Raw genomic sequence first — 55,573 nt, 5'->3', positions numbered from 1 at the left:
CAGCTTCAGTCCACGCGTGTGGTTTCCTGTGGTGAAGCAGCGTGGCGCTTCCTCGGATTGTCGCTGGCGGGCTGGAATGCTCTGGCTTCGCTGGGGCTTGCCGCCCTGGCCCTGCTGGGCCTGATCAAGGCCTCGCCGCAAGTCGGATAATCCGCGCCGACCATCTCAGGGCTCGAGTTCGGAATCCCAGTAGAGATAGTCAAGCCAGCTCTCGTGCAGATAGTTCGGCGGGAAGAGCTTGCCGTTGCGGTGCAGGTCGTTGACCGACGGTGTGAAGGGCTTTTGCAGCGGCAACATCCCGACGACGGTCGGCATCTTGTCGCCCTTGCGCAGGTTACAGGGCGAGCAGGCCGCGACCACGTTGTCCCAGGTCGTCAGGCCACCCTTCGAGCGCGGTACGACATGATCGAAGGTAAGCTCATCGCGCGTGCCGCAATACTGGCAGGAGAAGCGGTCGCGGAGGAAGACGTTGAAGCGGGTGAAGGCGGGCGTGCGGGAGGGCTTGATATAGGTCTTCAGCGAGACCACCGAGGGGAGCTTCATGTTGAAGCTCGGGCTGTGCACGACCGTGTCGTATTCCGAGACGATGTTCACCCGGTCCATGAAGACCGCTTTGATGGCGTCCTGCCAGCTCCAGAGCGACAGAGGGTAGTAGCTCAGCGGCCGAAAATCGGCATTGAGCACCAGAGCCGGACAGCCATCCGGAGAGGCCATCGGATGCATCACATGCGCCGTCAAACCCGTCGCACCTCCGCTGATCGAAGCAGGACGAATCCTGCTTACAGCTCAATGTACGCGCGAGACGACAGGAATGTGAAGATGCCGCAGGGCGAAGTTGATGTGCACCATCGTGGCCGGCCTTGAGCCGACCGACGCCATCCATTCTGGATTCAGGGAGGATATCCGGACTAATGCCGGGTCGGGACGTCGGTCAGCGGGTCGGGACCGGCTTTTCCCCGCGATAATCGTAGAAACCGCGCTTGGTCTTGCGACCGAGCCAGCCGGCTTCGACATATTTTACCAACAGCGGACAGGGGCGATATTTCGAATCCGCCAGGCCATCATGAAGCACCTGCATCACGGAGAGGCAGGTATCGAGGCCGATAAAGTCGGCGAGCTGAAGCGGGCCCATCGGATGGTTGGCGCCGAGCTTCATCGCGGTGTCGATCGCCTCGACCGAGCCGACGCCCTCATAGAGCGTATAAACCGCCTCGTTGATCATCGGCAGAAGGATGCGGTTGACGATGAAGGCCGGGAAATCCTCCGAGACCGTCACCGTCTTGTGCAGCTTGTTGATGAAGCTGCGGGCGGCCTCGAAAGTATGGTCGTCGGTGGCGATGCCGCGAATCAGCTCGACGAGCTGCATCAGCGGCACGGGATTCATGAAATGGATGCCGATGAAGCGTTCTGGCCGGTCGGTCGCCGCGGCAAGCCGCGTGATCGAGATCGACGAGGTATTGGACGCGAGCATCGTCTCCGGCTTGATATGCGGGCAGACGGCCGTGAAGATCTTGCGCTTGACCTCTTCGCTTTCGGTCGCGGCCTCGATGATCAGGTCGCAGTCGCCAAGCCCTTCCAGGGTCGGCGTTGGGACGATCTTGGCCATGGCTTCGCGCCGCAGCGAATCATCCATCGCCCCCTTGGTGACCTGACGCGCCATATTGCCGTCGATCGTCGCCAGCGCGGCCTTGATGCGGTCCTCGGCGAGGTCGTGCAGCCGGATGTCGAAGCCCGCGACGGCCGCGACATGGGCGATGCCGTTGCCCATCTGCCCTGCGCCAATGATGCCGATCGTCTTGATCGCCTGGTCCGACATGTCCTGATCCATCTTTCGTCTGATCGCCTTCATCGTGAAAGCGACGCGGGCCGCCCAGAGCAAGCGGCCCGGATATCACATTCGCGCCGCTGGCGTCAGCGGCCGATCCGGTCAGCGCCCGATCTTGGCGAGTTCGGCCTCAAGCTCGGGCATGATGGTGAAGAGGTCACCAACGAGGCCGTAATCGGCGATCTGGAAGATCGGCGCTTCCTCGTCCTTGTTGATAGCGACGATGACCTTCGAATCCTTCATGCCGGCGAGGTGCTGGATAGCGCCGGAGATGCCGACGGCGATATAGAGATCCGGCGCCACGACCTTGCCGGTCTGGCCGACCTGCCAGTCATTCGGAGCATAGCCTGCGTCCACCGCGGCGCGCGAGGCGCCCATGGCGGCTCCGAGCTTGTCGGCGACGGGTTCGATCACTTTGCCGAAATTCTCGGCCGAGGCGAGCGCGCGGCCACCCGAGATGATGATCTTGGCGGAGGCGAGCTCCGGACGATCGGATTTGGCGACTTCCTCGCCCTTGAAGATCGAGGTGCCGGCGTTCTCGGCGGCGGCGACCGTTTCGATCGGCGCAGTTGCGCTGCCGTCGCCGGTCGCCGCGAAGGATGCGCCGCGCACGGTGAGGACCTTCTTGGCCTCGCTACTCTGCACGGTCTGGATCGCGTTGCCGGCATAGATCGGACGCTCGAAGGTGTCAGGCGAGACGACCTTGATGATTTCCGAGATCTGCATCACGTCGAGCAAGGCGGCCACGCGCGGCATCACGTTCTTGCCGGTGGTGGTACCCGGCGCGACGATCGCGTCATAGGGGCCGGCAAGCGAGACGATGAGAGCGGAGAGCGGCTCGGCAAGCCGGTGCTCGTAAGCAGCATCGTCGGCCAGCAGCACCTTCTCGACGCCGTCGAGTTTGGCGGCGGCCTCGGCAACCGCCTTGCAGCTCGTGCCGGCGACCAGGACATGCACGGGCGCGCCGAGCGCCTTGGCGGCGGTCAGGGCCTTGCGGGTGGCCTCGTTGAGGCTCTTGTTGTCGTGCTTGGCGAGAAGCAGCGTCGTCATGATTCAGAGAACTCCTGCTTCATTCTTGAGCTTGGAAACCAGCTCGGCGACCGAGCCGACCTTGACGCCGGCCGAACGGCTCGGCGGCTCGGCGGTCTTCAGGACCTTGAGGCGCGGCACGATGTCGACGCCGAGCGCTTCGGCGGTGGTCTCGTCAAGCGGCTTCTTCTTGGCCTTCATGATGTTGGGGAGCGAGGCGTAGCGCGGCTCGTTCAGGCGCAAATCGGTGGTGACGATCGCCGGTAGCTTGAGACCGACGGTCTGCAGGCCGCCATCGACCTCGCGGGTGACATCGATCGAGCCATCGCCAACCACCACCTTGGAGGCGAACGTGCCCTGCGGCCAGCCGAGCAGAGCGGCCAGCATCTGGCCGGTCTGGTTGCTGTCGTCGTCGATCGCCTGCTTGCCGAGAATGACGAGCTGCGGGCTCTCCTGCTCGACGAGCTTCTTCAGGAGCTTGGCGACGGCGAGCGGCTCGACCGTGCCTTCGGCCTTCACCAGAATGCCGCGATCGGCGCCCATGGCGAGACCCGTGCGAATGGTTTCTGCGGCCTGCGCCGGGCCGATCGAGACGACGATGACCTCGGTTGCCTTGCCGGCTTCCTTCAGGCGCAATGCTTCCTCGACGGCGATCTCGTCGAACGGATTCATCGACATCTTGACGTTGGCGAGCTCGACGCCCGAGCCGTCCGCCCTCACGCGGATCTTCACATTGTAGTCGACAACCCGCTTGACGGGCACAAGGATCTTCATCGTCGCTTCACCGTTCGGGAGAGATACGATCGAGGCCGCGCCGCGCGACGCGGCAGGATGACGGCATCGTGGCTCTCGGCTGGAATGCCGGGGGACCGTAGCGATGGCTCTTTAGGCTTGTCAACGCCGCGAAAGTCGCGGGCGTCACCCTCGTGCGACGCGTCCGAACAGCCTGACGCCGCGATGGATGAAAATCGGGGTCAGTGCTGCGCCGGTGGCAAGCCCGCCCAGATGCGCCCACCAGCCGACATTGCCCTGCGGGTCGATGAAGGCTGACATGAACTGGAACAGGATCCAGGCGCCGAGCGCGTACATCGCCGGGACGTGCAGCGGAATCCATTTGAAGGCGAGGCCCCAGATCCGGACCTGCGGATAGAGCATCAGATAGGAGGCGATGACGCCCGAGATCGCTCCGGATGCGCCGATCAGCGGCTGCTCCGACTCAGGATTCATGACGGCATGCGCCAGCGAACCGGCCAGCCCGCAAAGAAAGAAGAAAGCCAGAAAGCGAAAATGGCCCATCGCGTCCTCGACATTGTCGCCGAAGACCCAGAGGAAAAGCATATTGCCGACGAGATGGGCGAAGCTCGCATGCAGTAGCACATTGCTGAACAGGGTCAGCCAGCCCGGAGCCTGCATGATCTCGATGGGCAATTGCGCGTTGCCGAAGAAGACGGAGGGAATCAGGCCGAAACCGGCCATGACGGCGATTTCGCCCGGCGGTTCATGCAGGAACCAGATCGCGATGTGGATGCCGATGCAGGCACAGATCAGGGCGTAGGTCAGATAGGGTGCGCGCATGAAGCGCAGCGGAACGCCATCATGCAGCGGTACGAACATGTGGGACTCTAGCGGTTCTGCCCGGGAACCCAGAGCACATCGCCCCCGGCCCTGGCATTGAGGAAACGGGAGGCAACGAAAAGGAAATCCGAAAGCCGGTTGATGTATTTCAGCGCCGGCGCGGAGACGCGTTCGCCCTCGGTCTGGGCGAGTTCGACCATCAGGCGCTCCGCCCTCCGGCTGACGGTGCGGGCGAGGTGAAGATACGCGGCTGCCGGTGTTCCGCCGGGCAGGACGAAGGAGCGTAATGGCGCGAGCGTTGCGTTCAGCTGGTCGATTTCCGTTTCGAGGCGGTCGACCTGGGCCTGGACGATGCGCAGTGGTTCATAGGCGAGCGGCGCTCCGGTGTCGGGCGTCGAGAGATCGGCTCCCAGATCGAAGAGGTCGTTGGCGATACGTCCGAGCATCGCATCGACCCCGCCATCCTCGGTTGCGGCATGCAGCCGTGCCAGTCCAACGCAGGCATTGGTCTCGTCGACGGTGCCATAGGCTGCGACGCGCAGGTCGCATTTCTGCCGGCGCGGGCCGGTCGCGAGCCCGGTCGTGCCGTTATCCCCGGTGCGCGTATAGATGCGATTCAGCTTGACCATGACGCGTTATAGCGCGTCGCGTTCGCAACGGAAGGCTTGGCGCGCCGCAGTCCTGTCGAGATTTTCTAGATCAAGCTGCGTTTGGACGTAATCGTCCAAACGCAGAAAACGTGATCGACTCTCATAGTTTAGAGCATGCTTTAGGCGAAAAACCGCTGCCACTTTTTCGCAGCATGCTCTAGCGGAAGGTCAGAAGGTGTAGCCGAGCTTGGCGCCGAAATTGGCGGGGCCGCGCGGCTTGTCCTTGTCGGAGCAGCCGGTGGTGCCGAATTGCTCGAGTGTCGCGATCAGGCTCCAGCGGTCGCTGAGGCGAACGCCGAGGGCCGCAGCGCCGCGCGTGCCGGTGTCGCAGCCGACGACGAGCCGGTTCTCGGGGACGACGGATCCGGTCTTGCCATCATTGACGGCGGCCCCGAAGCTGGCTTCGACGAAGACATTCTTCGAGAGATCGACGGTCCAGGTCGCGCCAGCATAGGCATAGCGTGTCCCGTTGAAATTGATGCTCGAGCCGAGATGGAAGCGCGGCACGAAGGCCGAGGCAATGCGATCGGTCAGTGGGATGACGCGCGGCGTCACGACCTCGCCATTGAAGTTCAGCAGCCCGCTTTCGCGCCCGCCCGGGTTCGCGGGAGCGATGCCGAGGCGCGCTTCCCAGGATGGGATGGGTGCTTCTGTTGCGGGGGCGTAGCTGGAAACTCCGGGAGGCAAAGCCTGCGACTGCGACAAGGCAGGCGAGGCAGCCAGGAAGCCGGCAAGGATCAGCAACGCGACGCGCGGCATGGGCTACAGGTTCTTTTTATCGTTTGAACAAGCGTTAGTGAAACGCATAGACTCGTGTCCAGAATGCGGCAAGCGCGGTTGAGACGCTTGGCGAGTTATCCAGAATATCTGATTTATCAACAGCTTACGCAGGGTCAGTCAGCGCTGCCATGCTTGCTGAAAAATGAGGCGAGCTCAGCCTCCGCGCCACCAGAGCACGCCGATGATCACCAGGATCGCGACGAATTGCAGCACCACGCGCAGTCGCATCAGGTTCTGCGACGTGTTCGCGCTACCGCCGCGCAGCATGTTGGCGAGGCCCAGCAGCAGCACCAGGGCGACGGCGCCGACTGCGATGGGGACGAGCGATCCGGAAATGGTCATGGGCGAGATTTAGAGCGCCGCCGAGAACTTGGCTAGTACGAGAACTTGGTCAGTAAAAGCGCCGCCGAAACCGGCGGCAACATGCCGCTGCGGCCGGCGGCGGTGTCAGCGATAACGCCGCTGCACGATGAGGTGGGCTGCGACGGTCAGCACGAGCGTCGCCGTCATCAGAATGAAGGAAATCGCGCCGCCGAAGGGCCAATTGTTCTGTTGCGCGAACTGGCCATAGACCAGAGGCCCCATCGTCTGGAACTTTGGTCCTCCGAGCAGAACGGGGGTCGCATAGGCGTTCATCGCCAGGATGAAGGTCAGGATCGTGCCGGCGAGAATCCCCGGGAGTGCCAATGGCCAGAGGACGCGGCGGAACATCGCGACCGGGCCGGCGCCCAGGCTGAAGGCCGCTTCCTCGACATTGCGGTTGATACCCTCGATCACGCTCTGCAGGGTCAGCACCATGAAGGGCAGGTTGACGGCGACAATGCCGATGATCACGGCCGTTTCGGTGAACATGATCTCGATCGGCTGATCGATCAGGCCGAGCCCCATCAGTGAGGCATTGAGGGCACCCTTGTTGCCGAAGGCGGTCATCCAGCCGGCAGCACGAACGGCATTGCCGACGAAGGGGGGGAGCCCCACCGCCATGATCAGCAGGTTCTTGAAGCGGTTTTCGGTACGCGCCAGCACATAGGCCAGCGGAAAGCCCATGATCAGGCAGGCGATGGTGCAGATCACCGCAACGCGCACGGTGCGCATCAGCACGTTGAGATAATAGGTGTCGGTGAAGAACTTGACGTAGTTTTCTATGGTCAGTCCGTCGACCATGAACTGGCCCGGAATGAACTGGTTCAGCGAATAGCGGAACAGGATCGCGACCGGGCCGATCAACCCGATCGCGACGAAAATGGTCGCCGGCACGACGAGCGCCCCGGCGAGTCCGGTGCGGCCGCCCGCAACAGCTTCTGGGGCCGTCGTGCTCATGGCCGCATCACGCCTTGAAGACCTTGTCCCACCACTCCTTCATCGCCGAATCGTTCTTGGCGAGGAAGCCGTAGTCGAGATCCTTGAGGCGCTTTTCCTCCTCGGGCGTGAAGCCGATGCGCTTCTGCAGAGCGGGCGCGACGTTGAGGCCGGTGACAGTGCCGTTATAACCCATGTCGACCGCGAAAGCCTCCTGCGGCGCCTTCTCGAGCATGGCGTTCATGTAGGCGTAGGCATTCTCCTTGTTCGGCGAATTCTTCGGAATGACGAAACCGGAGACATAGGCCGGGATGCCTTCAACCGGGGAAACCGCCTCGCAGGGGATGCCGGCATCCTGCCACTGGACAACGCGCGCCTTCCAGATCGCGCTGATGCCGACCTCCTCGTTCTTCATCGCCTGGGCGAAGGCCTCGTTGGTCGGGTACACGCGCGCGCCCGCCTTCTTGACGGCGAGCAGCACCTCCTTGGCCTTGTCGAGGTCGTTCATGCTCGCGCCGTTCGTTGCGGCCATCGAGGCGGCGACGATGATCGACTGATACTGAATGTCGATGAAGCCGATCTTGTTGCCCCATTTCGGGTCGAGCCAATCCTTGAAGCCGGTCGGCGCGGGGCTGATCAGCTTGGGATTGTAGATGACGACGTTGCCGGAATAGATGTGCCCGATGCCGTAGGGATACTTCATTGTCGGCAGCAGGTTCTTGGCGTTCGGGATCTTGGAGAAATCGATCTGCTCCACGACGCCGGCCTCGTTCATCTCGTACATATTGGCGGCCGAAAGCCCATGGATATCGACCGTGCCGCGCGGCAGGCGACGCTCAGCGACCATCTTGGCGCGGCGCGGAGCGTCGCCGGCCTGGTCCTGCAGGACCTCGATGCCCTTGGGCTTGAGGATCGGGTCCTCGATGTTCTTGGTGAGGAGACGGGCATAGTCGCCGCCCCAGGTGCCGACCACGACCTTGCCGCCTGACTGGGCCACGGCCGGGCCGCCCAGCGCCGCGGCGCTTGCTCCCGCCGCGAGACCTTGCAGGACATGGCGCCTGTTGATCTGTTTCATGTGAGTTCTCCCCTGTTGGACGCCTGTCGAGCTAGAGTCCGTGATCGAGCCATGTTTCGACGGAAAGCCGCGATGTGCTTTTCCCGATCATGGCCTTACGGCTCGCGCGGATAGACGAGCCCGGCGTCTTCGGCCCAGCCTATCGTGATGGTATCGCCCGGCTTCGGCTCGATGCTGCCCTGGCGGTTCGGGAGCTGCAGCAGCATCCGGTCGTGCTCAGAGAGACGGACATCGATATCGAGCAGCGCGCCGAGATAGGAGACATGCTCGACGCGGGCCTCGAAGCGATTGACACAAGGTCCGGCCTCGGCTGCCACGGAGATGCGCTCTGGCCGAAGCGCGAGCGTTGCCGCTCCCGTGCCGCTCGCCGCGCCGACACTGATGTCGAGCCCGCCGCGGCTGCGGAAGCGGCCAGGCGCGATGGTTTCTCCGTCGAGGAAGGCACTGCGGCCAATGAAACCCGCAACGAAGCGGTCCGCCGGCTTTTCGTAGAGTTCGCGCTGATTGCCGATCTGCCGGACCTTGCCCTTCTCCATCACCACCAGCCGGTCAGCCATGGTGAGCGCTTCTTCCTGGTCGTGAGTGACCATGATCGTGGTGAGGCCGAGCTTGCGCTGCAGGTCGCGGATCTCGACCCGGACCTCCTGCCGGAGCTTTGCGTCGAGATTGGAGAGGGGCTCGTCGAGCAGCAGCACGTCCGGTTGCATGGCGAGCGCACGGGCGAGCGCCACGCGCTGCTGCTGGCCACCCGAGAGCTGGCGCGGATAGCGCTCGTTGAAGCCCGAAAGCTGGACGAGTCGGAGCGCCTCCGCGACGCGTGGCGCGCGGTCGCCGGGGGGAACCTTGCGCATCTCGAGGCTGAAAGCGACGTTTTCGGCGACGGTCAGATGCGGGAACAGCGCGTAGCTCTGGAAGACCAGGCCGCAATTGCGCTTCCAGGGTGGCAGCACGGTGACGTCGCGCTCGCCGATGGTGATCTTGCCGGCGCTCGGCGGCACGAAGCCGGCGACCATGCGCAAGGTCGTGGTCTTGCCGCAGCCGGACGGACCGAGCAGGACCAGGAACTCGCCATCGGCGATGTCGATGGTGACGTCGTCGACGGCGTTGAAGTCGCCATAGACCTTTTGGAGATGGGTGAGCGAGAGCCGTGCCATGGGTCAGACCACTCGGCTCAGCTTGACGTAACGGTCAGTGATGATCATCGCGGTGCCGATCAGAACGATCTGGATGACGGAAGCGGCAGCAACCGTCGGATCGATCTTCCATTCGAGATATTGCAGGATCGCGATCGGCAGGGTCGTGCGGCCCGGTCCGACGAGGAACAGGCTCATTTCGAGATTGCCGAAGGAGGTGACGAAGCCGAACAGGCCGGCGGCGACGATGCCGGGCCGGATGCTCGGCAAGGTGACACGCCAAAAGGTCTTCCAGGGACCGGCGCCCAGGTTCTGCGCAGCTTCCTCGATGGTGCGGTCGAAGCCGGCAAGGCTTGCCGTGACCAGCCTCACGACCCAGGGCACGACCACAAGCGTATGGGCAGCGATGAGGCCGCCAGCCGAGCCCAGGACCGGCCAGCCCGTCGCGATCTCGGTTTCGATCTGGAAGACGTAGAGCGCTGTGCCGAGCACGATTCCAGGCATCACCAGCGGCAGCAGCAGCAGGGTATTCACCAGCGGGCCGAGAGGGATGCGGTGGCGAACCAGCGCGAGACTGGCCGGGACCCCGAGCGCCAGTCCGATCAGGGTCGCCAGCACGCCGACCTGGAGGCTGAGAACGAAGCCGTCGACGAAGGCCTTCTGGCCGGGAACGGCCGCAAACCATTTCAGGGAGTAGCCTTCGGGTGGGAAGGACGGAATTTCCTGCCGGAAGAAGGCGAGCCAGATCACGAAGACCAGCGGCAGCAGGATGAAGCCTAACGACAGGCCGGCCGCGCCATTCAGCGCAATTCGGCCGAAGCTTGGGCGCTGGGCGGCGCTCAAGCGGCGCCTCCGGCCCGGCCATAGGCCAGTCGCGCAGGGCTTGCTGCGTGCTGGTCGCCTTGCGATTGCTGCTGGCTCGTCACTGCCATGCCCTCCGCCTCTCGATCCGTTCTGGCAGCACGCTGCGGTTCAACTTACAAACAATCAAGCCGGTTTTTGTCGGCCTCTTGCCGCTGCCTGGTCCTCATTGCAGGCGGTTCTTGTGGAAGACCCCGCCCTTCATGATCGCCGACAGGGCCGCGCCCTGGTTCTGGAAGAGGCCAAGATCCTTCAACGGGTCACCATCGACCAGGATGATGTCGGCAAAGGCGCCTGCACGCAGCGTGCCAAGCTTGCCCTCCATCCGCAGCAGATGCGCGCCAACGGTCGTCGCGGAGCGAACGATCTCGATCGGGGAGAGCACCTCGCTGCGCAGCAGGAATTCACGGGACTGATCGACCTGGAGCTGGCCAAGCAGATCGCTGCCATAGGCGACTGGTACGCCGGCGCGCTTGCAGATTTCGAGCGAACGCAGGCCGCCGTCGATGACCAGATCATTCTTGGCCAGCATATCCCCGGTCATGCCGAACTCGGCCGCACGCTCCTTCATCGCGTAATAGGCGACAAGATTGGCGGTGAGCACCATATTGCTCTCGGCCATCAGCTTGGCGGAGGCCTCGTCGATCAGATTGCCGTGCTCGATGGCACGAACGCCACATTGCGCGGCGCGGGTGATGGCCTCGGGTGTATAGGCATGGGCGCAGACATAGCGGCCAAAAGCCTTGGCCTCTTCGACGGCCGCCTTCACTTCGTCGACACTGAACTGCATCGAATCCAGCGGATCATAGGGCGAGGCGACGCCGCCCGACATCATGATCTTGATGTGGTCGGCACCGAGCCGCATCTGCTCGCGCACTGACTTCTTCACCGCAGAAACGCCATCGGAGACGTTCATCGTATAGGCCATGGCGTTGCAGCAATGGCAGCGGGCGCCGAAATCCGTGCGCCGGCGCGGGTCGCTATGGCCACCGGTCGGGCCGATCGCCTGGCCGGCGATGAACAGGCGCGGCGCCGAGATGTCGCCCTTTTCGACGGCTTCCTTGATGCCCCAATCGGCCCCCCCCGTATCGCGCACCGAGGTGAAGCCACGATCGATCATGCCCTTCATCAGCCTGACGGAGCGTGCCGTCATCAGCGTCAACGGCATGCTCTCCATGGCGCGGATATAGACCTCCGAGAGGAAGACATGGACATGGCTGTCGATCAGGCCAGGCATCAGGGTACGCCCGCCGCAATCGATCACATCGGCCTTGGCCGTCTTGATCGGCTTGTCGGAGACCTCGCGGATCGTGTCGCCTTCGACCAGCAGTTCATAGCCGCGGCGCAATTCGCCATGGTCGGGTTCGAGCATGGCGAAATTCTTGAACAGCAGCTGCGCCATCGAGAAGGATCTCCCATGAAGAGGTGCCGGGGCGGCGCCGTCTTTCTCCGTGGCTGATATATTGCGAAGTTTCCGCAGCCTTGTCAGCCCACTTTCTCAACTGAATTTGGGCGCCGTCCACGGCCGCGGAAAGGCGGCCGGGCGAGAGGCTCAGCTCACTGCCGCGCTGTTCTGGGCCAGCGCCCGGCCGCGGATCGGCATGGAGAGATCGTCTGCAAGCGCGCGGTTGATGGCGGGCAGGCCGTCGAGCAGGCTCGGCACGAAGGCCTGAGAGGGCGGCATGCGCTTGGGCAGGGCATGGAGTGCGGCAGCCATGATCGCCGGATCGCGCGTGCCCTGACCATCCTGAAGCGGGTCGTGCAGCATGGTGGCGAGCTTGAGGTTGTCGGCGCGTTCGGCGCGGATGCTCTGCTCCCGCCGCGGCCGTACGCGCGGAACGATCAGCGCCGGCTTGTCGAAGGAAAGGATCTCGCAAAAGGTGTTGTAGCCGCCCATGGCGACGACGCAATGAGCGCGGTTCATCAGGAGTTCGAGGCGCGGCTCGAAGCCGAGGCTTTCGAGCTTCGGGATGCGGGCGATCCGCTCGGCGAAATCCTTGCGCTTCTCGCGGGACATGAACGGGCCGAACACGATCAGGGCCGGCAGCTCGATTGTCGGGTCGGACTCGTAGGCCGAAATTACCCAATCGGTCAGGCCCATGCCGTCACCGCCGCCGCCTGGGGTGACCAGGATGAAAGGTCCCTTGGTGATCTTCGGGTGGCGGGTTGGCGGCATCGGACTTGGCACTGCGCGCTTGAGATAGCCGGTATAGCGGATCTTGTCGGCGAAGAGATGCTGGTCCGGCAGGCCCTGGAGCGGCTGATAGACGCTTTCCAGCCCATAGACGAAGATGTCGTCATAGATCGAGCCCAGGGCATCAAGCGCGCCGCTGTGCCGCCACTCCTCGAGGACCTTGCCCGGCTCGTCGAGCACGTCGCGCAGGCCGAGCACGATGCGGGCACCGCGCCGGCGCAGAATCTCGAGCGATGACAGCAGCTCGCCGCGCAGGCCCACAGGCTCCTTGTCGACGATCACAACGTCCGGATCGAAGGACAGCACTGTCTGCCTGATCAGGTCGGCGCGCAGGCGCAACGTGTCGCCGAGATCGAGGTTGAGATGATGCGGGGCATAGCCGCCGTCATCCTGTTTTTCGACGCCGGGAACGCGGACATAGTCGACGCCGTCGCCGAACTGAAAGCTCGAGATCATCGACGATCCCGAGACGATGATCACTGATATATGAGAATAGCTGGCGACCAGCGAATTGGCGATCGCGCGGCAGCGGCGAATATGGCCGAGACCGAAGGTGTCGTGGCTGTAGATCAGCACCCTCGGGGCCTGAGGGCTGCGCGGCGCGCGGTCGGCGCCGCCGATGTCGATGACGTTATACGGCATAGACGGTCCGCCCTCCGCGAAACGGCCAAACGACCTCCAGCGAGGGCGAACGCACCTAGAACTGCTCGGATTCGGATATAGCGCCACAAGCGCGTCCATCCAAGTCCGGCTTCGCCAGGTGGCGGACGCTCACCCGGCGTCGCGATTTCACTCTAGGCAATGTTCAAGCCTGAAAACAACTGCCGAAGACAGACCAACTCCACTGCGGGATGACGGGCCATTGAGCCGAGCAAGGCGTCGAGAACAGCCCAGGCGCCGTCATCATGGTCGCGGTGATGCAGCAACAGGCCAAGCGGGCTTTCCCATAGTCCCGCCTCACGTCTTCGTGCGAGCTCCGTGACGATCTCCTCGGCAATGGCCGGGGCCGGGCGACCGATGCGCCCGTTATGCCAGTCGATGATGTCGATCTGGGTATTGACGACGGAAAACCCGCTCGGCGCAGCGAATCTGAAATTTCGGAAGCAGGACAGACCGCTGAAGCCGAGCTCCGGCAAGTTTGCTGCGATATTCCTGTCGATCCGATTCCACGGGGGGACGAAGACCGGCAGCAGTGCCGGGCCGAAGAGATCAGCAAGCCGGCGTCGCGCAGCCGCGATCTCCGCGACGATGACCTCCGCTGGCCGGTAGCAACCGAACTCGGATTTCTTCTCGCCCTGTGGAGCGTGATTGCGGTGCCAGGCGCCATGCTGGCAGGGCAGGAGGAGCGGGGCGCTCCGCAAGCGCTCGCTGAGAGCAGGTTGCGCCAGGAACGGGATGACCGCGAGAAGCACCGGCGCATCGAAATCTTCGGCAAGCGCCACCAGCCTGTCGAGCTGTGGGCTTGGCGCGACTGCGTCGTCATCGCGAAGCCAGAGCCGCAGGCGCCGCCCCGCGCTGCTCCAGCGGTCGAGCTCGACGAGAAGCGGAGCCCAGATCGGGTAGCTCATGGCCCTGTCGATCCCGCGCTCGCGGCTTGACGCGCAGCGCGGGCCGCCTGCGCCAATGCGAGACCGTGCGAGATGATCTCGCTCGTCCGGTCGAGCGTCCGTTCCCGAACGACGAAGTTTCGCGCGGCGCTACCCATGTCTTCGCGCAGGTCCGTATTCTCGACGAGCCGCGCCAGCGCCGCTGCCAAAGCCGCGATGTCGCCATCCTGCACCAGGAGCGCGGTCTCTTCGTGCCGGACAGTGGCCGCGACGCCGCCGCTGTCGAAGGCGACGACCGGCAGGCCCGCAGCCTGTGCCTCGAGATAGACCAGACCATAGGCTTCGCCGATGCCGGGCCACACGAATATGTCGTGCTCCGCCAGCGCCGCGCCGACCGCAGGACGATCCAGCGCGCCGCGCCATTCGATGCGCTCGCGCGGCAGGATCGCGAAGGCCGCTTCAACCTGATCGCGCACCGGCCCGTCGCCAATGATCGTGAGCGTCCAGGCACGATCGATCAAGTGGGTGAGGCTGGCGGCAAGCGCTTGATAGCTTTCGAGCTTAACCCCGGGACGCATCATGGCCACGGTGATCAGCCGCGCTGTTGCGGCATTGGGGCGGCGCTGGGGAGCGGTGGGCTCCAAGGCGATGAAGGGTGGCAGCTCGAGGAAGTGCGTGCGGTCCGTGCAGCGGGCCTCGACGCCACCACGATCGCGCTCGGTGAAGCAGAAATGCAGATCGGCGGCGCAGAAGCCGCGCCGGGCGAGTGCGACATGCCTAGCCCATTCCCCTTCGGAGCGCCGGCCGGAATCGCTCGCCTCGGCGACGACATAGGGAATATCGAGCAGTTTCGTGATCTCCGGCCCGAGCAGGTCGGGGGCCTTGTAATAGCTGTGATAGGTGAACCAGAGCTCCGGCTGGTTGCCATTGGTCTCCCAGGCCGCCAGCAAGGCATCGCGTCGGCCGGCCGCCTCGGCGAGGCGTTGATCCAGAAGCTGCTGCTCCGAGCTGCGCATATAGGAGCGCGCATCCGCGATGGGGGCGACGCCGTGACCGAGCAGCGTCATCGCCTGGACGAGTTGATGCGCCATGCGACGGTCACCGGAAATCCTGCCGTCCTCATACGCATTGAGCGGCGTGTGAAATGCAATCCGCACAGGATGTCAGGTCCGCGAGCAGGAGGTGGCGGCGCGCTCAGCGGTAGGGATCGGCCGCATCGCGCAAGCCGTCGCCAAGGAAGTTGAAGGCCAGGATGATCAGGATCACCGGAACGACCGGATAGAGCAACCAGGGATAGAGCGCCACCACGTTGACGTTCTGCGCCTCGTTCAGCATCACGCCCCAACTGGTGATCGGCGGCCTGAGCCCAAGCCCGAGGAAGCTGAGTGCCGTCTCGCCCAGGATCGTTTTCGGCACGGTGATGGTGGCCGAGGCGATGAGATGGCTCATGAAACCCGGCACGAGATGCAGGCCGATGATGCGGGCAGGCTTGGCGCCCATCAATTGGGCCGCAACGACGTAGTCTTCCTCGCGCAGCGAGAGCAGTTTCGAGCGGACCGCGCGGGCAAGACCGGTCCAGTCCATCAGGCCGAGGATCAGCGTGATGCCGAAATAGACCAGCAGTGGGCTCCAGGACGGCGGCATGATCGAGGCCAGCGCGAGCCAGAGCGGGATATGCGGCAGGGATTGCACGATTTCGATCACGCGCTGGATGAAGAGATCGATCTTGCCGCCGTAATAGCCGGCGATTCCGCCGATGATGACGCCCAGGATGAAGCTGACACCAACCCCGAGCAGGCCGATGCTGAGCGAGATCCGGCCGCCATAGATGATGCGCGAGAGCATGTCGCGCCCGAGCCGATCGGTGCCGAGGAGAAACAGCGTGCCATCCTTGGGGGGGCAGACGAGATGGAGGTTGCCCGGCATCAGGCGCCAGAAGTCGTAGTCATCGCCGCGACAGAAGAAGCGGATCGGCTGGGGCCTGCTGCGGTCGATATCGTATTCGCGCTTCAGGTTCTCCATGTTCAGGCGTTGCGTATAGGGATAGACGAAGGGGCCGATGAAGCGCCCTTCGTGGAAGAGATGCACTTCCTGCCGCGGGGCGCGGATGAAGTCGGTATTGCGGGTTGTGTAATGATAGGGCGCCAGGAACTCGGCGACTATCACCGCCAGATACATGAGCAGGATGAAGACGCCGGAGATCACCGCCAGCCGATGCTTGCGGAACTTCCACCACATCAACTGCCATTGTGACGCGAGATAGACGCGCTCCTGCTCAGGCGTCATGCGTTCGACGGCGTAGGGTTCGAACGGCGCGGTCGAGGCGGTGTGCGGCAGTGGCGCGCCGTCTGGCGGGAGAGCGGGCTTCACTTGGTTGCCGCTCCCTGGAGGCGGATGCGCGGATCAAGGATCGCGAGCGCGATGTCTGAGATCAGCACGCCGATCACGGTCAGGAACGAGAGGAACATCAGGAAGGAGCCGGCGAGGTACATGTCCTGCGCCTGCAGGGCGCGGATCAGCAGCGGACCGGTCGTCTGCAACGAGAGCACGATGGCGACGATCTCAGCGCCGGAGACGATCGACGGCAGAATGTCGCCGATATCGGAGATGAAGAAGTTCAGCGACATGCGCAGCGGGTATTTGCGCAGCGCCTTGCCGGGCGGCAGCCCCTTGGCGCGGGCCGTGACGTAGTACTGCTTCTGGAGTTCGTCGAGCAGGTTGGCGCGCACGGCGCGGATCATGCCGGCCGTGCCGCCGGCGCCGATGATGATGACGGGTATCCAGAGATGCTCCAGCACCGAGCGGAGCTTCGCCCAGCTCATCGGCTGGTTGAGATATTGTGGATCGACGAGCCCCCCGATCGAGGTGCCGAACCAGACATTGGCGAAATACATGAAGACCAGCGCCAGCAGGAAATGCGGCACGGCAAGCCCGATCAGCCCGAGGAATGTAAGGCCGTAATCGCCCCAGCTGTACTGATGCGTGGCGGAATAGATGCCGATCGGGAAGGCGACGACCCAGGTGAAGATGATGGTGACGAAGGAGACGATCATCGTCAGCAGCAATCGGTCCCCGACGATCTCCCGCACCGGGCGCTGATATTCGAAGGAATAGCCCATGTCGCCGCGCATGAGCCCGGTGACCCAGTGGAAATAGCGCTCGATCGGCGGCTTGTCGAAGCCATACTCCGTTTTCAGGAACTCGATGCGGCTGAGGTCGGCCTTCTCGCCCTGGGCCTGCATTTCGGCAGCAAGCGTCTCGAAATAGTCGCCCTCGGGCAGGTTGATGACGGAGAAGATCAACGCGCTGGTCACCAGCAGCGTCGGCACCATCAGCAGGATGCGCTTGAGGATGTATTTCAGCAGCATCGGTCAGCTCTTCACCTGAGCATCGTCGAACCAGAAGGTGTCGGGCATGTAGCGACCGAAAAAAGCACCCGGCTCGAAGCTGTACAGGCCCTTTTCGGGCACATTGCGCAGATTGCGCGAGACCACGACCGGCTGAAGCGTGCCGTTGACCACGCCGATGGTGAAAAGCTGCTCGGCATTGATCCTCAGCATCGTGCGCCAGATCGCTCTGCGCTCCTCATGGGTCACGCTGCTGCGCCAGGCCTGGTAGAGTCTGACCAGCTCCTGCGCCTCGGGGAGCTCAGGTTCTTCGCCTTCGCGGCCCCCGCTTTCCAGGAACTGGCCCCAGCGCGGCCAGTTGAACTGCATGGACGATGTCGGGGCGAGCGCATCGGGTTCCATCTCGGCCGCAACCAGCGCGTTGTCCATACCCGCCCAGGCCGACATCACGGTCTGGCCGGCCAGGATGCGGCGACGGAAGACGTCGCGCTGGGCCGAGCGGGGATAGATCTTGATCCCGACCTCATGCAGATCCTGTTTGATCAGGTCGAGGATGTCCGTCTCTTCGGTGCTCTCTCCGGCGGTTTCCACGGTAAATTCAAGGCGCCTGCCATCGGGCAGGAGCCGCACACCGTCGGCGTCGCGCCGGCTCAGCCCGATTTCGTCGAGCAGGCGGTTGGCAAGCGCCCGGTCAGCCTGCATCCACATACTGGCGTTGCTGGCGTCATAAAGCGGGCTTTCGGGCAGCGCGGTGTTGCCGCTTTCCTTGGCAAGGCCAAAGAAGATGACCTGGTTGATGTCCTTGCGATTGATCGCGACGGAGAGGGCCCGTCGGTAACGGACATCGCGATTGAGATCACGCCAGACGGGATCGATGGCATTCAGGTTCGGCATCAGCGCGAACCAGGACCCTTCGGCCCGTTTCCAGAGCCTGACCTCGAAATTCATCCGCTTCGAGGCGTCCTTCAGGAATGTGTAGTTGTCGAAGCGGAGATAACGCGCCTGCAGGTCACTTTCGCCGGCTGCGGTCTTCGCCGGGATCAGCGAATTCGTGCCGATCGTCATCGTCACTTCGTCGACATAGGGCAGCTGCCGCCCGGCCTGGTCGACGCGGTGGAAATAGGGGTTGCGCTGGAAGGTGAACTGCTCGGCCGGAAGCGGTGTCAGATTGCGCCAGGGATCGAGCGTCGGCAGATCGGGGTTCTCGGGCCTGTACATCCGCGAGAACCGCTCGTGCAGGGAGCCCCAGTCCTTGACGCGCGTGGCCTTGACGCGGGCGTAGAGCGTGACCTTGTCGGCATAGCGCTCGTGGAACTGCTTCAGATAGCCCGACGGCATGTAGATATAGGTCGGCTGGGCGCCGGCAAGCGAGGGCAGGAAGATCGGGTTCGGCTTGCTCCAGCTGTAGCGGACCTCGGTCTCGCTCAGCACTTCGAAGTCCGGCTTCTCGCCGCCCGCGAGCAGGGCCTGGGGCGGCCCGCCCGGGGAGAGCCGCCGGTTGTTGGCGAAATCTTCCCACCAATAGCGGAAATCCTCGGTGGTGAAGGGGCTGCCGTCGGACCAGCGATGCCCCTGCCGCAGCTTGAGCGTGAAGATGCGGCCGTCCTTGACGTCGACAGCCTCCAGGATATCCGGGGCGAGTTCAAGGTTGTCGTCATAAACGAGGAGCCGGGTATAGCCGTAGAGCGTCATCATCCGAATGTCGCGCTGGTCGCCCATCAGCATGCGCATCGTGCCGCCATGCCGCCCGGGGATGCGGTCCGGGCCGGACACCTCGATCACGCGAGGCTCTTCCGGCAGGCGAAGCGCGATCACGGGCAGGGTGCCCGCCGCCACCTTCTCGGCCCAGAAGGGGCTGTCGATGAAATCCATCGGGTTCGGTTCGCGAGCGAGTGCGCCACGGGGCAGGCCCTGCGCGGCGAGGGCGCCGGCCCCGAGCAGGAGAGCGGTGCGGCGTGTGGGATGCTGCCGGCGGGATGTCATCAGACCAACTCCCTGTGGTTTGCTTCCGGACGCGCCAGGACGTAGTGGCCTTCGCCTAGGGACAGGGGCTCGAGGCTCACCCCAGGCTCCGGTCTGAAGGCTGGCGCCCAATGGCTGTAATCGGAGGCGCCGCCGGGCGCGACGAGCTTGAAATCGAGCTTGCGGTCGAGATCGGCGAAGGGGACCGAGCGCAGCAGGGCCTTCGTATAGGGGTGAGCGGGCGAGGCAAAGAGCGCGTGCCGCGGTGCGAGTTCGACGATGTGGCCATTGGCCATGACCGCGATCCGGTCTGCCATGTAATTCACCACGGCAAGATTGTGCGAAATGAACAGGAAGGTGAGGCCGCGTTCGGCCTGCAGGTCCTTGAGCAGGTTGAGGATCTGCGCCTGTACCGAGACGTCGAGCGCCGATACCGGCTCGTCGCAAACGATCAGGTCCGGATCGAGCGCGAGCGCACGCGCGATGCCGATGCGCTGGCGCTGGCCGCCGGAGAAGGAATGCGGGTAGCGGCTGAGGAAGCGCGGATCGAGCCCGACGCTCTCCATCAGGCTGCGCACGCGGGCGGTCTGCTCGGCGCCGTCCCCGCGCTCATGAATCACCAGCGGCTCGCGCAGGATGTTCATGACTGTCATGCGGGGCGACAGAGACGAGACGGGGTCCTGGAAAATCATCTGGACCCGCTGGCGGAACCGCCGCAATTCCTCGCCCTGCAGGGAGAGGACGTCCGTCGGGCCGAAACCGTCATTGAAGGTGACCACGCCGGCATCGGGCGTGATCGCGCGCATGATGATCTTGCTGACGGTGGTCTTGCCGCAGCCACTCTCGCCGACAAGGCCGAGGCATTCGCCGCGCGCGATGTCGAAACCGACATCGTCGACGGCCAGGACCGTTGTCTGGGTGCCCTTGCTGAAGAAACCGCGCGAACCGGTGGTGTAGGTCTTGCGCAGGTGGCGCACGCTCAGCAAAGGCGGCGCATTGGCAGGTCGGGAGATCACCGGGGCGGCGCGCGGCGTGGCCGGAGACTGGGCGCGCGCCTCGCGCAATGCGACCAGCCGCTCGCCTTCCTGCATGTCGAAATGCGGCGAGGCTTTCAGCAGCGCCTTCAGATAAGGGTGTCGCGGGCGCCGGAAGATATCCTCGACAGGCCCGCTTTCCATGATCTCGCCGTGGTAGATCACCACGACCTCGTCGGCCATGTTGGCAACGACGCCGAGATCATGGGTGATGAGCAGGATCGCCATGCCCATCTCGGCCTGGAGATCTCGCATCAGGTCGAGCACTTGGGCCTGGATGGTGACGTCGAGGGCGGTGGTCGGCTCATCTGCGATCAGCAGCGCGGGCTGGCAGATCAGCGCCATGGCGAGCATGGCGCGCTGACGCAGGCCGCCCGAAAGCTCGAACGGGTAGTAGCCGTAGGCGCGCACCGGGTCCTTGAAGCCGACCCGCCGGAGCATCGTCTCGATCTGCCGACGTGCCGAAGCATCATCCGTCGGGCGATGCAACTGCAGGGCTTCCTCGATCTGGTTGCCGATGGTGTGCACCGGTGAAAGCGAGGACATCGGCTCCTGGAAGATCATGCCGATGCGGCCGCCGCGCAGCGCGCGAATCTCCTCGCCTTCAGCTGTCAGTCCGGCAATATCGACCACGATGCCCTGATCGAGCGGATCGCGAAACAAGATCTCACCGCCGGTAACGGCGCCGGCCCGGGGCAGGAGCCCCATGATCGCCTGCGAGATGACCGATTTGCCGGACCCGGATTCGCCGACGAGAGCCACCGTCTTGCCCGCGGGGACACGCAGACTGACCCCCTTCACGACATCCCGGGCGAACCCGTGCACCGTGAAGCCGATCCGCAAATCGCTGATCCGCAAGATATCCATGAGCCGCTAACGCCTGAACCCCGTATTCGCTCCCGGGTCACCGGGTTCCCGGCACTAGACGTGGAAAGTAGCGTCTTGCCAATCTCTGTCTTGCGCGCGCTCATTCTGGCGGACACTGCCCGTTCCGGATGACATCCGCGCAACGCGGTCCGCGTCGGAAATCGTCATAGCTTATGCTCCACGAGCCCTTGTTGGCGGCACGGTAAGGTCCGAACTTGAAATATTGCTTCTTTCCGAGGCCGGAACCGCGATGGCCGACCGGGCCCTTGATCGTGGCGACATGCAGTCCATTCGCCACGATCTCGATATGGCCGTTGCCCTGCGGGCCGGGGCTCGAGCGAAAGACGAAGTCGATCCAACCCGCTCGAACCGGCGGCAACCCGGCGTGATGGGTCACCTGGATCGCTGGTGCGCAGGCATTGAAATAGGCGGGATAGTCGGCCCGCGTGCTGCCGGTTTGGAGCGCAACGAGTGCGCGCGTCTGCCGGGCGACACGACGGTTCAAGGCCAGGGCCTCTCCGGGGAGGCAGCCATCCGGACGTTCCGCGCCGCCGATCGGGAAGACCTCGATCATGTCGGTCTCGACCGTGACGCCAAGCCGTCCGCGAAACAGCCTGAGCGCCAGAAAGGGCGAATAGTCCCCCTCGGCTCCGGGCGTGATCTGGCGCTTCCATTGCGCCATGACATAGCGGGCGTCGTCTTGCGGCACGGGATCATCGAGACGCATGGCGAAGCCGTACCAGACCGTTTGATCATAGCTTGCGAGGACCTCGGGCTTCTCCCAGACCTCGGCCCTTTCGCTGCAGTTGCGTGCACCCTTCGCGCAGAGCGGCTTGACCGACAGGGTGAGCGCGCCTCTGCCGTCGAGGACGCTCTTCTCCTGAAATGTAACCAGTCCGGCGCGCTGCTCGGCATTGTCCTTGTAGTAGAGCCCGCCTTCGGGCGCGAAGCGCCCGGCATCGAAGCCATCTTTGAGGAGCAGCGAAGATTCGTCCTGTGCTGCGGCATATGACGGAGTTGCCAGCGCAAGCAGGGCAAGCCCCACGATCCGTCCCAATCGCCGTCCCAATCGCCGTCCGACACGTCTCAGTCGCATCTCCGTCCCTCCGCGCATTGTGATCGAAACATGCGGCCGGAGGCCAAGCAAGCCGCGGGCATGCCGCATTGCGACATTGCGCAAGTGCCGTGACTGACACACATATGGCGCGAAACACAATGAGCGGCGCACCATCCGGTACGCCAGACAGGACGTCCCTTGGAGACGAACCTCTTTCGTTACATCTGGCAGAAGAGCCGTGGCGAACAGATCGTCGTCCTGCTGATCATCCTTGCCTCGATTCCATTCTACTGGGTCTCGTTCGATGTGCCGAAGCGCATCGTCAACGATGCGATCCAGGGCGGAGCCTTCAAGGACGGCAAGACCAGCGCGACCTTGATGGACATCACGCTGCATTGGCCGGACATGCTCGGCGGCGGCAGCCTCCACCTCTTCGACGGCTTCCAGGTCGGCCAACTCGGGCTGCTCTTCGGTCTGAGCCTCTATTTCCTTGTGCTGGTGCTGATCAACGGCGTCTTCAAGTACGTCATCAACGTGCGCAAGGGCATCCTCGGTGAGCGGATGCTGAGGCGCATGCGCTATGACCTGTTCAGCCAGCTCATGCGCTTCCAGCCGGAGGACATCAGGTCCGTCAAGCCGGCCGAAGTGGCGAGCATGATCAAGGACGAGGTCGAGCCGATCGGCGGCTTCGTCGGCGATGCCTTCATCCAGCCGGTCTTCCTGCTCAGCCAGGCGTTGACGGCGCTGGTTTTCATCATGGCGCAAAGCGTCTGGCTGGGCTCGATCGCACTGATCATCGTGATCGCCCAGGCGATCATCATTCCGATTCTGCGCCGGGAGCAGTTGCGGCTTGGCCGCGAACGGCAGATCGCCTCGCGCCTGCTCGCGGGGCGGATCGGCGAGATCGTCGATGCCGGCCCGACCATCCAGGGGCACGGTGTCACCAACTATGTGCAGTCGGACATTGCCGGGCGTCTCGGCAATCTCTTCGACATCCGCTACGCGCTCTACAAACGCAAATTCGCGGTCAAGTTCCTCAACAACCTGCTGGCGCAGATCACGCCATTCTTCTTCTACGCAGTCGGAGGGTATTTTGCCCTGCAGGGCCGGCTCGATATCGGCCAGCTCGTCGCCGTCATCGCGGCCTATCGCGACCTGCCGCCGCCGATCAAGGAACTGATCGACTGGGATCAGCAGCGCAACGACGTCACCATCAAGTACGAACAGGTCATCGGCCAATTCAATCCTGACGAGATAATGGTGCTCGACGAGAAGGAGGATTGTTCGAATCTGCCCGACAAGGGCGAGATCAGGCTCGACAGTGTCCAGATGCTCGATAATCGCGGCCAGCCGCTGCTGTCGCCCTTGTCGTTTCAGGTGCCTCGCCCCGGCGTCGTTGCGCTCGTCGGGCCAGCCGGGGGCGCGCGCGACGTTCTCGGCCGCATCCTCGGCCGGCAGGTCATGTCCTATTCGGGGCGGGTTCTGATCGACAAGACCAGCCTTGCGCGGCTTTCAGTCGAGAAAGCGAGCCACCTGATCGGCTATGCCGGGCAGGAGGTCGAGATCATCAACGGCACGCTGCGCGACAATATCCTGCTGCCTCTCAGGCGCCGGCGGCCGAGCCTGAAGCCAAAGGAGCCGATCACGCCCCAAGAGCACAGGCGACTGATCGAAGCGGTTCGCTCCGGCAATACGCCCTTCTCGTTTACGGCCGACTGGACCGACTATGAAGGGGTGGGGCTCGCCGACGCCGCTGAACTCGAAGCGCATATCCAGCGGATTCTGGAGGTCCTTGGCTGTGACGAGGACGTCTACGAGCTCGGATTGGACGGCAAAGTCGTCCTGCCGCTCGACCAGTCGATCATCGACAGGATCACCGAAGCCCGCAAGGTCGTGGCAGCGGAGCTGTCCAAGAGCAAGCTCGCCGGGCTGGTCGAGACATTCGACCCCCAACGCTACAATGCCAATGCGACCATTGCGGAGAACCTGATCTTCGGAGCGCGCAAGGGGCCGCGCTTCGCCAATGATACCCTGCTGGCCGAGCCCTATGCGCGCGCCCTGATGCAGGCCGAGGCGCTGACCGAGCCGCTCGTCGAAGTAGGTGCGCGCATCGTCTCGACCGTGGTCGAGATCTTCGAGGGTCTGCCGGCCGGTCATGCCTTGTTCGAACGCTATTCCTTTGGCACGAACTTCGATTTCGAGACGCTCAAGGGCCTGGCATCCGTTCTAGCCAAGCACGATATGCGCAGCCCTCTCGATCCGGAAACGGAGCGGAACCTGATGGCGCTCGCGCTCGGCTATATCGAGCCGAAGCATCGCCTCAACTTGCTCGATGATGCCCTGCGGCGGCGGATTCTGCGCGCGCGGGCAAGCTTCAAGGCCCATCTGCCGGCCGATGCTGCCAGTTCGGTCGATTTCTATGATCCGGAGCGTGTCATGGATGGCGCCAGCATCCGCGACAATCTTCTGTTCGGGCGCATCGGCTTCGGTATCAGCGATGCCGGCCGCAAGGTTGCCGATATCATGCGAACGGCGCTTTCTCGCGCAGGTCTGGACGGGTCGCTCTATCGTGTCGGACTCAACACCGATTGCGGGCTGCGCGGCCGCTATTTGCCGGCCCGGATCCGGCTCGCGATCCCACTTGCCCAAGCCTTGATCAAGGCGCCGCAAATCGCGGTCCTCGATCCAGGCGCACTGCTTGCCACGACGAACAAGGGTGCCGAAATCATCAGCCGCTTGCGCAAGCATTGTGCCGGCATGACACTGTTTCTACTTCTTGGTGATGGTAGTCTGGCCAGGGACATTTCGCCGAGGCTCGTGTTCAACGGATCCATCGGCGTGATTGAAGACGGCGACAGCGAGGGCGAGGATGAAACGGAACATCAGACCGTTTCACCTCCGTTGCGGGTCGCCGAGGGGGTAGAGGTGCGACAATGACGCTCGAGAGCGATATCACCTGCCTGCGGAGCATCCCGCTCTTTCGCAGCCTGCCGGCGCCGCGGCTCAAGCTTGTAGCCTTGATGGGTGAGCGCCTGCACTTTGAGCCGGGGACCGTCATCATCCGGGAAGGAGAGAGGCCGGAAGGCGTCTATTTCATCCTGGAGGGAGAGGTGGAGCTGCTGCACACGGAGGGGGAACGCCCCGCCAAGCGCTTCCAGTTCGAGACAGGAAGCATCTTCGGCGACGTGCCGATGCTGAGCGAGCAGGCCTATCTCGGCGAAGCTGTCGCAAAGACCGAGGTCTGCGCTCTGCGCCTGCCGAAGGATCTGTTCTTCGAGTTGCTCGGCACCGTTCCCGATTTCAGCGTCGCGCTGTCGCGTGATCTGGCCTCGCGCCTGTACCGACTGGCCAATTACGTCCTGCATAGCGAGAAGGTCCATTGAGGACACGGGAAAGCTCATGAGTCTGCCGCACATCGGCACGAAGCGTTCGCCTGGATACGATGCCGGCATGAGCCAGGTTTCATCCTGGAGCCGGGATATCCGCCTGGTGTCAGGGTTCATCCTGCTCGCCTTCGCGACGACCCATTTCCTCAACCACGCCGTGGGTATCGCCGGCGTTGCGGCGATGGAGCATGTGCAGGAATGGCGCTATGCGATCTGGCATTCCTGGCCGGGAACCGTCGTGCTCTACGGCGCACTGATCATTCACCCGCTCTTTGCCCTGGTGCGGGTTGCGCAGCGTCGGACCTTCCGCATGCCGGTGCGCGAAATCCTGCAGATCGTGCTGGGGCTCGCCATCCCCCTGCTGCTCGTCGATCACATCGTCAGCACCCGGATCATCGGGCACTATTTCCACATCGACGAGAGCTACCACGCCGTGCTGCGACGGCTCTGGCCGGGGCACGCCTTGGCGCAGTCGCTGCTCCTGCTCCTGGTCTGGACGCATGGCATGATCGGCCTGCATTTCATCCTGCGCAGCCGGGACAGCTATGTGCGGTGGCGCGATCCATTCCTTCTGGTTGCGATCCTGATTCCGCTTCTCGCCCTGATCGGCTTCTCGGTCGCCGCGCGCGAGGCCGCGCAAATGGCCTTGCCGCCAGAGGTCCGCAGCGAAGCCCGCTCGGCCATGTCCAACTGGCACGAGATGTGGGTGAAGACAGGCTTCTTCGGGCTCGTCGGCGTCTTCGCGATCTTCGTTGCCTTCCGTGAGTTCCGGGTGCGGACGACGCGCGCCATCACGGTGCGCTTCGTCGGCCATGGCGTGCGAAAGGTCGTGCCCGGGCCGACCGTGCTGGAGCTGTTCCGGCGCTTCAATATTCCGCATGCGGCGCTTTGCGGCGGCCGGGCGCGCTGTGCCACCTGCCGCGTGCTGGTCCTCGACGGTGCGGATGACCTTCCGGCGCCGGGACCGAACGAGGCGAAGCTGCTCCGGCGGATTTCGGCGCCGCCGCGTGTACGCCTCGCCTGCCAGATCCGACCGCGCGACGACCTTCAGGTGCAGTTGCTGCTCGCATCCAAACTGGGCTCGGCGGTACGGGCCGTCGAACTGGACAGTTCCATTGCCCGCCGCGGCCTGACCGTGATGGTGGCCGATTTACGCGCCTTCTCGGCGCTGTCGGAGCGGCAGCTGCCGCATGAGCTGATCGGATTGCTCAACCGCTTCTTCGACGAGATGGCCCAGGCGATCATCGCTCATGGTGGGCGCATCGATGCTCTCTATGGCGATGGCTTCATGGCGGTGTTCGGCCTGGAAGCCACCCCGGCCAAGGCGGGGCTGGCTTCGATCGCTGCTGCTGGCGATATCGTGCGGGCGGTCGAAGCCTTGAATCGTGAGTTCAGCGCGGCCCTGCCGCTGCCGCTGCGGATCGGGATCGGCATCCACACCGGCCAGGCGGTCATCGGCGCGGTCGAGAATGACAGCCTCGGCCGGCATGAGATCACGGTCGGCGAGACGGTGGCGATCGCGAGCCAGTTCGAGGCTGCGACACGGCGTGTTCTCGCCGACATCGTCGTCTCGGAGACGACCGTTGCGGTGACCGGCCGGAGCTTTGCCGAAGCCATTCCGCTGAAGGTCATGATCAAGGGACGCGACGCGCCCATGGCGGCCTATGGTTTCGCCAGGACGCCGCGCATCGATGCTGCGGATGAGGCTGACGCTGCGGATAACGGCACGGTGGCCGCGCAAGGCGCGACGCACGATGCTGGCGAAGGGGGGCAGAGGGCTCCCGCCGAGGCACCTGTTCCCGAGAAGGCGGCAGGGCGGCGCACCAAGCGGCGTGCCGATCCGAAGCCTGAAAATCAGGACGTCTGAACGTCAGCGCGGGCCGTAGACCAGAAAGCGGCGGCGATCGTATCCGGCGCTGCGCAATGCCGGATCGTCGATGGTCATGGCCAGATCGATGAGCGGCGGAGCCGGCCGCGTCGCCGTGATCGCGCCGATCTGGCCGCAGGCGCGTTGCAGATCGAGCGCGTAGTCGATCACAAGGGTCTCGGCTGCTTCTGCGAGGGCGAGCAGTTCGGGGGCGGTTGCCGCCGCTCCCCCGAAGGGCTTGAGCGACAGGCCGAGCAGTACCAGCGCATAGGGCTTCGGCGGGGCCACCGCGATGGCCTGAAGCTTGGCAGCCCGATGCAGGACCGTGCAGGGCTTTCCGTTCAGCCTGGCTGCTTCGAAAGCCGGGATTTTCGGGTCGATCACCGTCACCGCTTGCGGGGAATGGGTGAGGAAGCCCGTGATCGGCAGACCGGCGCCGCCGATCTCCACGATGTGCGGGCAGTGCCGCACCGCATGTGCAGCGAGCACTTGTCTCAAGCAGGCGCCGGGGCCCGCGAGATGGGGCAGCAAGGTCCCCGAAGGGGCCATTGCGCCGTCATTCTCGTGACTGGCCTTTATATCCGGGCTTGCATATGGTCCGGCCGAATTCATCCCACCCCTTCGCGATACGGCATGACCAGCGACACGCCTTCGGACGCCTTCTACGACATTCTGCGCGGTGTCGCAGCCCTGACCGGAAACAGGGTCGTGGCCGATTTGGCGCGACTGATCGGCCAGGGGATGCCGCCGGAGCTCTGGATCGCCTTCAACCACAAGCAGATCGCGTCCAAACGCTGGCTGGTCGATGCGCTGGCCGAGGCTTTGCCGCGGCCCAAGGGGCCGGTCTGGGTGCTCGGGGCCTGGTATGGCGTGCTCGGCGCCCTGCTGCTGGACGACCCGCGGCTCGGCGTGGACAAGGTGGTCAGCCTCGACCGCGATCCCGCTTGCGCGGAGATCGCCGAACGCCTGAACCGCCGCCATGTCGCGGACGGACGCTTCAGCGCTGTCACCGCCGACATGATGCAGCTTGAATTCACGAGGGAGCCGGTGCGACCCGGCCTGGTGATCAACACGAGCTGCGAGCATCTTGCCGATGTCCCCGGCTGGGTCGCGTCGTTGCCGCCTGATCTGCCGGTGCTGTTGCAGTCGAACGATTACTATCGCGAGCTGGACCACAAGAGCTGCGTCGCCACTCTTGAGGCGTTCAAGGAGCAGGTTGGACTGTCCGAGATCCATTTTTCCGGAGCGCTGCCGAGCAAGAACTATACGCGCTTCATGCTGATCGGCCGGCGATGAGCGAGCCGAAGCAGCCGCGGATCGCGATTGCGATGAAGGGATATCCGCGCCTGTCGGAGACTTTTATCGCGCAGGAACTGCTGGGCCTGCAGCAGCGGGGACTGCCTTTTTCGATCTGGTCGCTGCGTCAGCCGACGGATGGCGCGCGCCATCTCATGCACAAGCAGATCACGGCGCCCGTGACCTATCTGCCGGAATATCTGCATGACGAGCCGGGGCGCGTGCTGCATGGCATCGGGCGGGCTCTGCTCCGGCCGGGATTCCTTCGGCTCCTGCCTGTGTTCCTGCGCGACCTTGTGCGGGATCCGACGCGGAACAGAGTGCGCCGCTTCGGTCAGGCCTGCGTAATGGCGCGGGAGCTTCCAGGCAGCATCGACCATCTGCATGTCCATTATCTGCACACGCCGGCCTCGGTGATCCGCTACACGGCGCTGCTGCGCGGCTTGAGCTGGTCGTTTTCGGCCCATGCCAAGGACATCTGGACGACATCGGACTGGGAGAAGCGCGAAAAGATCGGCGATGCGGCCTGGGGCGTCACCTGTACGCGTGATGGACATGCGGAGCTGACGCGGCTTGCGGATCGAGCCGACAAGGTCGCGCTGCTCTATCACGGGCTCGATCTGGCGCGGTTTCCCGCGCCTCCGGTTGCGCGGACCATGCGCGATGGCCGCGACCCCGCCGATCCGGTGCGCTTCATCACCATAGGCCGGGCAGTGGAGAAGAAGGGTTTCGACGATCTGCTGGCAGCTCTGGCGGCGCTGCCGGCAGGGTTGCACTGGCGGCTGAGCCATATCGGCGGCGGCGAAAAGCTCGCTGTGCTGAAGGCGCTGTCCGCAGAGCTCGGGCTGGCGGAGCGGGTCACCTGGGCGGGGCCGAAGGCGCAGCGGGATGTGATCGCGGCCTTGCGCGAGGCGGATCTCTTCGTATTGCCCTCGAAGCAGGCGGGCGATGGCGATCGCGATGGTCTGCCCAATGTCGTGATGGAAGCCGCCAGCCAGGCCCTGCCGATCGTCGCGACCGATTTCGCAGGCATTCCCGAGTTCGTGCGCGAAGGCGTCGAAGGTGTGCTCGTGGCGCCGGGCGATCGGGAGGCACTGGCACGGCAGTTGGCCGATCTGGCGTCATCTCCGACGCGGCGCGTCGCCCTTGGGCAGGGCGCCTTCCAGAGGCTGGCGCGGGAGTTTTCGGCTGCGGCGGGACTCGATCGGGTCCAGGCGATGCTGCTGGAAGCGGCGAACCGGCGGCGATCATGACGCGCCGCGCCCTGATTGCAGTCACCCACCTGCTCGGCAGCGGCCATCTTGTCAGGGCTACTCATCTTGCGCGTGCCCTGGGGGCAGCGGGTTTCGATACCATGCTCGTCAGCGGGGGAACTGCGCCGCGATCCGTCCCGGAAGGTCCGTTCACCTTCGCCCAGTTGCCCCCGGTCAAGGTCGAGGGCGTCGACTTTCGCAACCTGCTCGATCCGGAGGGAAGCCCGGTTTCGCAGGAGTATCGTGCCTTGCGCCGGGAGATGCTCTCCGATCTCACGGCGCAGCACCGGCCCGATGTGGTCATAACCGAGCATTTTCCGTTCGGGCGCCGACAATTGGCCGATGAATTTCTTGACATGATCGGCGCGGCGATGGCGGCCAGTCCGAAGACTCTGGTATTGTCGTCGGTGCGCGATGTCCTGGTGACGCCGCGAGCCGATCGCATCCGCGAGACTGAAGAGCGCATCGCCGGACATTTCGACGCGGTCCTCGTCCATGGCGATGCAGCCTTCCTGCCGCTGGAGAGGTCCTGGCCCGTTGCGCCAGAGCTGGCGCAAAAGCTGCGCTACACCGGTTACCTGACCGGGGCCGAGGAGCGCGCCGCTCCATTGGAACCTGGCGAGATCGTGGTGTCCGCAGGAGGTTCGGCCGTTGGCTTGCCGTTGTTCGAGCTTGCCATCGCGACCGCGATCCTGATGGGCAACCGCAGGCGCTGGCGCATCCTTGGCGGGCTGGGGATCGGCGCAGCAGAGTTTGCCGACCTGCAGCGCAGGGCTCCGGCGCATGTCCGGGTCGAGCGTGCGAGACCGGATTTCCCCGCACTGCTCGCGGGCTGTGCGCTTTCGATCAGCCAGGCCGGCTACAACACGGTGCTCGATCTGGTGCGCGCCGGACGGCCGGCGATCGTGGTGCCATTCGATGCCGGCAACGAGACCGAACAGGCGATCCGCGCCGAGGCGATGGAGCGTGCAGGCCTCGCACGTTGTCTGCGCCTGTCCGGACCTGATTCGCTGACGCCTGAGGGGTTGGCCGAAGCGGTGACGGAGATGCTGGAAGCAGGTCCGATCCCTCCGCTCACGATCGACAGGGCAGGTGCCGAAGCCTCCGTCGCCGTCATTGCGAAGCTGCTGGCCGAGCGCGGCTGAACTCTCGGCATATCTTGAAGCCTCGGCATGTCTTGAACTCTCGGCATGTCTTGAACGCCCGGCATGTCTCTTGCGACATGCCTCCTGCGTATTGCCGTTGCGGCGGTTTGCGAATTGCCGCTCCGACGCTTTCGCACTAATTAGGTTTTGGTACGCCTCCCCTTTCGGTCGGCAGTGGGACAACCGGTGGTTCGCCCGGCACTGTTCTGCGCCCGGAGACAAGACAATGACGACGACGACTGCCCAGGGCCTTCCCGATATGAAGCTGTCGGTGCGCCAGACTTTTGGGATCGATTCCGATCTCGAAGTGCCGGCCTACTCGCAGGCCGACGCCCATGTGCCCGATCTCGACGTCGACTACCGATTTGACCGTGACACCACGATCGCGATTCTCGCGGGCTTTGCGCATAATCGGCGCGTGATGATCTCGGGCTATCACGGCACCGGCAAATCGACCCATATCGAACAGGTCGCGGCCCGCCTGAACTGGCCCTGCGTGCGCGTCAACCTCGACAGCCACGTCTCGCGCCTCGATCTCGTCGGCAAGGACGCGATCGTGCTGAAGGAAGGCAAGCAGATCACCGAGTTCCAGGACGGCATCCTGCCCTGGGCGCTGCAGAACAACATCGCGCTCGTCTTCGACGAGTATGATGCCGGTCGCCCGGACGTGATGTTCGTGATCCAGCGCGTGCTCGAGCAGTCCGGCAAGCTGACGCTGCTCGATCAGAAGCGCGTCATCCGTCCTCACCCTGCCTTCCGCATGTTCGCAACGGCGAACACGGTCGGCCTCGGCGATACGTCGGGCCTCTATCACGGCACCCAGCAGATCAACCAGGGCCAGATGGACCGCTGGTCGATCGTGACCACGCTGAATTACCTGCCGCACGACAACGAAGTTGCGATCGTGCTCGCCAAGTCGAAGCATTATCAGGCCTCGCCCGAGGGCAAGGACATCGTCAACAAGATGGTCCGCGTCGCCGACCTGACCCGCAACGCCTTCATGAACGGCGATCTCTCGACCGTGATGAGCCCGCGCACGGTCATCACCTGGGCCGAGAATGCCGCGATCTTCGGCGATATCGGCTTCGCATTCCGGGTGACGTTCCTGAACAAGTGCGACGAGATGGAGCGCACTCTGGTGGCGGAGTTCTTCCAGCGTTCCTTCGGCAAGGAATTGCCGGAGAGCGCGGTCAACGTCGTTCTGAGCTGAGGGGAACGGGTCATGGCGAGCGCGCGCTATCAGGGGAGTTGCCATTGCGGGCGGGTCGGATTCACGGTCGAGGCCAGTCTCGACCGGACGATCACCTGCAACTGCTCCTACTGCCAGCGTCGCGGCTCGATCCTGACCTTTTCACCGGCGATGGCCTTCACCCTTGAAAAGGGGGAGGATGCGCTGACCGAATACCGTTTCCACACGCAGAAGATCCAGCACCTGTTCTGCGAGACCTGCGGCATCGAATCCTTCGCTCGCGGCTCGATGCCGGACGGCACGCCGATGGTCGCGGTGAATGTCCGCTGCCTCGAGGGTGTCGAGCCCGCCGAACTCGATTCGACGATGTTCGACGGGCGCTCGCGCTGACGGAGCGGACATGGACGAGATCGCCGCCGAGAACCTGCAGGGCAAGACCGGAGCCGCCGGGCCGACGACGTGCTCGGGCACGGTCCACCGCGAGACGGATGTCGCCGGGACGCGGGAGGCTGTTATCGCCGGCCTGAGCGCCCATAACGAAGCGCTGGTCGGTCCACGCAATGCGCGGCCGCTCGCGCTCAGCCTGCGCGATGAGGGCGGCCGCATCGTTGGCGGCCTTATCGGCGAGCTGAAATGGCAGTGGCTCTATGTCGATTTGTTCTGGATCGACGAGATGCATCGCGGCGCAGGCCATGGCGAGGCGCTGCTCAGGATGGCGGAACAAGAGGCGCGCGACGCTGGAGCGCGCGGCATCTATCTCGTGACGCTGAGTATCCAAGCGCCGGGCTTTTATCCGCGCATGGGCTATCGCGAATGCGGCCGGATGGAGGATTATCCGGTTGCCGGCGAGCGGCTGCATCATTTCACGAAGGCGCTATGAGCATCTCCAATCGTAAGCCGGGTCAGCCCAAGGAAGCACCAGCCGAGCCGCTGAAACGCGCCATTTCCGGCGCGATGAAGGCGATCGCGCGCAAGCCCGAGATGGAAATCGTCTTCGCGGCGGACAAGCCGTCGCTCGTTGGCGAGCGCGCCCGCCTGCCCGAGCCGCCGCGCAAGCTGACGGTCCAGGATGTCGCGATCCTGCGCGGCCACGCGGATTCGATGGCGCTCAGGCTCGCCTGCCATGACGCCTCGATCCATCGTCGCGCTGCGCCGGAAGGCGATGCGGCGCGTGCTGTCTTCGACGCTGTCGAGCAGGCCCGCGTCGAATGCGTCGGCTCGCGCCGGATGAGTGGCATGGCCGGCAACATCACCGCCATGCTGGAAGACCGCTATCATCGCGGTGGCCGCTACGAGGAGATCTCCGATCGGGCCGACGCCCCGCTGGAAGACGCGGTCGCATTGATGGTGCGTGAGCGCCTGACGGGGCTGAAGCCGCCGCAGGCCGCGACCAAGATCGTCGATCTCTGGCGCGACGTGATCGAGGCGAAGGCCGGCGCCGATCTCGACCGGCTGTCTCAGTCGGTCGAGGATCAGCGCGCCTTTTCGCGGACGGTGCGCGATATGCTGGCTTCGCTCGACATGGCCGAGCAGAGTTCGCAGGGCCAGGACGAGGAAGAGGACGAGGACAACCAGGACCAGTCCTCCGAGGACCAGCAGCAGCAGGATGGCGAGGCCGAGCAGGAAAGCGGTGGCGAGCGCTCGGAGGTCGAGGTCAGCGAGGACGCGACCGACGAGCTGCAGGAAGGGGCGTCGGAGGCAACCGATGCTCCGGCCGGCGACTGGGACGAGGAGGACGATTCCTCTGAATCCGAGGAGGCGGGCGAGGCGCCGCGTCCACGCGAGGGCCGCCAGAACGACCGGCCCCAAACGGACTACAAGCCCTACACCGTCAAGTTCGACGAGACGGTCACGGCTGAGGAGCTCTGCGACGCCGAGGAGTTGACCCGGCTGCGGGCCTATCTCGACAAGCAGCTCGCCCATCTCCAGGGCGTCGTGGCACGGCTTGCCAACCGGTTGCAGCGTCGCCTGATGGCGCAGCAGAACCGGTCCTGGCAGTTCGATCTCGAAGAGGGCTCGCTCGATCCCTCGCGCCTGCCGCGGATCATCATCGACCCGTTCCAGCCGCTCTCTTTCCGGCAGGAATCGGATACGAATTTCCGCGATACGGTCGTGACGTTGCTGATCGACAATTCCGGCTCGATGCGCGGCCGGCCGATCACTGTTGCGGCGACCTGCGCGGACATCCTGGCGCGGACGCTGGAGCGCTGCGGCGTCAAGGTCGAACTGCTTGGCTTCACCACGCGTGCCTGGAAGGGCGGGCTGTCTCGCGAGGCCTGGCTGCAGTCCGGCAAGCCGGCCAATCCAGGACGCCTCAACGATCTCAGGCACATCATCTACAAGGCGGCGGATGCTCCCTGGCGTCGGGCCCGCAAGAACCTCGGCCTGATGATGCGCGAGGGTCTGCTCAAGGAGAATATCGACGGCGAGGCGCTGGATTGGGCGCATAAGCGGCTGCTCGCGCGGCCTGAGCAGCGCAAGATTCTCATGGTGATCTCGGATGGGGCGCCGGTCGACGATTCGACGCTGTCGGTGAATGCCGGCAATTACCTCGAGCGGCATCTGCGCCATATCATCGCCGAGATCGAGACGCGTTCGCCGGTCGAACTGATCGCCATCGGCATCGGCCATGACGTGACGCGCTACTATCGCCGCGCCGTTACCATCGTCGATGCGGAGGAGCTCGGCGGGGTGATGACGGAGAAACTGGCCGAGCTCTTCGAGGAGGATGGTCCGGTCGCCGGCAAGGCCCCGGTTTCTCGTCGCATGCAATGAGGCTGACCAGACGCGGCGTCCTCGCGGGACTGGGCGCCGCCAGCCTTGGCTTGCCCGCAGCGCAGGCTCAGAGCCTCGAGCCGGGCCGCATATCGCTCACGATCAGCGCGCACCGCTTCGATGCCTTCGAGCCGCGCGATCCCGGCAAGACTCGCTTTGGCGAACTCAGCTTCCGGGGCGGACTGGTGTTGCGCGGCGACCATCCGCGCTTTGGCGGGTTCTCCGGCCTCTGGCGATCGCGCAGCGGCGGCGATCTGGTTGCGATCACTGATAACAGCTTCTGGCTGACGGCGAAGACGGTCTCAGAGCGGGGGCGGATTGTTCGCTTCGAGCAGGCCGAACTCGCACCGTTTCTCGGCTCCTCCGGGCGGCCGCTGCACCGTTCGCGCTATTACGATACGGAGAGCCTGACGATCGCCGATGGCGTCGCCTATATCGGCGTCGAGCGGACGCATGACGTCCTGCGTTTCGACTGGGCGCGATACGGCGTCGAGGCGCGAGCGCGCATCATCCCGGTACCGCGCGAGGTGAAGCGCCTGCCGAGCAATCGCGGGCTGGAGGCGATGGGTGTCGTTCCCGCCGGGCAGCCCCTTGCGGGCGCACTCGCTGCGATTGCCGAGCGTTCAGGCGGGGAAGACGGACCGACGCTTGGAGCGATCATCGGCGGGCCGCAGCCCGGCCTGTTTCAGGTGCGGCGCCATGGCAGCTTCGATGTTACCGATCTGGCCTTCCTGCCAGGCGGCGACATCCTGCTGCTGGAGCGCTGGTACAAGCCTCTGCGTGGTGTCGGCATGCGGATTCGCCGCGTTCCCGGCGCGAGCCTCCGACCGGGTGCGATGCTCGATGGCCCCTCTTTGATCGAGGCCGATCTCGGCCAGGAAATCGACAATATGGAAGGGCTCTGCGTCCATCAGGATCAAGGAGAAACGGTCCTTACCCTGATCTCGGACGACAATTTTTCCTTCCTGCAGCGGACAGTGCTGCTGGAATTCGCGTTGAAATAAAGGGATTGCGAGAGGCCATGCTCGCCCTTGCTGCGAGTCCAGGGTTTGAAGCACGGCGCCGGGCCGGCCATGGCGGGAGACGCGCTATCCAAACGAAAAAAGCGGCCTTTCGGCCGCTTCATTCATTCCGCGAAGGAAACGCGCGCTCAGTTGGCAGCGAGCTTCTTCTCGATGTCACGCTTCAGCGTGAGCGCGCCGGTCGAGAGGTCACCAGCCGGCGCCTTGGCCAGGAAGGCGTCAAGACCGCCACGGTGATCGACCGTACGCAGGGCGTTCGCCGAGACCCGCAGGCGCACGGAGCGGCCAAGCGCGTCCGAACGGAGCGTGACATTGACGAGGTTCGGCCGGAAGACGGTCTTCGTCTTGCGGTTCGAGTGGCTGACGAGGTGCCCGGTGAGGGTGGCTTTCCCGGTCAGTTCGCAACGGCGAGCCATGATATCATTCCCTTGGAACCGGTTGTCTCAAACAAAAATGCCGACACGCGACGTGCCGGCCCGCGAGCACCGGAAGTCAAATTGAAGTCGCGGGTCTATAGCCAAGCCCGGCTGCGGCGTCAAGGACCGCGACAGATTCCATGGCATGATCGGGAGCATGATCGGGGCCGCTGCGGCGTGGCGGCATTGCCACTCGCCAAATTCGGCAAAAGGGGTCACGATTCGGACCGATTCGCAGTGCATGCCGGTGCGAAGCATGCCCGTCCGGAGGAGTTGGATGAAGCCCGCCATCGCGTCGTCCCTGGCCGGACTTGGTCTCGCTGCGCTGGCCCTGGCCTCCGGCTTCGGAGGGTCGTCAGCGGCGGCGGCCTCGTTGGAGGCCAAATATGATGTCTCCCTGCTCGGCCTGTCGCTCGGCACCGCCCATCTCAGGGGCGGCATCGACAGCAGCAGCTACAAGCTCGATATCGTGGCCAAGATGACGGGGCTCGTCGGCAGTTTCACGGGCGGGCGCGGTTCGGGTGCGGCAACCGGCAACCTCCATGGCGGGCGCCTGTCGCCTGCAACCTTCGCGGTTTCCTCGGCGAACTCCAGCGAGAGCCGCACCGTGCGCATGGCCCTCGACGGCGGCACGGTGCAGGCCGTGGATATTGCGCCGCCGATCGACGACAAGCCCGATCGCGTGCCGCTCAACGAGAGCCACAAGCGCAATGTGGTCGATCCGATCAGTGCCTTCCTGATGCCGGTGGAGGGCAAGGGCGGCAACGGTGCCGCCTGCAACCGGACGCTGCCGATCTTCGACGGCGCTGCGCGCTACGACATCAAGCTGAGCTATTCCGGTTCGCGCCAGGTGAAGCTCGAGGGCTATAGCGGCCCGGTCACGATCTGCCAGGCGCGCTATGTGCCGATCGCGGGTCACCGGGCCCTGCGGCCCAGCACCAAGTTCATGACCGAGAATCGCGAGATCAACACCTGGCTCGCTCCTGTCAACGGCACCAATGTGATGGTGCCGATCCGAATCTCGGTGAAGACCATGATCGGCACGGCGGTGATCGAGGCGTCGAGCTTCAGGGTCGATCCGACGACCACCACGGCTGCCCGGCAGAACTGAGCCGTTCCGTCGCGCATGCGACGGGCAAGCTAAAGCATCGGCCCGAAAAGCGGATTGCGGTCTTCGGAAAAGCGATGCGAACACAAAAAGCTTAGATCATCCGTTCCCGCTGCTCCCGCTGTGGCGGTGGTTCACGCCGATCCACGTCGTTCCGCGAGCTGAAATCACGCGGTGACCCCTCGTTTCGCCGTGACCGCTACATAAATAACGCGGAGAACTACCGGCGCCCGGCCGTTTTCGCTTGTCATGAAAGAGAGTGGATCAAGCCCGTGTCACGATTCCAGATATGGTGGTGCGTGCGGCCGTCCCAGCGATATCTTGCCGTGAACGAATCCTGATTCTGCCGGAGTCAGCGATTCGGGCTTGCTTCGTTCAGGGCTCGTTCTGCAACTTAATTTCGGCGCTCCAGCTTGTGCCAGGGTAGGACGCTTTCCTCAGCCTGCTGCCGGCAAGGGCCAAAAAGATACGATCGGTCGCGTCTTGATTTCAGCACGCTCTCTTCCGCCCTCGGTTCGTGCGCAGGGCGTCACAGCGGTTCTCGGACCCACCAATACCGGCAAGACGCATCTGGCGATCGAGCGGATGGTGGCGCACCCGACCGGAATGATCGGCCTGCCGCTGCGCCTGCTGGCGCGCGAGGTCTATGGCCGCGTGGTTGAGAAGGTCGGCCCCGAGGCAGTGGCGCTGGTCACTGGCGAGGAAAAGATCAAGCCGGAGCGGCCCCGCTTCTGGGTCTGCACCGTGGAGGCTATGCCGCGCGATCTCGCGGTCGATTTCGTCGCGATTGACGAGATCCAGCTCGCCGCCGATCTCGACCGCGGTCATGTCTTTACCGACCGCCTGCTGAACCGGCGCGGCCGGGCCGAGACGATGCTGATCGGCGCGGGCACCATGAAGCCGCTGATCGAGCAGCTCATTCCCGGCGTGAACGTCGTCACGCGTCCGCGCCTGTCGCAGCTCACATTTGCCGGCGACAAGAAGATCACCCGCCTGCCACGACGCAGCGCGATCGTCGCCTTCTCGGTCGAGGAGGTTTATGCGATAGCCGAGTTGATCCGTCGGCAGAAGGGCGGGGCCGCCGTCGTACTCGGGGCACTCTCGCCGCGCACGCGCAATGCCCAGGTTGATATCTACCAGTCGGGCGACGTCGATTATCTCGTCGCGACCGATGCGATCGGCATGGGTCTCAATCTCGATGTCGATCACATCGCCTTCGCGTCGGACCGGAAATTCGACGGCCATCATTTCCGCAAGCTGAACCCCGCGGAGTTCGGCCAGGTCGCCGGGCGCGCCGGCCGCCATCTGCGCGACGGCACCTTTGGCACGAGCGGACGTTGCCCGCCCTTTGACGCCGAACTGGTCGAGGCGATCGAGAATCACCGTTTCGAATCGGTGCGGCAGTTGCAATGGCGCAACTCCGATCTCGACCTGCGCTCGGTCGACGGGCTGATTGCCAGCCTGAACGTCCAGCCAACGGAGCCGGGGCTGACCCGTGCGCTGATCGCAGAGGACATGACCACGCTGGAGGTTCTGGCCCGCGATGCCGATGTCAGGCCGTTGGCGCAGGGCCGTGCAGCGGTCGAGCGCCTCTGGGAGGTGTGCGGCCTGCCGGATTATCGCAAGATCGCGCCGATGCAGCATGCTGATCTGGCCACCACGCTGTACCTCCGACTGATGCGTCACGGACGGCTCGATCCGGACTGGTATCGCGCCCAACTCGATGCGCTCGACCGGACCGATGGCGAGATCGACACGCTCTCCGCCCGCATTGCGCAGGTCCGGACTTGGACCTATGTCGCAAACCGTCCGGACTGGTTACCTGATCCAGAGCATTGGCAGGGGGTGGCGCGTCTTGTAGAGGACAAACTGTCGGACGCTTTGCACGAGCGGCTAGCCAGCCGTTTCGTCGATCGGCGCACGAGCGTGCTGATGCGTCGTTTGCGGGAGAATGCAATGTTGGAGGCTGAGGTCACCACGACGGGCGACGTGCTCGTCGAGGGACAGCATGTCGGGATGCTTCAGGGATTTCGCTTCACGGCGGATCCCAAGGCCGGCGGGCCCGAGGCGAAGGCCTTGAACATGGCCGCGATGAAGGCGCTTGCCAGCGAGATCGAGGCGCGCGCCGCGCGTGTCGTGCTCGCGGCTGATGATGCCTTCGTGCTTTCGCATGACGGGCTGGTGCGCTGGATCGGTGAACCAGTCGCGCGGCTTGTCGCCGGCGACAAGGTTCTGGAGCCGCGCCTACGTTTGCTGGTCGAGGAGCACCTGACCGGGCCGGCGCGCGAGCAGGTCGATACGCGCCTCACTCTCTGGTTGAAAAACCACATCACCCGCCTGCTTGGTGCGCTGCAACTGCTCGAGAATGCCGAGAATGTCACCGGTATCGCGCGCGGCATCGCCTATCAGGCCGGGGAGTCGCTCGGTGTGCTGGAGCGCGCCAAGGTCGGCGAGGAGATGAAGACGCTGGATCAGGAGGGCCGCGCGGCACTTCGTCAGCTCGGCATCCGCTTCGGAGCCTTTCATCTTTACGTCCCCGCCCTGCTCAAACCGGCGCCGCGTGCGCTGGCAGCCCAGCTCTGGGCGCTGAAGCATGGTGGGCCCGATACGTCCGGCCTCGACGATATCGCCCATCTCGCGGCCTCCGGCCGGACATCCTTTGCCGTCGACAAGGCGGTTCCGAAGGGCCTTTACCGAGCCGCCGGCTATCGCGTCTGCGGCGAGCGCGCCGTGCGCGTCGATATCCTCGAGCGGCTTGCTGACCTGATCCGGCCAGCCATCGCCTATCGCCCGGGCCTGACCCAGGGCCAGCCGCCCGCCGGCGCGGCCGATCAGGACGGTTTTGTCGTCACCGGTGCCATGACCTCCCTGGTCGGTTGCGCGGGCGAGGATTTCGCCTCGATCCTGCGCTCGCTCGGCTATGTCTCGGCCAAGCGTCCGGGACCCGCGATCACCGTGCCGCTGGCGCAGCCGCCGGTCGCGGTGACAGCTCCGGCCGCCGAGGCGCCGGCGGCGGAAACAATGGACGTTCCGGCTGGACACGAGGCTGGGCCGGCGATCGTGGCCGATGAAGCCGGCGCCAGTGCTGTCGAGGAGCCAGCGGCTGTCTCTGACGTCGAGGCAGGCGCTGACGCCGAGGCCGTCGAGGCCGTCTCGTCCGAGGCCGCTGCGCCTGAAACGGCAGACGCCCCGATCGCGACCGAGACCGAGCTGGAGCAATCCACGCATCCGGTGCCCGCCGATTTGATGTCTGCCCTGCGGGCTCCTACCGAAGAGGCTTCTGCGGATGAGGCTTCTGCCGGCGAGGCTGCGGCTGACGTCGTTGCTGTGGCCGAGGTGCAGGAAATCGAGATCTGGCGGCCGCATCGCCACCAGGGTGGGCGCAGGCCGGAGCATGCCGGACGCGGTCGTCGCGACGGTGCTCAGGGCGAGCGTCAGCCTGGCGCCGGGCGTGGTGAACGACCGAACCGTGACGGCCGGCCTGACGAGCGTCGCCGCCATGGCGATCGTGGCCGCCCGGCTGCCGCCAATGCGGCTGAAGGCGATGCTGCCCGGCAGGATGCACAGCCGCGCGAGGGCGATCAGAAGCGCGGTGGCCGGCCACAGCGCAACGGCCGTCCCGAACAAGGACGTGGCCCGAGGCCGGACTTCAAGCGCGATGGGCGCCCCGGTGGCCCGCGCCGCGAGGAACGGGGTACCGAGCGCTTCCAGCAGGTTTCAAAGCCGCGCCCGGCCGACCGCGAGCCTGATCCGGATTCGCCCTTTGCGAAGCTCGCGGCGCTCAAGGCCCAGCTCGAGGGCGGCGGGCGCAAGAACTGACCTGGGGCTGAAACTGACCCGGGCCTGAAACTGACCTGGGGCTGAGCGGAAAGGCTGTCCTTGCGGGAAGATCGCCAGCGTCTCGACAAGTGGCTCTGGTTCGCGCGTTTCGCCAAGACGCGCTCGGTCGCTGTGCGCCTGGTGGATGACGGCCATGTCCGCGTGAATGGGCGGCGCGCCGCGAATGCGGCGCTCGGCCTCAAGCTCGGCGACGTGCTGACCCTGGCGCTGGCGCATGAGACCGTAGTGGTGCGGCTGATCGCTCTGGGCAGCCGGCGCGGTCCCTTTGAGGAAGCGCAACTGCTCTACGAGCGCCTGGGTGAGAGCATGCGCGGCGACGCGCCGCTTGCGGAGGACGATCCGAGCGGATAGAGCGCGGGAGCGGTTCGATAGGCCTGCCTGGGCAGGCTTGGGCGCTTCGGGAGGAGTTTCCTTCCGGAGCTGGCCGGAAGAGATTTTTCTTTCTGCCGCAGCCCGGATATCGACCTTGAAACACCCGCCTTCCGGGTCTTTATGATCCGGTAGGATGGACCGGGAAGGACTGGCGACATGACCTATGTGGTCACCGAAAACTGCATCAAGTGCAAGTACATGGACTGCGTCGAGGTCTGTCCTGTCGACTGTTTCTACGAAGGCGAGAACATGCTCGTCATCCATCCCGACGAGTGCATCGATTGCGGCGTCTGCGAACCCGAATGTCCGGCCGAGGCGATCAAGCCGGATACCGAACCTGGCCTTGAGAGCTGGCTGCAGCTCAACTCGAAATATGCGTCGAGCTGGCCGAATCTCACCCAGAAGAAAGAGCCGCCGGCAGACGCCAAGGAATTCGATGGCGTGGCCGGAAAGCTCGAAGAGCATTTCTCGCCCAACCCCGGCGAAGGCGACTGAATTTCACCCACGGGGACGCGGCTGATCGTTGAGCACACCGGCGCTGCGACATGCAGTTCCGGTGTTAATCGGCGTTTACCTTTGATTCGGCGTGTTTTTTGTGATACACCTTTCCACGCAGTCGAATTGGTTCCGCCTGCCCCTGCGAGGATTCATAAACGGGGCGCCCCCATAGATACGGAATGCCCAGTGCTTCCGGCAGAAGGCCGGAGCGGGGTGATTTCCGTGCTCGGTGGCCAAGTAGCAATCGGCTGAGGGAGCGTGAGGCTGCGGGTCCGTGACCGCTCGGTCGGGATTGCAATGCATCAGGCAGAGTGTCTCCGGTCATTCCGGCCGGGGACGTATCATCGTGGGCCGTCTCAAGCGGTCCCGTCAGGAGTCGTAACGGCATGTCCACTGCGAAGAAAGCTGTTGTGCGCCAGGGTTTCAAGACGGGCGAGTTCGTCGTCTACCCGTCCCATGGCGTCGGCCAGATCACGGCGATCGAGGAGCAGGAGGTTGCCGGCTTCAAACTCGAACTCTTCGTCGTCAGCTTTGCCAAGGACAAGATGACGCTGCGTGTTCCCACCGCCAAGGCTATAAGCGTCGGCCTGCGGAAGCTTGCCGATACCGATATCGTCAGCAAGGCGCTGACCACGTTGACCGGCCGCGCCCGGATCAAGCGCACCATGTGGTCGCGCCGCGCCCAGGAATATGAGGCGAAGATCAATTCGGGCGATCTCGTCGCGATCGCCGAGGTCGTCCGCGATCTCTACCGTTCCGAGGCTCAGCCTGAGCAATCCTATTCCGAGCGCCAGCTCTACGAGGCCGCGGTTGACCGCATGACCCGCGAGATTGCGGTCGTCGACGACGTGACCGAGACTGAAGCGCTGAAGAAGATCGAGGGCCAGCTCGCCAAATCGCCGCGTCGCGCGGCCAAGGGCACCGAGGTCGATCCGGCTGATGCCGATCTCGAAAGCGATAATGACGATCTGCAGGAAGAAGCCGCCTGAGGCGTTTCTTCCGGCATGATGCCAATCGACCCGGCGGGCAACCGCCGGGTTTTTTCTTGGCTAAAAAAGCATCGGGCCCGAAAAGTGGATTGCGGTTTTCGGGGCAAAGCCGATGCAAACACAGAAGGTCAGATCATCGGCCCGAAAGGTGGGTTGCGGCCTGGTGGATCAGCAGGCGGCTCTTGATCTGCGAGACCTTGGCGAGATCGGGCGAGGCCAGCGGCAGTCGCCGCGCGCGGGCAGCCTCTATTCGGCAACGATCTTGTAGCGCTGGCCGGGCGTCAGCTTGCTGTTGCGATCGAGCCCGTTCAGCAGCAGGAAGAGGTCGAACGCGCGCTCCTGTGTCGCCATGCGGCCGGCAAGCGTCGCCGGCGTGTCGCCTTCGGAGGGGCTGACGATCCGCAATTGCAGCGGCTTCGTGGCCTGTGCCTCCGCTGGTGTCAGGATCCGGAAGCTGTCGAGCACGGCGCGCATCGGGCGCTCCGGATCGCTGCTGCCGCGCGCCGCCAGGATGAAGCGATACACGCGGTTGCCGGCCTGGATGGCGGCGAGCCTGAAGGTCCAGTCGGTCCCCTTGCCGCTGGCGAGGACCGCGGGCTGGCCGTCAAGGTCGAGCTTCTCGACGGGACCGGTCTCGACCCCGTCGATCCAGCCGGAGGCGACATAGGATTCGAGCGTCTGGCCGGGCTTGAGCGTGACCGAATCGAAACGCAGCGCCTGGGCGCCGTTACCGCTGACACCAATGACCATGTCGCGCGCCGCCTCGAGGTCGAACCCGTCGGGGGCGGCGAAGGTGATGCGCAACGTGCTGTTGAGATAGCGCCGGCCTCGCACCACGCCATCGCTGGGGTCGTCGCCATAGGCGATACCGTCGATCGCGGCGAGCCAGCGGGCCGCGTCGCGCTCGCCAAGCCCCGGTGCACCGATCTGACGGGCGGACGCGGTGACAGCAGCGACGCGCTCCGGGGTCGAGGGATGACTGGAGAGAATATCGAGCCGTTTCTCGCTGCCGCTCTGGCCCTGGCCGCTGTTGCGGAAGCTGGTATTGCGGCCGAGTGCGGCCAGGAAGCGGCCGGCTCCATAGGGATCGTAGCCGGCGCGCGCGATGTTGCGGACGCTGATCTGGTCGGCAATCAGCTCCTGCTGCCGCGAAAAACGGGCGAGGGAGAGCTTGGAGCCTGCCTGAACGGAGGCACCGGCGGCGGGATCGTTGAGCACCTGGGTCACGACTTGCGTGACAAGCGCGGATTCGGCTTCGGCCTCAGCCCGTTCGACGGCGTGACGGGCGGTGACGTGGGCGATCTCGTGTGCAAGCACTGAAGCGATTTCGCTGGTGTCGTTGGCGAGCGCCAGCAGCCCACGCGTGACGTAGAGCCGGCCGTTCGGCAGGGCAAACGCGTTCACCGCCGGCGAGTTCAGGATGGTGATCTCGTAGCTGCCGATCTGCCCCTCGCCGGCCTTGACGAGCCGGGCGACGACTTCGTTGAGCTGTGCCCGGGCGTTCGGTGCGCGGTACTCGCCGCCGAAGGCGGCCAGCAGCCGCAAATGCTCGCGGTCCGAAGCGCGCTGGAAGGTGCTCAGCCGCGGGGCGAGCTCGCCATCGGCCGGTTGCGGGGGCAGGACGCTCTGGTCGCCGAAGCAGCCGGAAAGCAGCAGGGCGGGCAGGAGCAGGGCGCCCAGTCGCGCCACGGGGCGTGAAACAGTCTGTCGGCGAAAGGCCAGCATGGTTCTAATCGATCAGTTCCAAGGCAGCGCGGGAGGGGAGTTCGAGCGACAATCCATCCGGCCCGCTCAGTACGCCGCGCGCCCACACGCGTTTACCCGTCAGTGTCCTGGCGGTCCAGCCGACCTCCCGCATCTCCCGCCAGAGCCTCCTCGACACGACGACCGACGCCCCGGCTCCCCGCCGACGCGAAAAATTCAGATAGGAACGCTGCGGTCGCTCGCCGATCGATGCGATCCGCCCCTCCAGCACGATGACGCGGCCGGCGTGCACCTTCAACGCGGCAACATCGTGACCATCGACGAGATTCGCCGGTTTTGGGCCAATTTGCCGCGAGGGTCGGGTGGTATTCGAGGCTGCTGCCCGCAAGAGCGCATCGCAGGGGCTACTGACGGAATCGGGCAGGTGCCAGGCTGCGCCGCTTCGGATGAGGGCCACCGACAGGTCCAGCGGTGCGGTGGCCTGAGTGTCCGGCTCGGCCAGCAGGCGCGCCGGGATGCGGCCCCAACGATCGGGTTCGGCCAGGATGACGAGCCTGAGATCGCGGCCTTGCCATGCTGCCAGGGCCGCGACGAAACGTGCGGTCTCGGCCTCGTCCTGCCGGGGGGCCAATCCGACAAGGCGTATCCGCCGGCCGTCGTCGAGCAGCAGATCGCCCCTGGCATCGGAGCCGGCCAAACGGACCATCGGCGTCTCAGGAGACGGACCGGGACAAGGGTCAGTCGCCAGCGCGCTGCCCGCCGCCGCAACGAGACTCAGCATGACCACAACAAGAGGCTTCACCTGCATGCGCTTTATGCTAAACGCAATCGCGTGCGTCCCGGTAGCTCAGCAGGATAGAGCAACGGTTTCCTAAACCGTAGGTCAGGGGTTCGAATCCCTTCCGGGACGCCAAAATTACCTGAAATCAATGACTTGTAGGATGGTTAGCCACGCCGGTTAGCCAGGGGGTTAGCCGGCCGGCTTACTCCGCGACCGGTGCAGCTTCACGACGGCCGCCATTCCCTGCTTCGCGAGACGCTGCTGGTCGGCCTCTTTTGTGTAGAGCTCGGCGTGCTTGATGTCGGTGTGGCCGAGCGTGTCCATGATCTGGCGGGTCGTTGCGCCGCCGTCGGCGAGCATTTTTCCGAGCGTCTTGCGCAGGCCGTGGAGCGTGCAGCCCTTCGGCAGGCCGGCCAACTTCGTCCAGTCAGCCATGCGGCCGGTCAGCGACTTCGCCGAGAACGGTTCGCCATAGGCCGTCCGTAGAATCGTCGGCCCGTCGAGATCTGTAGCGTCGAGTGCTTCGCGCAGCATCGGTGTGATCGAGAGCACCAAGCGGCGGCCGGTCTTGATCTGCTGCAGGACGATCGTGTTCCCCTGGATCGCCGAGACGGGCAGGGCGGCCACGTCACTCCGCCGGTTCCCCAGCCAGAGGGCGAGCACATAGACCAGGCGCGGGGTCGTTCCGATCGGCCAGCGCTTTTCGAACAGCTCGCGCTCGGCGTCCGTCCAGGCGCGCCAACCCTTCGTCTCCGGCCGGTACTTCAGCCGATAGGTCGGATCGCTTTCGATCCACTCCTCGTCCAGGCCGGCGAGGATCATCTTGCGGATGACGACAAGCAGGTGGCGGGCGGCGTGCGGCGTTTCGCTGCGGGCCGCGAGCAAGGAGCGGACATGTCGGCGCTTCAGGTCCAGCAGCGGCGCCTGACCCCATTTGACTTTCGTGCCCTCGGCGATCGGCGATGCAAGGAAGGCTTCCGCGATTGCGCTCTGCTTCTGCTTCGTGACGGCGTTGAGATGTTTCCAGTCCGGACTGTCGCGCAGAACGAGGTTCCAGGCGGCCTGCATGGAGCGTGGGGCGGCTGCATTCGGGTGAGCGATGACGGCAGCCTTGCGGGGAGGGCGCCCCTCCACGGCCGCCTGATAGGCCTCCTCGAACTCCGGATGGCCCGGGGCGTGCGGGAGGGAGACGGTCTTGCCGGCCCTGCGGAAGCGCCAGCGCTCGCGGCCGTGACGATCGGTGAAAGGGCCGGCATTCGGGTAAGCGTCGGTCATAGCTGACGCTATCCGCGCTAACTGGCCTTCCGCAAGGCCGCGTCGATCGCGTTCTCGCTGCCGGCTTCATCGAGATCCGAGAAAGCCATATCGAGCGCGACACGATCCCAGACGACGCGGCCATCGATCGCCTTCCCGCGCGGCATGCGTCGATCGGCAACGAGCTCGTCGAACTTCGTCGTGCCAACGCCGATGTAATAGGCGGCTTCCTCGCGGCAGAGGCCACGTGGCACCCATGAGATTCTGTCGATCCGGCCAGTGGCGCGCGGCATCAGCGAGCTTCCTCGCGGGTTGGCTCGCGGTCCTCGAGAAAGCGGATCGCATGTTTCGCGGCCAGGAGCATTCGGCCGCAGGTCGACGGCGAGCCCTCCTTGCAGGCGCAGCGGGCGTCGTGGACTTTGTCGCAGATGATCTGCGCCAACTCCTCCTCAAGCGAGAGCGAGCGATGTGAAGGGGAGCGCCGGCGGGCGCGGCGGATAGCCATCAGCGCTTGCTCCCGTCGATGTTCTGGCGTTCGACGGTGAAGCTGTAGGCGACGATCCAAGGGTTTGCGTCCCAGGCGCCGGCGCCGTTGATGCTGTCCCAGAGCGTGCGATACCAGTTCCGCGGCGTCGCGTAGACGTTCGCGACGTCGGTGTAGACCAGCGGGCCGCCGATAGTGCCCGCCGCGTGGCTGATCTCAGCCCCTTCAGCGATGCAGTCCTCTTCGCTGATATCCTGCAGCCGCTCGACACGGACATCGGTGACGGTCAGCGTCAGCCGCGAAGCCCAGCGCGGCATATGGATCCCGGGCCGCCAAGTCGTCGTGATGCGCAGCGGCTCGTGATCTGCCACCGGATACTGCTCGCACATGGCTGTGTAGCCGTCACGCTCGCTGGCTCGGTAGAAGATGGTTGCAACGTCGGTCGCCCAGCCGTTACAGCGCCACGCCTCGCGCACCCATAGCCGGTCGCCGGGTGCGTGGCCGAGATGGGCATGCCAGTTCGTTCTGCTTGCGGGAGCCTGATGCTCGAAAGCGTCGGCCTTCCACGTCCACATATCGCCGTCGAACCGGCGGAAGTCGGATGCGTTCTGCATCGCCCGCGCGAGTTCATCGCCGCTCAATGTGAAGGCGGGCGCGTCCGGAATTGCCAAGGTTCGGGCCTTGGTGATCACGCGCCGCGTCTGCGTCTTGTGGCCGGCGATCAGCGCGCGGACCATCGGCCCGCTGAATAGGATGGGTCGATCCATCATTGCCCCCAGGTCACGTAGCCGACGACGCCGAAGGAGCCCGCCGCCAAGGCGGCGAGCATCCAGATGACGAGGCGGGCGCGCCAGCGTTCGAGGGGGCAACCCTCGGCGCCCGGGCAGTCGTTGAGGTCGCGCCTCATGCCGCCACCTTTGACAGTCGCTGATCGAGCCAGGACTCCAGTTCCGTTGCGAGAATGCGCCAGCGGTGCGTCCCGGGGTCTCGGGCCGTGGTCAGCATTCGCGCGAAGGCGGCTGACAGATCGAAGTCGTCGAGCGCGTCGATCACGTCGGCATGGGCCCGCAGATCGCGACGGCGGCTGAACACGTCGCAATAGGCAGAGATCGGCTCGACCTTCAGCATGCCGATATTGCCGTCTCCGGCGTCGATGATCGCCTTCAGGCCGGCCACGACGCCTTCTGGATCGTAGATCCTCTCCATGTTGTAGAGCGCCATGACGGCCACTGTGTCGCCGCGTCGCATTCGGCTCGCGGGCGTGTTGTCGACGATGCGAACGCCGGCGGCCTCGCAGATCGCGTTGAGCCGTATCGCCGTAGCGTCACCGGCCGCGAGCCGTGCCTTGTGCATTGCCGGTGGCCGCACGGCTGTCTGCTGCATGTTGACCGCGCTGAAGGCGCGAGCCTGTTCCGTTGCATCTGCCTGAACCACCATGCAGGGCACGGATTTGATGCCGCGCAGCCGGGCGGCATGGCAGCGGTGCTGGCCGTCGATGATAGCGAACCGGCCGCCCTCCACTGGTGCGACGATGACCGTCGCGAAATGCGTCCAGCGAAAGTGCTCAGCGATCGCGCGGACCTGCTTTCTGCCGTGAAGGCTGATTGTGCGCTGATAGCTGTCGTCAATGGCGAGGCTATCGAGTTCGATCCATTGCAGGAGCGGCGCCGGGCCGACCTGATCGCGGAACGTGACGCCCGAGTAGTCGGAAACGTCGATCGAGCGCAGGGTGTCCATCAGGCGGCCTCCTCGATCTCGGCCGCAGCCGGCTCGCTCGTTTCACACAGCCCGATGATGTGCTCGCGGGTCGCGCCGAAGGGCACTGTGACGCCGCGCTGCTTCAGAATCGCGCGCAGATCGGGTGTCTTTTGCGTATAGTTCGAGGGGATTGGCACGGCCTCGGGTGTTTCTTCCTCCTGATCCTTCCAAATCTGCAGCGCGGCCTCGGCTGCACTCTGATGTTCTTCCGATGCCGAGATTGGCTCGGCCGGAGCATCCGCCTCCTCGCCTGGAACAACGTCTCCGGCGACGCGCGGCAGCTCAGCCGTGGCGTCGAAGATCTCGCCACGCAGCACCGGCGGAAGCCAGCCGTGCGTACCAGCCAGGCGCGAAGCGAGCGCCGCGAGATCACCCTTCTTCAGCTTGCTGTGTTTGCCGGCATCATCGCCACAATCGGCGATCGCGTTGAGCGCCTCCTGCTTTGGCGCTGCCTTGAAATAAGCCTCGGCATCGAACGCTCCGACCAGCGCCTTGCGATGCTGCTCTGCCGGCAGGGCGCAGCGCAGATCCTGGACGGCCTCAGGCTTCAGGCTGTTCAAGCTGTGATTGAGGAGGGCCTTGCTGGTGAAGTCGAGACTGTGCGCGACGAAGCGGGCGACCATCTGATGCAGGCGCTCCTCCGGCATGGTGATGCAGGTTCGGAAAGCCTCGCCGAAGGCCGTGTTCGTGCCGTGCTCACGGTTGGGCCAGCCGAGTGCAGGGCCCTGGAAACGCCCCTCACTGTTGAGCCGAACAGGAGCGCCCCAGGCGACTTGGGACGCGACGAGCGCGGCGAACGCGATCCGCGGGTGTTCTGCCAGGACGTGGGCCGTGGCGCGGGTTGCCGTCAGCGCCAGATCGTCCAGTAGCGCGGTGGACAGGCGCGTTGGTTCGGGCGCTTCTTCGGCACCAGCAGGGGCCTTCGGTGCCGGGGCGGGTAGGGCCGTGCGCGGTTCCGGTTTCGATGCCGCCTTCCCCTTCACATATCCGCGCTCGATCGAGAGCTTGCCATCGTGGCCAATGCCGACGATGGCAACGGCTTTCGCGCGCTTTTCAGCAGGCACGATGAGCCACGCGGCGCGATCCGGATCCAGCGCTTGCGTGGCGGTCACGACGCGATCGATCTCGGCCTCAAGTTCGCGGCGCTCAGCCTCGAGCCGTTCAATCTCGGTCTGGTCGCTCTCCTCGCTATCGTAAAGCGGATCGAGCTTGTCATCGACCTGATCCACCTGCGCGTGGAGGGCCTTCAATTGCTCCTCGAGCTCGGCTACTCCGGTCGGCCGCTGATCGCCGGGCAAGGAAGGTTTCGTCAGCCGCTCCCAGCGCCATTTGTCTCTGGCTTCGTGCGCGTCTGCGAGCAGCACTTCGCCCCATCTTTCCTCGTCCGCGATCCGCTTGGCTTCGGATGTCAGCTTCTCCGAGGCGAGCCGTTGCAAAAGGCCGCCGTCGGCGAAGTCCGGTTCCACGGCGAAGAGGTCGGCGACGAATTCGCCGCCGGCGGCTCGATAGGCATCGGCGCCGACGAAGCGAGCGATGTTCCGACCGGCTGGTACGGATTCTCGGGTAAACTCGGCGCGGATCGTGTCCGCGCGCAGCTGATGGGGCCGCGTTGCATTGGCGAGATAGGCGGCCTGCTCCTCCGGAGGGGCGATGGTGAACGCGCGTGCGGCTTCGCCCATGATGCGGCCATCGAGCCATGCCTGGCGCACGTCGCCATGAAGCCGGCCGAGGGCGAGACGCTGCTCGACATTGCGCAGGGTGATGCCGAAATGATCGGCGATCTCCTGGTGGCTCTTGCCGGCGTCGGCGAGCTGCGCGAACGCCTCGAATTCGGTGACCGGATGCAGCGGCTTGCGCAGCACGTTGGCAGCCAGCGACACCTCGAACGCATCGGCTTCCGATTCGGCATCGCGCAGCACGACGGGCACATGATCGAGTCGCAGGCCGGCATCGAACAACTGCTTCAGCGCCTTCAGGCGCCGATTGCCGTCGATGATCTCGACGGTTTCATCTGCCGTCAGCCGGCCGACCAGTGGCTGCAGCAGGCCATGGGCGGCGATCGAGGCGACGAGGTCTGAAACATCCTCCTCGCCGGGGCGGCAATTGACGGCGCCGCCGGCGACGAGATCGTGCGGCCAGTATTGGTGAACCTGTGGGCTCATGATCCGAAGTCCTTCAGTGGGAGGGGGGCGCTCAGGCGGCGCCGCGGGTCAATTCCGGCCGCGAGCCATCGCCGCGGACGCGTGCGCTCCATTGCTCGAAGCGCAGGATCCAGTTCTCGGCCGCCTTGGCTGGCGGCATGGGCTTGATGCGGTGCTTGAGATCGAGCGGCTGAAGGCGCTCGAGCGCGTCATCCCAGCGCCTGGGCGGCTGGGCGAGCAGATGCTGGCGCTCGGTCATCAGCATCCGACGATCGACGATATGGATCAGGTCGCGCATATGCGGCGGCATGGGCCAAAGCAGCCCAGCCTCCTCATGGAGGTAGCGGTCGATCGGATCCGCGAGCCGGCGCTTCATCTTCTTCACCGACAGGCGCGGAACGATGTCGGCGCCGGCTTCCTGGCGCATTTCGTCGAGCTGTGCCTGCATCGCGCTGAGCACCGGCTCGGTCCAGTCGCCGAGAATGGCCTCGTGCCCCTCATGCAGCAGGAAGCCGAGGGCGAGCCGGTGATCGTGGTAGTGCGCGAGGATCCAGTCGGCGCCGATGTTGCAGTGCTGCGCGACCGGATAGATCACGCCGGTCGGCATCTGGTTGGCGAAGCGGCCGGTGTTGCCGAGCGGCACGGCGATATCGCGACGGATGTCGATCGCGCCGTGAGGCACGACGCGGCCGAGCGCCAGCGCCTTGCCGGATGCGGTCTGAGCCCATGGCGCGGCGCCCGCGGGGACTGTCGTGCCCGGCTTCATGCCGCACCGCCAAACTGCGGCCGCTCGAAATGGCGCGACGGGCGTGGCGGTGCGCCGATCCGCCGGGCCCGATCGGCCATCAGCGTGGAGAGGACATACGGGGCGAGCCTCTCATTTCGAGCGGCGAGCGCCGTCATGCCGTCGAGCACGCGATCGGCCTGTACGAAGACGACGGCCGAAGCGAGCGCGGCCTGCGAACTCATCCAGAAAGCGCGGGCCTCTGCCGCGATCTGTGATGTCGGCACGACGCCGGCGCGGCGCGCCTCTGCAAGCGCAGGGTCAAGATCGCGCATCGCGCCGACGAAATGCTCGATACGCGAGGCCATGGCGGCCGTGACGAGCGCGTCGGCGTGAACCTCGAACAGGGCGGCCATCAGGCCGCCTCCTCTTCGAAAGCGTCGCGATGTCCGAGCTTGGCCAGCCGCTTGGCCATCTTCTTGGCGGCCTCGGGCCCGAGCGTCGCCGCCAGGTCCTCATGATAGCCGGCGCGCTTCAGATCATAGATGTCGGCGTAGCCGCGGCTTTCGCGCCCCTCTTCGAGGATGCCGCACATATCATCGACGATGACGGCGCGGGTATCGGTGCCGAGCTCGGAGACGTGCGGCAGGTCGGCGCGGGATTTGCGGGCGAGCGGATCGGCTTTGAGCTTCGCCTTGAGCAGCTCGGCGTTGACGCTGTCGATCGGGGTCGGACGGCCGGGAGCGGGTCTTTCGTGACGCATGGATGCCTCCATCGGTTAGGACGGCGGCAGAGTAGCGCGTTCCGCTACGTTGTCAAACGGACAACGCTTCCAATTTGGAAACAAGGGTGCTGCGGCGTTCCCGCGCACCGAATCGAATCGTTAATTTTGTTCTTGCTCCGTTCTCATAGGTGAGTCAGCTTGTCGCGGTCTCAGTGGAGGTGACTATGCCTGAACCCGCCGAATTTGCTGCCCGTTTCCTGATCCACCTCAGGTGCCCGAACTGCATGAGGAACCTGGAGTCTTGCTTGGACGTGCCGGCAGTCGACGATGCTCCAACCACTCCGGAGGAGCTGGCGGACAGCGCCTTCCTGCAGCGTCAAAGGTTCCTGTGCATTCAATGCGACAGCGCGATCGGGACGATCATCGGCATCACGATGGTGCGGCCTGAATTGCTTGAAGTCGCTTAGCCCGGCAATTCGTTGCTGACGCGGCGGACGAGGGCGATGATCTCGACCTTCTGACCATCGTCCGCCGTATTGTCCCGAGGTACTTTGATCACTTCATGCCGCGGATTAGTTGAGCGCGGGTGGAATTCAATGCGATCGGCATAGAGTTCGATCTGTTTAATCGACCACTCGCGTTCCATGCCGGAGTATCGAGAGCGCTCGACGACAACAACCATGCCGTCGCGGATCGGCGTGCGATCCGAAATATCCTCATAAGAAACAGCTAAAACCTGATCGCCCGATAGGATGGGGCGGGGTTTCAGCGCATTCATGCTGTCACCGTCTACGTCAAACGAAAGGTGTCGGGCGTCCGGGTATTTCGGATCCCGCTTGTCATAAATGACCTTCGCTTCGTCCCAGTCGCCAAGATCCTCCTGGGGGCGAAATGCTCCGGCCTCAACTTTGCCCGCAATTCGGTAAGGTGCGAGTTCACTGGATGCCGGGCGCACCTGCATCGGGATACTCGTCGCCAAACCCTCCCGGATAGACGCCTGCGATGCAGGCTCGCTGCTCGCCGGTTTGAGTATGCGCGTGATCGCCAGCATCTCGTCGCCGGAGATCTTTCTGTTGCCGGTCGTCATCTTGTTGATGGCGGCGCGATCGATCGACCGGCCGAGAGCTTCCGTGAGTTGTCGCGCCAGCTCGGCCTGGCTCATCCCACTGGTTTCCAAGAGGTTTCGTAGCCATTCGCTCAACATGGCGCGACGATAGCGGGAGCCCCTACGCGCGTCGTGTTCCAGTTTGGAAGCAAAACCGCTTGCATACGTAGCGATAGACGCTACATTCCCGCTCATGGAACCGGCATCAAGCATCATCGCCAAGCTCGGTGGCCCGAAAAAGGTCGCTGAGATCGTGGGCCTGCATCGCACCCGAGTGAGCAATTGGAAGCGCCCACGGAGCCTCGGCGGCACTGACGGGCGCGTCCCCCAGGGCCATCACGTTCAGTTGCTCTCCTACGCTCGGGAGCAAGGCATCGCGTTGTCCGCGGACGATTTCCTGCCGGTCCATGACGTCCCCTCCAGCCCGGTCTCAGCTCCCGCGTGCGGGCTGGAAGCGGCGCCTTCCGAACCTTCGTAACTCAAGCCGGCCGGCCGCGATGCCGAGAAAAGCGCGGCGGATTTCTCCTTAGGTCAGCATGAGGCGCTGAATGAACAAGCGTGATGCCTGGTTTTTTCGGGTCAAGGCGGCGAACCGCGACCTGGTCGAGATGTGCGGCGGCATCGCTCGCGCCGCCGAGATTGCCGAGTTGTCGAGCGCCCAGATCGGACGCTGCGCCAATATCGAGAGCGACGATCTGCTCAGCGCGCGGGCCAAGGCGAAGCTCGAGGCGGATATCGGGCGTCCGGTGGTGACGCGGGTCGAGATCGAGCTGTTGGGCTGGAGCGCCCATCAGGTTGCGCTGGCGCCGGCGGCCGACGAGTCCTGTCCGCATCGCGCGATCTCGCGCATCTCCGCGGAGATGGGCGACGTGATGTCGGCCTATATCGAGGGTTGCCGCGACGGCCGCTTCTCGCCGGCCGACGCCGCGATTGTCGCGAAGGAACTCTCCGATCTGGCCAAGGCGGTTGAGGCCGGCCGGCTGTCGTCGGCTGCGCTCTGCGCACGCGGAGGACCAGCCGATGACTGATCTCGGTTGGGTCGACGCCCGCGTATCTTTGCTGAAGCAGCTCGCGGCCGATGGGCTGTCGGCGCAGCTGATCGCCGAGCAGCTCGGCGGCGTTTCGCGCAGCGCCGTGATCGGCAAGGCGCATCGGCTGGGCATTCAGCTGACCGGCGCGATCGCTGCGCCGCCGAAGCGCGCCGTTCCGAAGCCGACACCGGTTCCGGTTTCGCGCAGGGCGCCTGTGATCAGGCCGCTGCCAGAACCGGTCGTCGAGGCGACGATCAAGGGCTGGCCGAAGCCGGTCGGGCCGAATGCCGTCGACCTGGTCGGCCTCGACATGACGAAACAGTGCCGCATGCCGCTCTGGTCGAACGCCGAGCGAGGCGGGCTCTATTGCGGCGAGCCGGTGCGAAGCGAGGGCGAGCGCTGGTGCAAGGCCTGCGCAGCGCTGGCTTATGAGCCGCGACTGGGCCGCAAGCTTGATGCGGCACAGATGGACGCGG

General features: G+C 64.8%; 57 protein-coding genes and 1 tRNA gene (2 of these 58 cut by a window edge). 21 read left to right on the top strand and 37 right to left on the bottom strand.

All coding sequences use genetic code 11. From position 1 onward, the window contains the following. Positions 1-150 carry the final stretch of a disulfide bond formation protein B gene (locus FG93_RS09965; RefSeq protein ID WP_052513577.1) on the top strand. 375 nt of this gene lie to the left of the window's left edge, so only the last 150 of its 525 coding nucleotides appear in the window; its start codon lies beyond the left edge, outside the window; it ends in the stop codon at positions 148-150. 15 nt (positions 151-165) lie between these two features. Here FG93_RS09965 and FG93_RS09960 read toward each other — a convergent pair whose 3' ends face one another. From FG93_RS09960 to FG93_RS09860, 21 genes are all read right to left on the bottom strand, one after another. Then, a complete protein-coding gene (locus tag FG93_RS09960; RefSeq protein ID WP_043234116.1) occupies positions 166-723 on the bottom strand; it encodes an HNH endonuclease in 558 nt (185 codons plus the stop codon). 208 nt (positions 724-931) lie between these two features. Then, complete coding sequence (locus FG93_RS09955; RefSeq protein WP_043234115.1) at positions 932-1,816, bottom strand: 3-hydroxybutyryl-CoA dehydrogenase; 885 nt, start codon at positions 1,814-1,816, stop codon at positions 932-934. 111 nt (positions 1,817-1,927) lie between these two features. Next, positions 1,928-2,875, bottom strand: a complete 948-nt coding sequence (locus FG93_RS09950; RefSeq protein ID WP_043233994.1) for an electron transfer flavoprotein subunit alpha/FixB family protein — start codon at positions 2,873-2,875, stop codon at positions 1,928-1,930. A 3-nt stretch (positions 2,876-2,878) separates the two neighbouring features. Then, positions 2,879-3,628 carry an electron transfer flavoprotein subunit beta/FixA family protein gene (locus FG93_RS09945; protein WP_043233993.1) on the bottom strand — a complete coding sequence of 250 codons (750 nt, stop codon included), beginning with the start codon at positions 3,626-3,628 and terminating at the stop codon, positions 2,879-2,881. A 144-nt stretch (positions 3,629-3,772) separates the two neighbouring features. Beyond that, positions 3,773-4,468 (bottom strand): rhomboid family intramembrane serine protease, encoded by a 696-nt coding sequence (locus tag FG93_RS09940; RefSeq protein ID WP_043233992.1) that lies wholly within the window; start codon positions 4,466-4,468, stop codon positions 3,773-3,775. 8 nt (positions 4,469-4,476) lie between these two features. Continuing rightward, positions 4,477-5,058 (bottom strand): cob(I)yrinic acid a,c-diamide adenosyltransferase, encoded by a 582-nt coding sequence (locus FG93_RS09935; RefSeq protein ID WP_043233990.1) that lies wholly within the window; start codon positions 5,056-5,058, stop codon positions 4,477-4,479. Positions 5,059-5,247: 189 nt separating this feature from the next. Then, entirely contained in the window at positions 5,248-5,838 is a 591-nt protein-coding gene (locus FG93_RS09930; protein WP_043233989.1) for a hypothetical protein, read from the bottom strand. A gap of 174 nt (positions 5,839-6,012) precedes the next feature. After that, positions 6,013-6,201, bottom strand: a complete 189-nt coding sequence (locus tag FG93_RS09925; protein WP_043233987.1) for a twin transmembrane helix small protein — start codon at positions 6,199-6,201, stop codon at positions 6,013-6,015. Between the two features lie 105 nt (positions 6,202-6,306). Further along, on the bottom strand, positions 6,307-7,179 hold the full coding sequence (locus tag FG93_RS09920; protein ID WP_043233986.1) for an ABC transporter permease: 873 nt from the start codon (positions 7,177-7,179) through the stop codon (positions 6,307-6,309). Between the two features lie 7 nt (positions 7,180-7,186). Next, positions 7,187-8,233, bottom strand: a complete 1,047-nt coding sequence (locus FG93_RS09915; RefSeq protein WP_043233984.1) for a PotD/PotF family extracellular solute-binding protein — start codon at positions 8,231-8,233, stop codon at positions 7,187-7,189. Positions 8,234-8,328: 95 nt separating this feature from the next. Next, entirely contained in the window at positions 8,329-9,387 is a 1,059-nt protein-coding gene (locus FG93_RS09910; RefSeq protein ID WP_043233983.1) for an ABC transporter ATP-binding protein, read from the bottom strand. A 3-nt stretch (positions 9,388-9,390) separates the two neighbouring features. After that, positions 9,391-10,209: an ABC transporter permease gene (locus FG93_RS09905; protein ID WP_081881421.1), complete on the bottom strand. Its 819-nt coding sequence runs from the start codon at positions 10,207-10,209 to the stop codon at positions 9,391-9,393. Positions 10,210-10,393: 184 nt separating this feature from the next. Continuing rightward, on the bottom strand, positions 10,394-11,629 hold the full coding sequence (locus tag FG93_RS09900) for an amidohydrolase family protein (protein ID WP_043233982.1): 1,236 nt from the start codon (positions 11,627-11,629) through the stop codon (positions 10,394-10,396). Positions 11,630-11,779: 150 nt separating this feature from the next. After that, the gene (locus FG93_RS09895; protein WP_052513576.1) at positions 11,780-13,063 is read right to left on the bottom strand and encodes a glycosyltransferase family protein; all 1,284 of its coding nucleotides are present in this window, start codon (positions 13,061-13,063) and stop codon (positions 11,780-11,782) included. Between the two features lie 152 nt (positions 13,064-13,215). Continuing rightward, positions 13,216-13,989, bottom strand: coding sequence for a polysaccharide deacetylase family protein (locus FG93_RS09890; RefSeq protein WP_052513575.1), 774 nt, complete (start codon positions 13,987-13,989; stop codon positions 13,216-13,218). Then, the gene (locus FG93_RS09885; protein ID WP_052513574.1) at positions 13,986-15,059 is read right to left on the bottom strand and encodes a glycosyltransferase family 4 protein; all 1,074 of its coding nucleotides are present in this window, start codon (positions 15,057-15,059) and stop codon (positions 13,986-13,988) included. Before FG93_RS09885 ends, FG93_RS09890 begins: the two co-directional genes overlap by 4 nt. A 103-nt stretch (positions 15,060-15,162) precedes the next feature. Next, positions 15,163-16,338, bottom strand: coding sequence for an ABC transporter permease (locus FG93_RS09880; protein WP_043233981.1), 1,176 nt, complete (start codon positions 16,336-16,338; stop codon positions 15,163-15,165). Then, positions 16,335-17,333 carry an ABC transporter permease gene (locus FG93_RS09875; RefSeq protein WP_043234110.1) on the bottom strand — a complete coding sequence of 333 codons (999 nt, stop codon included), beginning with the start codon at positions 17,331-17,333 and terminating at the stop codon, positions 16,335-16,337. The genes FG93_RS09880 and FG93_RS09875 overlap by 4 nt, the downstream gene beginning before the upstream one ends. A 6-nt stretch (positions 17,334-17,339) precedes the next feature. Next, positions 17,340-19,298 (bottom strand): ABC transporter substrate-binding protein, encoded by a 1,959-nt coding sequence (locus FG93_RS09870; protein ID WP_043233979.1) that lies wholly within the window; start codon positions 19,296-19,298, stop codon positions 17,340-17,342. Further along, positions 19,298-21,178 (bottom strand): ABC transporter ATP-binding protein, encoded by a 1,881-nt coding sequence (locus FG93_RS09865; protein WP_043233978.1) that lies wholly within the window; start codon positions 21,176-21,178, stop codon positions 19,298-19,300. Before FG93_RS09865 ends, FG93_RS09870 begins: the two co-directional genes overlap by 1 nt. Positions 21,179-21,278: 100 nt before the next feature. Then, the gene (locus FG93_RS09860; RefSeq protein WP_081881433.1) at positions 21,279-22,274 is read right to left on the bottom strand and encodes a polysaccharide lyase; all 996 of its coding nucleotides are present in this window, start codon (positions 22,272-22,274) and stop codon (positions 21,279-21,281) included. Between the two features lie 159 nt (positions 22,275-22,433). Between FG93_RS09860 and FG93_RS09855 the strand changes: the two genes are divergently transcribed. From FG93_RS09855 to FG93_RS09845, 3 genes are read left to right on the top strand one after another with little or no spacing between them, the layout of a single operon-like run. Beyond that, positions 22,434-25,172, top strand: a complete 2,739-nt coding sequence (locus tag FG93_RS09855; RefSeq protein WP_052513572.1) for an ABC transporter ATP-binding protein — start codon at positions 22,434-22,436, stop codon at positions 25,170-25,172. Beyond that, positions 25,169-25,618 carry a cyclic nucleotide-binding domain-containing protein gene (locus FG93_RS09850; RefSeq protein ID WP_043233977.1) on the top strand — a complete coding sequence of 150 codons (450 nt, stop codon included), beginning with the start codon at positions 25,169-25,171 and terminating at the stop codon, positions 25,616-25,618. Before FG93_RS09855 ends, FG93_RS09850 begins: the two co-directional genes overlap by 4 nt. 16 nt (positions 25,619-25,634) lie before the next feature. Further along, on the top strand, positions 25,635-27,488 hold the full coding sequence (locus tag FG93_RS09845) for an adenylate/guanylate cyclase domain-containing protein (protein WP_052513571.1): 1,854 nt from the start codon (positions 25,635-25,637) through the stop codon (positions 27,486-27,488). A 3-nt stretch (positions 27,489-27,491) separates the two neighbouring features. On the opposite strand, the gene FG93_RS09840 is transcribed toward FG93_RS09845, so the two are convergent. Continuing rightward, positions 27,492-27,977: a hypothetical protein gene (locus FG93_RS09840; protein WP_052513570.1), complete on the bottom strand. Its 486-nt coding sequence runs from the start codon at positions 27,975-27,977 to the stop codon at positions 27,492-27,494. Between the two features lie 144 nt (positions 27,978-28,121). On the opposite strand from FG93_RS09840, the gene FG93_RS09835 reads away from it, so the two are divergent. From FG93_RS09835 to FG93_RS09800, 8 genes are all read left to right on the top strand, one after another. Then, the gene (locus tag FG93_RS09835; protein WP_043233975.1) at positions 28,122-28,784 is read left to right on the top strand and encodes a hypothetical protein; all 663 of its coding nucleotides are present in this window, start codon (positions 28,122-28,124) and stop codon (positions 28,782-28,784) included. Beyond that, entirely contained in the window at positions 28,781-30,037 is a 1,257-nt protein-coding gene (locus tag FG93_RS09830; RefSeq protein WP_043233973.1) for a glycosyltransferase, read from the top strand. The genes FG93_RS09835 and FG93_RS09830 overlap by 4 nt, the downstream gene beginning before the upstream one ends. Further along, complete coding sequence (locus tag FG93_RS09825) at positions 30,034-31,182, top strand: glycosyltransferase family protein (RefSeq protein WP_043233972.1); 1,149 nt, start codon at positions 30,034-30,036, stop codon at positions 31,180-31,182. The genes FG93_RS09830 and FG93_RS09825 overlap by 4 nt, the downstream gene beginning before the upstream one ends. A 226-nt stretch (positions 31,183-31,408) precedes the next feature. After that, complete coding sequence (gene cobS / locus FG93_RS09820; RefSeq protein WP_043233971.1) at positions 31,409-32,392, top strand: cobaltochelatase subunit CobS; 984 nt, start codon at positions 31,409-31,411, stop codon at positions 32,390-32,392. Between the two features lie 12 nt (positions 32,393-32,404). Next, positions 32,405-32,761: a GFA family protein gene (locus tag FG93_RS09815; protein WP_043233970.1), complete on the top strand. Its 357-nt coding sequence runs from the start codon at positions 32,405-32,407 to the stop codon at positions 32,759-32,761. A 10-nt stretch (positions 32,762-32,771) separates the two neighbouring features. Continuing rightward, entirely contained in the window at positions 32,772-33,251 is a 480-nt protein-coding gene (locus tag FG93_RS09810; protein ID WP_052513569.1) for a GNAT family N-acetyltransferase, read from the top strand. Further along, a complete protein-coding gene (cobT, locus tag FG93_RS09805; protein WP_043233968.1) occupies positions 33,248-35,146 on the top strand; it encodes a cobaltochelatase subunit CobT in 1,899 nt (632 codons plus the stop codon). The genes FG93_RS09810 and cobT overlap by 4 nt, the downstream gene beginning before the upstream one ends. Then, entirely contained in the window at positions 35,143-36,150 is a 1,008-nt protein-coding gene (locus FG93_RS09800; protein WP_043233966.1) for an esterase-like activity of phytase family protein, read from the top strand. The genes cobT and FG93_RS09800 overlap by 4 nt, the downstream gene beginning before the upstream one ends. A 146-nt stretch (positions 36,151-36,296) precedes the next feature. On the opposite strand, the gene rpmB is transcribed toward FG93_RS09800, so the two are convergent. Then, positions 36,297-36,584, bottom strand: a complete 288-nt coding sequence (gene rpmB, locus FG93_RS09795; protein WP_043233965.1) for a 50S ribosomal protein L28 — start codon at positions 36,582-36,584, stop codon at positions 36,297-36,299. Between the two features lie 277 nt (positions 36,585-36,861). Here rpmB and FG93_RS09790 point away from each other — a divergent pair, with 277 nt between their 5' ends. The 5 genes from FG93_RS09790 (at position 36,862) to FG93_RS09770 (ending at position 43,391) form a co-directional block, all read left to right on the top strand. Next, positions 36,862-37,695 carry a DUF3108 domain-containing protein gene (locus FG93_RS09790; protein ID WP_052513568.1) on the top strand — a complete coding sequence of 278 codons (834 nt, stop codon included), beginning with the start codon at positions 36,862-36,864 and terminating at the stop codon, positions 37,693-37,695. A gap of 483 nt (positions 37,696-38,178) precedes the next feature. Next, on the top strand, positions 38,179-41,511 hold the full coding sequence (locus FG93_RS09785; protein WP_043234102.1) for a helicase-related protein: 3,333 nt from the start codon (positions 38,179-38,181) through the stop codon (positions 41,509-41,511). Positions 41,512-41,571: 60 nt separating this feature from the next. Further along, a complete protein-coding gene (locus tag FG93_RS09780; protein WP_052513567.1) occupies positions 41,572-41,883 on the top strand; it encodes an RNA-binding S4 domain-containing protein in 312 nt (103 codons plus the stop codon). Between the two features lie 177 nt (positions 41,884-42,060). Further along, positions 42,061-42,399: a ferredoxin FdxA gene (gene fdxA / locus FG93_RS09775; RefSeq protein WP_043233964.1), complete on the top strand. Its 339-nt coding sequence runs from the start codon at positions 42,061-42,063 to the stop codon at positions 42,397-42,399. 389 nt (positions 42,400-42,788) lie between these two features. Then, positions 42,789-43,391, top strand: coding sequence for a CarD family transcriptional regulator (locus FG93_RS09770; RefSeq protein WP_043233962.1), 603 nt, complete (start codon positions 42,789-42,791; stop codon positions 43,389-43,391). A 246-nt stretch (positions 43,392-43,637) separates the two neighbouring features. Here FG93_RS09770 and FG93_RS09765 read toward each other — a convergent pair whose 3' ends face one another. Then, positions 43,638-45,116, bottom strand: a complete 1,479-nt coding sequence (locus tag FG93_RS09765) for a M48 family metalloprotease (RefSeq protein WP_043233961.1) — start codon at positions 45,114-45,116, stop codon at positions 43,638-43,640. Between the two features lie 4 nt (positions 45,117-45,120). Continuing rightward, positions 45,121-45,801: a hypothetical protein gene (locus FG93_RS09760; protein WP_152579378.1), complete on the bottom strand. Its 681-nt coding sequence runs from the start codon at positions 45,799-45,801 to the stop codon at positions 45,121-45,123. A 130-nt stretch (positions 45,802-45,931) separates the two neighbouring features. Between FG93_RS09760 and FG93_RS09755 the strand changes: the two genes are divergently transcribed. Continuing rightward, a tRNA-Arg gene (locus tag FG93_RS09755) sits at positions 45,932-46,008 on the top strand. Between the two features lie 57 nt (positions 46,009-46,065). Here the strand turns inward: FG93_RS09755 and FG93_RS09750 are convergent. Genes FG93_RS09750 through FG93_RS09710 form a run of 10 tightly spaced genes read right to left on the bottom strand, consistent with a single transcriptional unit; the run spans position 46,066 to position 53,000 of the window. Further along, the gene (locus tag FG93_RS09750) at positions 46,066-47,151 is read right to left on the bottom strand and encodes a tyrosine-type recombinase/integrase (protein WP_043233957.1); all 1,086 of its coding nucleotides are present in this window, start codon (positions 47,149-47,151) and stop codon (positions 46,066-46,068) included. 17 nt (positions 47,152-47,168) lie between these two features. Then, the gene (locus tag FG93_RS09745) at positions 47,169-47,423 is read right to left on the bottom strand and encodes a hypothetical protein (RefSeq protein ID WP_043233955.1); all 255 of its coding nucleotides are present in this window, start codon (positions 47,421-47,423) and stop codon (positions 47,169-47,171) included. Next, complete coding sequence (locus FG93_RS09740) at positions 47,423-47,635, bottom strand: hypothetical protein (RefSeq protein ID WP_043233953.1); 213 nt, start codon at positions 47,633-47,635, stop codon at positions 47,423-47,425. The genes FG93_RS09745 and FG93_RS09740 overlap by 1 nt, the downstream gene beginning before the upstream one ends. Continuing rightward, entirely contained in the window at positions 47,635-48,351 is a 717-nt protein-coding gene (locus tag FG93_RS09735) for a hypothetical protein (protein WP_244448552.1), read from the bottom strand. The genes FG93_RS09740 and FG93_RS09735 overlap by 1 nt, the downstream gene beginning before the upstream one ends. 29 nt (positions 48,352-48,380) lie before the next feature. Beyond that, entirely contained in the window at positions 48,381-48,521 is a 141-nt protein-coding gene (locus FG93_RS32835) for a hypothetical protein (RefSeq protein WP_161783801.1), read from the bottom strand. Then, a complete protein-coding gene (locus tag FG93_RS09730; RefSeq protein ID WP_081881418.1) occupies positions 48,518-49,351 on the bottom strand; it encodes a DUF6551 family protein in 834 nt (277 codons plus the stop codon). The genes FG93_RS32835 and FG93_RS09730 overlap by 4 nt, the downstream gene beginning before the upstream one ends. Then, a complete protein-coding gene (locus tag FG93_RS09725) occupies positions 49,351-51,534 on the bottom strand; it encodes a ParB/RepB/Spo0J family partition protein (RefSeq protein WP_043233950.1) in 2,184 nt (727 codons plus the stop codon). The genes FG93_RS09730 and FG93_RS09725 overlap by 1 nt, the downstream gene beginning before the upstream one ends. 31 nt (positions 51,535-51,565) lie before the next feature. After that, complete coding sequence (locus FG93_RS09720; RefSeq protein WP_043233949.1) at positions 51,566-52,279, bottom strand: hypothetical protein; 714 nt, start codon at positions 52,277-52,279, stop codon at positions 51,566-51,568. Further along, a complete protein-coding gene (locus tag FG93_RS09715) occupies positions 52,276-52,653 on the bottom strand; it encodes a hypothetical protein (RefSeq protein WP_043233947.1) in 378 nt (125 codons plus the stop codon). The genes FG93_RS09720 and FG93_RS09715 overlap by 4 nt, the downstream gene beginning before the upstream one ends. Continuing rightward, complete coding sequence (locus FG93_RS09710) at positions 52,653-53,000, bottom strand: hypothetical protein (RefSeq protein ID WP_043233945.1); 348 nt, start codon at positions 52,998-53,000, stop codon at positions 52,653-52,655. The genes FG93_RS09715 and FG93_RS09710 overlap by 1 nt, the downstream gene beginning before the upstream one ends. Positions 53,001-53,185: 185 nt before the next feature. Between FG93_RS09710 and FG93_RS09705 the strand changes: the two genes are divergently transcribed. Beyond that, positions 53,186-53,428, top strand: coding sequence for a hypothetical protein (locus FG93_RS09705; protein ID WP_043234095.1), 243 nt, complete (start codon positions 53,186-53,188; stop codon positions 53,426-53,428). Here FG93_RS09705 and FG93_RS09700 read toward each other — a convergent pair. Further along, a complete protein-coding gene (locus tag FG93_RS09700; protein ID WP_244448551.1) occupies positions 53,425-54,123 on the bottom strand; it encodes a S24 family peptidase in 699 nt (232 codons plus the stop codon). The two genes, FG93_RS09705 and FG93_RS09700, sit on opposite strands and share 4 nt — an antisense overlap. Positions 54,124-54,271: 148 nt before the next feature. Further along, positions 54,272-54,475, bottom strand: a complete 204-nt coding sequence (locus tag FG93_RS32830) for a hypothetical protein (RefSeq protein WP_043233944.1) — start codon at positions 54,473-54,475, stop codon at positions 54,272-54,274. Positions 54,476-54,614: 139 nt separating this feature from the next. On the opposite strand from FG93_RS32830, the gene FG93_RS31165 reads away from it, so the two are divergent. Both FG93_RS31165 and FG93_RS31160 read left to right on the top strand, forming a co-directional pair. Continuing rightward, positions 54,615-55,094: a hypothetical protein gene (locus FG93_RS31165; RefSeq protein ID WP_052513564.1), complete on the top strand. Its 480-nt coding sequence runs from the start codon at positions 54,615-54,617 to the stop codon at positions 55,092-55,094. Continuing rightward, positions 55,087-55,573: the 5' portion of a GcrA family cell cycle regulator gene (locus FG93_RS31160; RefSeq protein ID WP_081881416.1), read on the top strand. The gene runs 47 nt beyond the window's last position; only the first 487 of its 534 coding nucleotides appear in the window; the start codon lies at positions 55,087-55,089; its stop codon lies off the right edge, out of view. Before FG93_RS31165 ends, FG93_RS31160 begins: the two co-directional genes overlap by 8 nt.

The organism is Allobosea sp. LC85 (assembly GCF_000735605.1).
In the GTDB taxonomy this organism is placed as follows: domain Bacteria; phylum Pseudomonadota; class Alphaproteobacteria; order Rhizobiales; family Beijerinckiaceae; genus Allobosea.
Note: the sequence above shows the minus strand (reverse complement) of the source record. Positions and strands in the feature narration are given on the sequence as shown.

What these genes read in the sequence shown, in the direction of transcription:
- FG93_RS09885 (WP_052513574.1), bottom strand. Translation starts at nt 15,059, where the DNA reads ATGGCGCATCAACTCGTCCAGGCGATGACGCTGCTCGGTCACGGCGTC.
- FG93_RS09730 (WP_081881418.1), bottom strand. Translation starts at nt 49,351, where the DNA reads ATGGACACCCTGCGCTCGATCGACGTTTCCGACTACTCGGGCGTCACG.
- FG93_RS09735 (WP_244448552.1), bottom strand. Translation starts at nt 48,351, where the DNA reads ATGGTCCGCGCGCTGATCGCCGGCCACAAGACGCAGACGCGGCGCGTG.
- FG93_RS09830 (WP_043233973.1), top strand. Translation starts at nt 28,781, where the DNA reads ATGAGCGAGCCGAAGCAGCCGCGGATCGCGATTGCGATGAAGGGATAT.
- FG93_RS09935 (WP_043233990.1), bottom strand. Translation starts at nt 5,058, where the DNA reads ATGGTCAAGCTGAATCGCATCTATACGCGCACCGGGGATAACGGCACG.
- FG93_RS09960 (WP_043234116.1), bottom strand. Translation starts at nt 723, where the DNA reads ATGCATCCGATGGCCTCTCCGGATGGCTGTCCGGCTCTGGTGCTCAAT.
- FG93_RS09895 (WP_052513576.1), bottom strand. Translation starts at nt 13,063, where the DNA reads ATGCCGTATAACGTCATCGACATCGGCGGCGCCGACCGCGCGCCGCGC.
- FG93_RS09710 (WP_043233945.1), bottom strand. Translation starts at nt 53,000, where the DNA reads ATGCGTCACGAAAGACCCGCTCCCGGCCGTCCGACCCCGATCGACAGC.
- FG93_RS09870 (WP_043233979.1), bottom strand. Translation starts at nt 19,298, where the DNA reads ATGACATCCCGCCGGCAGCATCCCACACGCCGCACCGCTCTCCTGCTC.
- FG93_RS09930 (WP_043233989.1), bottom strand. Translation starts at nt 5,838, where the DNA reads ATGCCGCGCGTCGCGTTGCTGATCCTTGCCGGCTTCCTGGCTGCCTCG.
- FG93_RS09745 (WP_043233955.1), bottom strand. Translation starts at nt 47,423, where the DNA reads ATGCCGCGCGCCACTGGCCGGATCGACAGAATCTCATGGGTGCCACGT.
- cobT (WP_043233968.1), top strand. Translation starts at nt 33,248, where the DNA reads ATGAGCATCTCCAATCGTAAGCCGGGTCAGCCCAAGGAAGCACCAGCC.
- FG93_RS09765 (WP_043233961.1), bottom strand. Translation starts at nt 45,116, where the DNA reads ATGCTGGCCTTTCGCCGACAGACTGTTTCACGCCCCGTGGCGCGACTG.
- rpmB (WP_043233965.1), bottom strand. Translation starts at nt 36,584, where the DNA reads ATGGCTCGCCGTTGCGAACTGACCGGGAAAGCCACCCTCACCGGGCAC.
- FG93_RS09700 (WP_244448551.1), bottom strand. Translation starts at nt 54,123, where the DNA reads ATGAGCCAGGCCGAGCTGGCGCGACAACTCACGGAAGCTCTCGGCCGG.
- FG93_RS09920 (WP_043233986.1), bottom strand. Translation starts at nt 7,179, where the DNA reads ATGAGCACGACGGCCCCAGAAGCTGTTGCGGGCGGCCGCACCGGACTC.
- FG93_RS09860 (WP_081881433.1), bottom strand. Translation starts at nt 22,274, where the DNA reads ATGCGACTGAGACGTGTCGGACGGCGATTGGGACGGCGATTGGGACGG.
- FG93_RS09915 (WP_043233984.1), bottom strand. Translation starts at nt 8,233, where the DNA reads ATGAAACAGATCAACAGGCGCCATGTCCTGCAAGGTCTCGCGGCGGGA.
- FG93_RS09890 (WP_052513575.1), bottom strand. Translation starts at nt 13,989, where the DNA reads ATGAGCTACCCGATCTGGGCTCCGCTTCTCGTCGAGCTCGACCGCTGG.
- FG93_RS09845 (WP_052513571.1), top strand. Translation starts at nt 25,635, where the DNA reads ATGAGTCTGCCGCACATCGGCACGAAGCGTTCGCCTGGATACGATGCC.
- FG93_RS09940 (WP_043233992.1), bottom strand. Translation starts at nt 4,468, where the DNA reads ATGTTCGTACCGCTGCATGATGGCGTTCCGCTGCGCTTCATGCGCGCA.
- FG93_RS09725 (WP_043233950.1), bottom strand. Translation starts at nt 51,534, where the DNA reads ATGAGCCCACAGGTTCACCAATACTGGCCGCACGATCTCGTCGCCGGC.
- FG93_RS09925 (WP_043233987.1), bottom strand. Translation starts at nt 6,201, where the DNA reads ATGACCATTTCCGGATCGCTCGTCCCCATCGCAGTCGGCGCCGTCGCC.
- FG93_RS09900 (WP_043233982.1), bottom strand. Translation starts at nt 11,629, where the DNA reads ATGGCGCAGCTGCTGTTCAAGAATTTCGCCATGCTCGAACCCGACCAT.
- FG93_RS09705 (WP_043234095.1), top strand. Translation starts at nt 53,186, where the DNA reads ATGCCTGAACCCGCCGAATTTGCTGCCCGTTTCCTGATCCACCTCAGG.
- FG93_RS09955 (WP_043234115.1), bottom strand. Translation starts at nt 1,816, where the DNA reads ATGTCGGACCAGGCGATCAAGACGATCGGCATCATTGGCGCAGGGCAG.
- FG93_RS09815 (WP_043233970.1), top strand. Translation starts at nt 32,405, where the DNA reads ATGGCGAGCGCGCGCTATCAGGGGAGTTGCCATTGCGGGCGGGTCGGA.
- FG93_RS09760 (WP_152579378.1), bottom strand. Translation starts at nt 45,801, where the DNA reads ATGGTCCGTTTGGCCGGCTCCGATGCCAGGGGCGATCTGCTGCTCGAC.
- fdxA (WP_043233964.1), top strand. Translation starts at nt 42,061, where the DNA reads ATGACCTATGTGGTCACCGAAAACTGCATCAAGTGCAAGTACATGGAC.
- FG93_RS09945 (WP_043233993.1), bottom strand. Translation starts at nt 3,628, where the DNA reads ATGAAGATCCTTGTGCCCGTCAAGCGGGTTGTCGACTACAATGTGAAG.
- FG93_RS09720 (WP_043233949.1), bottom strand. Translation starts at nt 52,279, where the DNA reads ATGAAGCCGGGCACGACAGTCCCCGCGGGCGCCGCGCCATGGGCTCAG.
- FG93_RS09750 (WP_043233957.1), bottom strand. Translation starts at nt 47,151, where the DNA reads ATGACCGACGCTTACCCGAATGCCGGCCCTTTCACCGATCGTCACGGC.
- FG93_RS09850 (WP_043233977.1), top strand. Translation starts at nt 25,169, where the DNA reads ATGACGCTCGAGAGCGATATCACCTGCCTGCGGAGCATCCCGCTCTTT.
- cobS (WP_043233971.1), top strand. Translation starts at nt 31,409, where the DNA reads ATGACGACGACGACTGCCCAGGGCCTTCCCGATATGAAGCTGTCGGTG.
- FG93_RS31165 (WP_052513564.1), top strand. Translation starts at nt 54,615, where the DNA reads ATGAACAAGCGTGATGCCTGGTTTTTTCGGGTCAAGGCGGCGAACCGC.
- FG93_RS09835 (WP_043233975.1), top strand. Translation starts at nt 28,122, where the DNA reads ATGACCAGCGACACGCCTTCGGACGCCTTCTACGACATTCTGCGCGGT.
- FG93_RS09715 (WP_043233947.1), bottom strand. Translation starts at nt 52,653, where the DNA reads ATGGCCGCCCTGTTCGAGGTTCACGCCGACGCGCTCGTCACGGCCGCC.
- FG93_RS09950 (WP_043233994.1), bottom strand. Translation starts at nt 2,875, where the DNA reads ATGACGACGCTGCTTCTCGCCAAGCACGACAACAAGAGCCTCAACGAG.
- FG93_RS09810 (WP_052513569.1), top strand. Translation starts at nt 32,772, where the DNA reads ATGGACGAGATCGCCGCCGAGAACCTGCAGGGCAAGACCGGAGCCGCC.
- FG93_RS09800 (WP_043233966.1), top strand. Translation starts at nt 35,143, where the DNA reads ATGAGGCTGACCAGACGCGGCGTCCTCGCGGGACTGGGCGCCGCCAGC.
- FG93_RS32830 (WP_043233944.1), bottom strand. Translation starts at nt 54,475, where the DNA reads ATGGACCGGCAGGAAATCGTCCGCGGACAACGCGATGCCTTGCTCCCG.
- FG93_RS09910 (WP_043233983.1), bottom strand. Translation starts at nt 9,387, where the DNA reads ATGGCACGGCTCTCGCTCACCCATCTCCAAAAGGTCTATGGCGACTTC.
- FG93_RS09770 (WP_043233962.1), top strand. Translation starts at nt 42,789, where the DNA reads ATGTCCACTGCGAAGAAAGCTGTTGTGCGCCAGGGTTTCAAGACGGGC.
- FG93_RS09740 (WP_043233953.1), bottom strand. Translation starts at nt 47,635, where the DNA reads ATGGCTATCCGCCGCGCCCGCCGGCGCTCCCCTTCACATCGCTCGCTC.
- FG93_RS09790 (WP_052513568.1), top strand. Translation starts at nt 36,862, where the DNA reads ATGAAGCCCGCCATCGCGTCGTCCCTGGCCGGACTTGGTCTCGCTGCG.
- FG93_RS09865 (WP_043233978.1), bottom strand. Translation starts at nt 21,178, where the DNA reads ATGGATATCTTGCGGATCAGCGATTTGCGGATCGGCTTCACGGTGCAC.
- FG93_RS32835 (WP_161783801.1), bottom strand. Translation starts at nt 48,521, where the DNA reads ATGAGGCGCGACCTCAACGACTGCCCGGGCGCCGAGGGTTGCCCCCTC.
- FG93_RS09825 (WP_043233972.1), top strand. Translation starts at nt 30,034, where the DNA reads ATGACGCGCCGCGCCCTGATTGCAGTCACCCACCTGCTCGGCAGCGGC.